General features: G+C 67.1%; 54 protein-coding genes (1 of these 54 running past the window's edge). 28 read left to right on the top strand and 26 right to left on the bottom strand.

Features of this window, described 5'->3' with window-relative positions; translation table 11 throughout:
• The 6 genes from V6M51_RS17805 to V6M51_RS17780 form a co-directional block, all read right to left on the bottom strand.
• A protein-coding gene (locus V6M51_RS17805) for a molybdopterin-dependent oxidoreductase (protein WP_332769314.1) crosses the window boundary here: on the bottom strand, positions 1 to 2,183 show its 5' portion. It extends 130 nt beyond the left edge of the window; the window shows 2,183 of its 2,313 coding nt (coding positions 1–2,183); it begins with the start codon at positions 2,181 to 2,183; its stop codon lies beyond the left edge, outside the window.
• 81 nt (positions 2,184 to 2,264) lie between these two features.
• Positions 2,265 to 3,032: an SDR family oxidoreductase gene (locus V6M51_RS17800; RefSeq protein ID WP_332769312.1), complete on the bottom strand. Its 768-nt coding sequence runs from the start codon at positions 3,030 to 3,032 to the stop codon at positions 2,265 to 2,267.
• Between the two features lie 49 nt (positions 3,033 to 3,081).
• Complete coding sequence (locus V6M51_RS17795; protein WP_332769311.1) at positions 3,082 to 4,917, bottom strand: acyl-CoA dehydrogenase C-terminal domain-containing protein; 1,836 nt, start codon at positions 4,915 to 4,917, stop codon at positions 3,082 to 3,084.
• A gap of 93 nt (positions 4,918 to 5,010) precedes the next feature.
• A complete protein-coding gene (locus tag V6M51_RS17790; protein WP_332769310.1) occupies positions 5,011 to 5,802 on the bottom strand; it encodes a crotonase/enoyl-CoA hydratase family protein in 792 nt (263 codons plus the stop codon).
• 34 nt (positions 5,803 to 5,836) lie between these two features.
• Positions 5,837 to 6,640: an SDR family NAD(P)-dependent oxidoreductase gene (locus tag V6M51_RS17785; protein ID WP_332769309.1), complete on the bottom strand. Its 804-nt coding sequence runs from the start codon at positions 6,638 to 6,640 to the stop codon at positions 5,837 to 5,839.
• A 43-nt stretch (positions 6,641 to 6,683) separates the two neighbouring features.
• Positions 6,684 to 7,106: a PaaI family thioesterase gene (locus V6M51_RS17780; protein ID WP_332769308.1), complete on the bottom strand. Its 423-nt coding sequence runs from the start codon at positions 7,104 to 7,106 to the stop codon at positions 6,684 to 6,686.
• A gap of 246 nt (positions 7,107 to 7,352) precedes the next feature.
• Between V6M51_RS17780 and V6M51_RS17775 the strand changes: the two genes are divergently transcribed.
• Genes V6M51_RS17775 through V6M51_RS17765 form a run of 3 tightly spaced genes read left to right on the top strand, consistent with a single transcriptional unit; the run spans position 7,353 to position 9,135 of the window.
• The gene (locus V6M51_RS17775) at positions 7,353 to 7,856 is read left to right on the top strand and encodes a winged helix-turn-helix transcriptional regulator (RefSeq protein WP_332769307.1); all 504 of its coding nucleotides are present in this window, start codon (positions 7,353 to 7,355) and stop codon (positions 7,854 to 7,856) included.
• A complete protein-coding gene (locus V6M51_RS17770) occupies positions 7,853 to 8,440 on the top strand; it encodes a 2-hydroxychromene-2-carboxylate isomerase (RefSeq protein WP_332769306.1) in 588 nt (195 codons plus the stop codon). Before V6M51_RS17775 ends, V6M51_RS17770 begins: the two co-directional genes overlap by 4 nt.
• Positions 8,440 to 9,135, top strand: coding sequence for an SDR family NAD(P)-dependent oxidoreductase (locus tag V6M51_RS17765; protein WP_332769305.1), 696 nt, complete (start codon positions 8,440 to 8,442; stop codon positions 9,133 to 9,135). The genes V6M51_RS17770 and V6M51_RS17765 overlap by 1 nt, the downstream gene beginning before the upstream one ends.
• A 113-nt stretch (positions 9,136 to 9,248) precedes the next feature.
• On the opposite strand, the gene V6M51_RS17760 is transcribed toward V6M51_RS17765, so the two are convergent.
• Complete coding sequence (locus V6M51_RS17760) at positions 9,249 to 10,136, bottom strand: SDR family oxidoreductase (RefSeq protein WP_332769324.1); 888 nt, start codon at positions 10,134 to 10,136, stop codon at positions 9,249 to 9,251.
• Between the two features lie 78 nt (positions 10,137 to 10,214).
• A complete protein-coding gene (gene acuI, locus V6M51_RS17755) occupies positions 10,215 to 11,204 on the bottom strand; it encodes an acrylyl-CoA reductase (NADPH) (RefSeq protein ID WP_332769304.1) in 990 nt (329 codons plus the stop codon).
• 104 nt (positions 11,205 to 11,308) lie between these two features.
• Here acuI and V6M51_RS17750 point away from each other — a divergent pair, with 104 nt between their 5' ends.
• Positions 11,309 to 11,761: a winged helix-turn-helix transcriptional regulator gene (locus V6M51_RS17750; RefSeq protein WP_332769303.1), complete on the top strand. Its 453-nt coding sequence runs from the start codon at positions 11,309 to 11,311 to the stop codon at positions 11,759 to 11,761.
• A gap of 54 nt (positions 11,762 to 11,815) precedes the next feature.
• On the opposite strand, the gene V6M51_RS17745 is transcribed toward V6M51_RS17750, so the two are convergent.
• Positions 11,816 to 12,841 (bottom strand): zinc-binding dehydrogenase, encoded by a 1,026-nt coding sequence (locus V6M51_RS17745; protein WP_332769302.1) that lies wholly within the window; start codon positions 12,839 to 12,841, stop codon positions 11,816 to 11,818.
• Between the two features lie 36 nt (positions 12,842 to 12,877).
• Complete coding sequence (locus V6M51_RS17740) at positions 12,878 to 13,693, bottom strand: oxidoreductase (RefSeq protein ID WP_332769301.1); 816 nt, start codon at positions 13,691 to 13,693, stop codon at positions 12,878 to 12,880.
• A 105-nt stretch (positions 13,694 to 13,798) separates the two neighbouring features.
• On the opposite strand from V6M51_RS17740, the gene V6M51_RS17735 reads away from it, so the two are divergent.
• From V6M51_RS17735 to V6M51_RS17715, 5 genes are all read left to right on the top strand, one after another.
• Positions 13,799 to 14,395 (top strand): TetR/AcrR family transcriptional regulator, encoded by a 597-nt coding sequence (locus tag V6M51_RS17735; RefSeq protein WP_332769300.1) that lies wholly within the window; start codon positions 13,799 to 13,801, stop codon positions 14,393 to 14,395.
• Between the two features lie 48 nt (positions 14,396 to 14,443).
• Positions 14,444 to 14,578: a hypothetical protein gene (locus V6M51_RS17730; RefSeq protein ID WP_332769299.1), complete on the top strand. Its 135-nt coding sequence runs from the start codon at positions 14,444 to 14,446 to the stop codon at positions 14,576 to 14,578.
• 47 nt (positions 14,579 to 14,625) lie between these two features.
• The gene (locus tag V6M51_RS17725; RefSeq protein ID WP_332769298.1) at positions 14,626 to 14,898 is read left to right on the top strand and encodes a hypothetical protein; all 273 of its coding nucleotides are present in this window, start codon (positions 14,626 to 14,628) and stop codon (positions 14,896 to 14,898) included.
• Positions 14,895 to 15,794 (top strand): fatty acid desaturase, encoded by a 900-nt coding sequence (locus V6M51_RS17720; protein ID WP_332769297.1) that lies wholly within the window; start codon positions 14,895 to 14,897, stop codon positions 15,792 to 15,794. The genes V6M51_RS17725 and V6M51_RS17720 overlap by 4 nt, the downstream gene beginning before the upstream one ends.
• Before the next feature lie 223 nt (positions 15,795 to 16,017).
• Complete coding sequence (locus tag V6M51_RS17715; RefSeq protein ID WP_332769296.1) at positions 16,018 to 16,863, top strand: alpha/beta fold hydrolase; 846 nt, start codon at positions 16,018 to 16,020, stop codon at positions 16,861 to 16,863.
• 103 nt (positions 16,864 to 16,966) lie between these two features.
• Here the strand turns inward: V6M51_RS17715 and V6M51_RS17710 are convergent, their stop codons facing one another.
• Complete coding sequence (locus tag V6M51_RS17710) at positions 16,967 to 17,779, bottom strand: SDR family oxidoreductase (protein ID WP_332769294.1); 813 nt, start codon at positions 17,777 to 17,779, stop codon at positions 16,967 to 16,969.
• 199 nt (positions 17,780 to 17,978) lie between these two features.
• Between V6M51_RS17710 and V6M51_RS17705 the strand changes: the two genes are divergently transcribed.
• The 5 genes from V6M51_RS17705 to V6M51_RS17685 all read left to right on the top strand — a co-directional run bounded on the left by V6M51_RS17705 (position 17,979) and on the right by V6M51_RS17685 (position 22,309).
• Entirely contained in the window at positions 17,979 to 18,857 is an 879-nt protein-coding gene (locus V6M51_RS17705; RefSeq protein WP_332769292.1) for an alpha/beta fold hydrolase, read from the top strand.
• A 197-nt stretch (positions 18,858 to 19,054) separates the two neighbouring features.
• The gene (locus tag V6M51_RS17700) at positions 19,055 to 19,513 is read left to right on the top strand and encodes a MaoC family dehydratase (protein WP_332769290.1); all 459 of its coding nucleotides are present in this window, start codon (positions 19,055 to 19,057) and stop codon (positions 19,511 to 19,513) included.
• Between the two features lie 35 nt (positions 19,514 to 19,548).
• Positions 19,549 to 20,535, top strand: coding sequence for an NAD(P)H-dependent flavin oxidoreductase (locus V6M51_RS17695; RefSeq protein WP_332769289.1), 987 nt, complete (start codon positions 19,549 to 19,551; stop codon positions 20,533 to 20,535).
• Positions 20,536 to 20,631: 96 nt separating this feature from the next.
• On the top strand, positions 20,632 to 21,420 hold the full coding sequence (locus tag V6M51_RS17690; protein ID WP_332769288.1) for an enoyl-CoA hydratase: 789 nt from the start codon (positions 20,632 to 20,634) through the stop codon (positions 21,418 to 21,420).
• Between the two features lie 298 nt (positions 21,421 to 21,718).
• On the top strand, positions 21,719 to 22,309 hold the full coding sequence (locus V6M51_RS17685; protein WP_332769286.1) for a TetR/AcrR family transcriptional regulator: 591 nt from the start codon (positions 21,719 to 21,721) through the stop codon (positions 22,307 to 22,309).
• Between the two features lie 12 nt (positions 22,310 to 22,321).
• Here the strand turns inward: V6M51_RS17685 and V6M51_RS17680 are convergent, their stop codons facing one another.
• From V6M51_RS17680 to V6M51_RS17670, 3 genes are all read right to left on the bottom strand, one after another.
• A complete protein-coding gene (locus V6M51_RS17680; RefSeq protein WP_332769285.1) occupies positions 22,322 to 22,909 on the bottom strand; it encodes a MerR family transcriptional regulator in 588 nt (195 codons plus the stop codon).
• 49 nt (positions 22,910 to 22,958) lie between these two features.
• Entirely contained in the window at positions 22,959 to 23,279 is a 321-nt protein-coding gene (locus V6M51_RS17675; RefSeq protein WP_332769284.1) for a 2Fe-2S iron-sulfur cluster-binding protein, read from the bottom strand.
• 62 nt (positions 23,280 to 23,341) lie between these two features.
• Positions 23,342 to 24,595, bottom strand: coding sequence for a cytochrome P450 (locus tag V6M51_RS17670; protein WP_332769283.1), 1,254 nt, complete (start codon positions 24,593 to 24,595; stop codon positions 23,342 to 23,344).
• 81 nt (positions 24,596 to 24,676) lie between these two features.
• On the opposite strand from V6M51_RS17670, the gene V6M51_RS17665 reads away from it, so the two are divergent.
• Positions 24,677 to 25,735 carry a helix-turn-helix domain-containing protein gene (locus V6M51_RS17665; protein ID WP_332769281.1) on the top strand — a complete coding sequence of 353 codons (1,059 nt, stop codon included), beginning with the start codon at positions 24,677 to 24,679 and terminating at the stop codon, positions 25,733 to 25,735.
• Between the two features lie 5 nt (positions 25,736 to 25,740).
• Here V6M51_RS17665 and V6M51_RS17660 read toward each other — a convergent pair whose 3' ends face one another.
• The gene (locus V6M51_RS17660; RefSeq protein ID WP_332769279.1) at positions 25,741 to 26,187 is read right to left on the bottom strand and encodes a GFA family protein; all 447 of its coding nucleotides are present in this window, start codon (positions 26,185 to 26,187) and stop codon (positions 25,741 to 25,743) included.
• 45 nt (positions 26,188 to 26,232) lie between these two features.
• Positions 26,233 to 26,886: a flavin reductase family protein gene (locus tag V6M51_RS17655; protein ID WP_332769277.1), complete on the bottom strand. Its 654-nt coding sequence runs from the start codon at positions 26,884 to 26,886 to the stop codon at positions 26,233 to 26,235.
• A 489-nt stretch (positions 26,887 to 27,375) separates the two neighbouring features.
• Here V6M51_RS17655 and V6M51_RS17650 point away from each other — a divergent pair, with 489 nt between their 5' ends.
• Both V6M51_RS17650 and V6M51_RS17645 read left to right on the top strand, forming a co-directional pair.
• Entirely contained in the window at positions 27,376 to 28,266 is an 891-nt protein-coding gene (locus V6M51_RS17650) for an enoyl-CoA hydratase-related protein (protein WP_332769276.1), read from the top strand.
• 31 nt (positions 28,267 to 28,297) lie between these two features.
• Positions 28,298 to 29,482: a thiolase family protein gene (locus tag V6M51_RS17645; RefSeq protein ID WP_332769274.1), complete on the top strand. Its 1,185-nt coding sequence runs from the start codon at positions 28,298 to 28,300 to the stop codon at positions 29,480 to 29,482.
• Between the two features lie 327 nt (positions 29,483 to 29,809).
• Here the strand turns inward: V6M51_RS17645 and V6M51_RS17640 are convergent, their stop codons facing one another.
• From V6M51_RS17640 to V6M51_RS17620, 5 genes are all read right to left on the bottom strand, one after another.
• Positions 29,810 to 30,619 (bottom strand): enoyl-CoA hydratase, encoded by an 810-nt coding sequence (locus V6M51_RS17640; protein ID WP_332769273.1) that lies wholly within the window; start codon positions 30,617 to 30,619, stop codon positions 29,810 to 29,812.
• A complete protein-coding gene (locus tag V6M51_RS17635) occupies positions 30,616 to 31,740 on the bottom strand; it encodes a thiolase family protein (protein ID WP_332769271.1) in 1,125 nt (374 codons plus the stop codon). Before V6M51_RS17635 ends, V6M51_RS17640 begins: the two co-directional genes overlap by 4 nt.
• A gap of 84 nt (positions 31,741 to 31,824) precedes the next feature.
• The gene (locus tag V6M51_RS17630) at positions 31,825 to 32,583 is read right to left on the bottom strand and encodes an SDR family NAD(P)-dependent oxidoreductase (protein ID WP_332769269.1); all 759 of its coding nucleotides are present in this window, start codon (positions 32,581 to 32,583) and stop codon (positions 31,825 to 31,827) included.
• 144 nt (positions 32,584 to 32,727) lie between these two features.
• Positions 32,728 to 33,861: an acyl-CoA dehydrogenase family protein gene (locus V6M51_RS17625; protein WP_332769267.1), complete on the bottom strand. Its 1,134-nt coding sequence runs from the start codon at positions 33,859 to 33,861 to the stop codon at positions 32,728 to 32,730.
• 14 nt (positions 33,862 to 33,875) lie between these two features.
• Complete coding sequence (locus V6M51_RS17620; RefSeq protein WP_332769265.1) at positions 33,876 to 35,072, bottom strand: acyl-CoA dehydrogenase family protein; 1,197 nt, start codon at positions 35,070 to 35,072, stop codon at positions 33,876 to 33,878.
• Positions 35,073 to 35,374: 302 nt separating this feature from the next.
• Between V6M51_RS17620 and V6M51_RS17615 the strand changes: the two genes are divergently transcribed.
• The 3 genes from V6M51_RS17615 (at position 35,375) to V6M51_RS17605 (ending at position 37,835) form a co-directional block, all read left to right on the top strand.
• A complete protein-coding gene (locus V6M51_RS17615; protein WP_332769263.1) occupies positions 35,375 to 36,613 on the top strand; it encodes a hypothetical protein in 1,239 nt (412 codons plus the stop codon).
• A gap of 208 nt (positions 36,614 to 36,821) precedes the next feature.
• Positions 36,822 to 37,439, top strand: coding sequence for a 2-hydroxychromene-2-carboxylate isomerase (locus V6M51_RS17610; protein WP_332769261.1), 618 nt, complete (start codon positions 36,822 to 36,824; stop codon positions 37,437 to 37,439).
• 99 nt (positions 37,440 to 37,538) lie between these two features.
• Positions 37,539 to 37,835 carry a YciI family protein gene (locus V6M51_RS17605; protein WP_332769259.1) on the top strand — a complete coding sequence of 99 codons (297 nt, stop codon included), beginning with the start codon at positions 37,539 to 37,541 and terminating at the stop codon, positions 37,833 to 37,835.
• A gap of 244 nt (positions 37,836 to 38,079) precedes the next feature.
• On the opposite strand, the gene V6M51_RS17600 is transcribed toward V6M51_RS17605, so the two are convergent.
• From V6M51_RS17600 to V6M51_RS17590, 3 genes are all read right to left on the bottom strand, one after another.
• Positions 38,080 to 38,484 carry a YybH family protein gene (locus V6M51_RS17600; protein ID WP_332769257.1) on the bottom strand — a complete coding sequence of 135 codons (405 nt, stop codon included), beginning with the start codon at positions 38,482 to 38,484 and terminating at the stop codon, positions 38,080 to 38,082.
• A 42-nt stretch (positions 38,485 to 38,526) separates the two neighbouring features.
• Complete coding sequence (locus tag V6M51_RS17595; RefSeq protein ID WP_332769255.1) at positions 38,527 to 40,350, bottom strand: AMP-binding protein; 1,824 nt, start codon at positions 40,348 to 40,350, stop codon at positions 38,527 to 38,529.
• A 413-nt stretch (positions 40,351 to 40,763) separates the two neighbouring features.
• The gene (locus V6M51_RS17590) at positions 40,764 to 41,348 is read right to left on the bottom strand and encodes a winged helix-turn-helix transcriptional regulator (protein WP_332769253.1); all 585 of its coding nucleotides are present in this window, start codon (positions 41,346 to 41,348) and stop codon (positions 40,764 to 40,766) included.
• Positions 41,349 to 41,861: 513 nt separating this feature from the next.
• On the opposite strand from V6M51_RS17590, the gene V6M51_RS17585 reads away from it, so the two are divergent.
• The 3 genes from V6M51_RS17585 (at position 41,862) to V6M51_RS17575 (ending at position 47,750) form a co-directional block, all read left to right on the top strand.
• A complete protein-coding gene (locus tag V6M51_RS17585; protein ID WP_332769251.1) occupies positions 41,862 to 43,061 on the top strand; it encodes an iron-containing alcohol dehydrogenase in 1,200 nt (399 codons plus the stop codon).
• A gap of 116 nt (positions 43,062 to 43,177) precedes the next feature.
• A complete protein-coding gene (locus tag V6M51_RS17580) occupies positions 43,178 to 44,554 on the top strand; it encodes a spinster family MFS transporter (protein ID WP_332769249.1) in 1,377 nt (458 codons plus the stop codon).
• Positions 44,555 to 44,762: 208 nt separating this feature from the next.
• Positions 44,763 to 47,750, top strand: a complete 2,988-nt coding sequence (locus V6M51_RS17575; protein ID WP_332769247.1) for a TonB-dependent receptor domain-containing protein — start codon at positions 44,763 to 44,765, stop codon at positions 47,748 to 47,750.
• Positions 47,751 to 47,911: 161 nt separating this feature from the next.
• Here the strand turns inward: V6M51_RS17575 and V6M51_RS17570 are convergent, their stop codons facing one another.
• A complete protein-coding gene (locus V6M51_RS17570; protein WP_332769245.1) occupies positions 47,912 to 48,931 on the bottom strand; it encodes an NAD(P)H-dependent flavin oxidoreductase in 1,020 nt (339 codons plus the stop codon).
• A 325-nt stretch (positions 48,932 to 49,256) separates the two neighbouring features.
• Between V6M51_RS17570 and V6M51_RS17565 the strand changes: the two genes are divergently transcribed.
• From V6M51_RS17565 to V6M51_RS17555, 3 genes are all read left to right on the top strand, one after another.
• Complete coding sequence (locus V6M51_RS17565) at positions 49,257 to 50,531, top strand: beta-ketoacyl-ACP synthase (RefSeq protein ID WP_332769243.1); 1,275 nt, start codon at positions 49,257 to 49,259, stop codon at positions 50,529 to 50,531.
• A 218-nt stretch (positions 50,532 to 50,749) separates the two neighbouring features.
• On the top strand, positions 50,750 to 51,178 hold the full coding sequence (locus V6M51_RS17560; RefSeq protein WP_332769241.1) for a tautomerase family protein: 429 nt from the start codon (positions 50,750 to 50,752) through the stop codon (positions 51,176 to 51,178).
• Between the two features lie 36 nt (positions 51,179 to 51,214).
• A complete protein-coding gene (locus V6M51_RS17555; protein ID WP_332769239.1) occupies positions 51,215 to 52,024 on the top strand; it encodes an SDR family NAD(P)-dependent oxidoreductase in 810 nt (269 codons plus the stop codon).
• 30 nt (positions 52,025 to 52,054) lie between these two features.
• Here the strand turns inward: V6M51_RS17555 and V6M51_RS17550 are convergent, their stop codons facing one another.
• Positions 52,055 to 52,483 carry a MarR family winged helix-turn-helix transcriptional regulator gene (locus tag V6M51_RS17550; RefSeq protein WP_332769237.1) on the bottom strand — a complete coding sequence of 143 codons (429 nt, stop codon included), beginning with the start codon at positions 52,481 to 52,483 and terminating at the stop codon, positions 52,055 to 52,057.
• 278 nt (positions 52,484 to 52,761) lie between these two features.
• Between V6M51_RS17550 and V6M51_RS17545 the strand changes: the two genes are divergently transcribed.
• Together V6M51_RS17545 and V6M51_RS17540 are read left to right on the top strand one after the other, a co-directional pair.
• Positions 52,762 to 53,994 carry a cytochrome P450 gene (locus tag V6M51_RS17545; protein ID WP_332769236.1) on the top strand — a complete coding sequence of 411 codons (1,233 nt, stop codon included), beginning with the start codon at positions 52,762 to 52,764 and terminating at the stop codon, positions 53,992 to 53,994.
• Between the two features lie 101 nt (positions 53,995 to 54,095).
• On the top strand, positions 54,096 to 55,127 hold the full coding sequence (locus V6M51_RS17540) for an NmrA family NAD(P)-binding protein (RefSeq protein WP_332769234.1): 1,032 nt from the start codon (positions 54,096 to 54,098) through the stop codon (positions 55,125 to 55,127).
• Positions 55,128 to 55,389 lie beyond the last annotated feature (262 nt).

The following is a 55,389-nucleotide window of genomic DNA, read 5'->3' as shown; positions in this document are numbered from 1 at the left end:
TCCGTGATCACATTCAGCCGGGGGCCCACCGTCACCCGGCCGCTTGGGGTGTCGTAGATCTGGCCGTAGCCGTGGGGCAGCGAGGCCTGGCCCGGGCGGAGATTTTCGTCCACTTCGACCTTGACCACGACCCGTCCGACGCGGGTTTCCACCGCCATCCAATCCCCGGCGCCGCCGCCCGTGGCTGCCAGATCGCCCGGATGAAGGTGCAGGGCGCCATGCGGATCGGTCTTGCGCCAGCGTGGGTCGCGGATGATCTGGTTGGCGTTGTAGTTGCGGCGTTGGCCGCCGATCAGCATCAGCGGGTAGTCCGGATCGGGCTCGGCGTCGGCGGGATCGAGACGTCGCAGCCAGTCGAGCATCGCCGGCACGGCCAGGCGCACGCGCCGGTCGGGATGCTTCATCAGGCTCCAGGAGCCTTCGTAGCCCAGGTCGCTGAAGGCGACGCTGGAGCGCTCCGACAGGATCGCGGCGAACAGGTTTTCCCCGAGATCGAAGCCCTCGCCTTGAATCCCGGCGCCGCGGACGCCCTCGCCGTAGTCGGCGGCGAAGCGATGGGCGGGAAGCCACCAGGGCGCGGCGGCCGCAGCCCCGTCCGGGAGCGTCGCGCCCAGGGTCTCGTAGAGGATCACCGCGGCGATCGCGGCATATTTCGGCTCGCCGCGCGTGAGCGCCCGGAACGCCTGCGCGAAGGCCGGGCGGTCGTTGGCGGCGAGCGTCCGCAGCTCTGCAAGGGTCCGGTCGTCCGGCATGTCCCCCATGGCGCGCACGATCCGGGCATAGATCTCCGCCTCGACGAGCGTCCCCTCGAGCGGCGGAAAAAGCGGCGCGCGGACATGGAAATAGTTGCGGGGATACTCGTAGGTGAAGAGGCTATTCTCCCACTTCTCGAACTGATTGGCGGCCGGCAGCACATAGTCGGCCTGCCGGGCCGTCTCGGTCATGGCGACGTCGATCACCACCATCAGGTCGAGGGCCCGGAAGGCCTGCTCCACGAGGGCGGTGTTGGTCACGCTGTTGGCCGGGTTCGCGGAGTCCACGAAGAAGGCCCGCAGGCGCTCGGGATGGTTCGTCAGGATCTGCGCGGGAAGCGTGTTGGGCGGCAGGAGGCCCGCGATCTTTAGCTGCCCCGTGACCGGCGCGACGTCATCGGGCCGGGAGTGGCCCATCAGCGGCGCGAGCCAGGCGTGGAGCCCGTTGGCGCCGCGCTTGGCGAAGTTTCCGGTGAGCAGGAAAAGCAGCTTCTCGAGGTAGGAATTCAGCGTCGAATTGCGGGCCTGTTGCAGCCCGACGTCCACCCGCACGGTCATCGACGGTGCGGTGAGGATCATGTCCACCGCCGCCTCGACGTCGGCGCGGGGGACGTCGGCGACCCGGATCCAGTCGTCCACTGGGATGTCCAGGAGCGCGTCCCGCACCGCGTCGAAGCCCTCGGTGTGGGCCGCTATGAAGGCGCGGTCCTCCCCGCCGCGGCGCACGATGATCGCCAGGATCGCGCCCAGGAGGAAGGCGTCCGTCCCCGGCCGCAGGCACAGGTGCAGGTCGGCGTGCTCCGCCACCTCCGTACGCCGCGGATCGATGACGAGGAGTTTGCGGGCCGGGTCCTTGCGGATCTCGGCGACCGCCTCGCGGGCGCGGGTGAAGCCGTTGGCCATCCAGGGATTGGAGCCGATCACCACCAGCAGATCCGTGTGGTCGACGTCCTCGGCCGTGTGGCAGTTCTGGGCGCCGAACATCTCGCCATTGACCCAGTAGTCGCCGGTCTTCTCCTGCGACAAGGCGTTGTAGAAGATGGAGGATCCCATCGCCTTGGAGAGCGCCAGGCCGTAGGGGCCGCCCAGGGTGTTGCCCTGCCCGCCGCCGCCGTAGAAGCCGAAGGCGTAACCCCCGTGCTCGGCCCGGATCGCGTTCAGCTTCTCGGCGATCTCGCCGATCGCCGTGTCCCAGTCGATCGGCTCGAAGTCGCCCGCCGGCGTGCGCCGCAGCGGCGTGGTCAGCCGGTGAGCGGTGTTGTTGGTGTAGAACGGGATGCGGCCCGCCTTCTGGCAGAGGTAGCCGCGGGACCTCGGATTGTCGCGATCGCCGCGGACCTTGGTGATCTGGCGCCCCTGAACCTCGACCTCCAGGCCGCAGTTCACGTAGCAGAGGATGCAGGCGGTCTTGTGGGTCTCGACGGCGGTCATCCCCGCCCTCCAATCTATATGTTAGCCGACATTCACGTATGCGTATGATGGCCCCTGCCGCAGCCGAGTGCTGGTCCCGCGTCAGACCGCGCTCACCCCGCCGTCGACAGCCAGGATCTGGCCGGTGATGTGCTTGCCGGCGTCCGACGCGAAGAGCAGCGCCGCGCCCTTCAGGTCCTGATCGTCGCCGATGCGCCGCAGCGGCGCGGCATTGGCGAAGTGATCGACACCCTTGGACTCCAAGGTGCCGGCCGTCATCTTCGAGGGAAACCAGCCCGGGGCCAGGGCATTGACGGTGATCCCATGCGGACCCCAGTCGGCGGCCAGGCCGCGGGTGAAGTTCACCACCGCCCCCTTCGACGTGTTGTAGGCGATCACTCCGGTGGACCCGCGCAGGCCGGCGATCGAGGCCAGGTTGATGATCCGCCCGTAGCGGTTGGGGATCATCGAACGCTTGGCGATCTGCTGCGACAGGACGAAGAGCGAGCGGATGTTCAGGTTCATGACCTTGTCCCAGGCCTCGATCGGATAGTCCTCGGCGGGCGCGCCCCAGTTCGCGCCGGCGTTGTTCACCAGGATGTCCACCCGGCCGAGCTTGGCGATGGATTCGTCGGCGAGCCGCAGCAGGTCTTCGTCCTTGCCGTTGTCGGCCGCGACATAGTCGACGGTGACGCCGCGCGCTTCGAGATGGGCCTTGGCCGTCTCCAGGTCGGCGGCCTTGCGGGAGGAGATGACCAAGCGCGCGCCAGCGTCGCCGAGAGCCTCGGCGATCTGCAGGCCGAGCCCGCGGGAGCCGCCGGTGATGAGCGCGGTCTTGCCCGTGAGATCGAAGAGTTGGGTCGTCGTCATTTGGGTCGTCCTGGATATCTGCAGAGAGTTGAGGAGGAAGCGGCTGCCGTCAGAAGGCGTCGGCCGCGAGGACCATGAGCCCGTCGGCGCCGGACTGAGCGCGCCGAACGAACGTGTCGACGGCGGGCATTTCGCGTTCAAACCAGTAGCGGGCGAGCACCAGCTTGCGGCGCATGAAGATCGGATCGCCTTCGCCGGCGGCGAGCTGTGTTTCGGCGACGACGGCCATGCGGAGCCAAAAGGCGCCCACCAACACCACACCGAACAGGTTGAGCACGTCATAGGAAGCCGCGCCCAGGGTCTCGCCGCGTTCCGGGGCGGTCTGCCGCAGCCAGGTCACCACGTCCTCGATAGCCTCGACGCCACGGAGCAGGCTTCCAGCATAGAGATCGAGCGTTGCGGAGCACGTCTCGGCCGAAGCAGCGATCACGCGGAGTTCGTCGAGGAACGCGGTGACCGTCGCGCCCCCGTCCGACGGCAGCTTCCGCGCCACCAGATCGAACGCCTGGATGCCGTTGGAACCTTCGTAGAGCTGGTAGATCCGGGCGTCGCGGACGAACTGCTCCATGCCGTTCTCGCGGATATAGCCGTGGCCGCCGAACACCTGGACCGCGGCGTTGGTCCCCTCGAACCCGCGGTCGGAGAAGTAGGCCTTGATGACGGGTGTCAGCAGTTGTCCTAGGCCTGCCGCTCGGCGCCGCTGCGCCGGCTCAGCGCCGGCCTGTTCCTCATGCAGGAGCTCGGCGACCCAAAGCGCGGCGGCTCGCGCGCCCTCCACGAAGGCGCGCTGTTGCAGGAGCATGCGGCGTACGTCCGGGTGGACGATGATTGGGTCCGCCGCCGCCTCGGTGCGATCCGCCGGGGCGATCGCGCGGCCGGATCGCCGTTCCTGGGCGTAGAGCGCGCTGTTCTGATAGGCGACCTCCGCGGCGGCGACCGCGCCCAGGCCGGTGCCCAGGCGGGCATGGTTCATCATGTGGAACATGCCGCTCATGGCGGCGGACTTCGACCCCGGCGCGGCGTCGGTCTTGGTCTCCCCCAGCCGGTAGCCGACGGCGTCGTCGAAGTTCAGGACGCAGGTGGCGCTGCCCTTCAGCCCCATCTTCTTCTCGAGGCTACCCACCGTGACGCCGTTGCGCACACCCGATCCGCCCGTCTTGAGGTCGATCAGCACCTTCGGAACCATGAACAGGTTCACGGTGGCCAGATCGTCCGAATAGCGGCCCTCCGCGTCGGGCAGCTTGGCGAGCACGAGGTGGACGATGTTCTCGGTCAGGTCGTGGTCGCCGCCGGAGATGAAGATCTTGGCGCCGGTGATCCGGTATGAGCCGTCCGGCTGGGCGACGGCCAGGGTCTTCATCAGCCGCAGGTCCGTGCCGCAGTGCGGCTCGGTCAGGCACATGGTGCCGCACCATTCGCCGCTGACCATCCGCGGAACGACGTGCTCGAGCATCCAGGGCGCGCCGGTGAGCGTCAGGCTCGAACAGGCGCCGTTGGTCAGGCCGGGATAGTGCGCCAGCGAGGCGTTGGCCGATGAGCTCATCTCGTAGACCGCCTGCGAGATGACCCCCGGCAGGCCGGCGCCGCCGAAGGCCTCCGGGGCGCTCAGCCGGTTCCAGCCGGCCTCGCAGTAGCCGCGATAGGCCTCGCCGAAGCCGGTGGGCGTGCGCACCACGCCGTTCTCCAGTCGGCAGCCCTCTTCATCGCCGACCTGGTTCAGCGGCTGCCACACTTCTCGCAGGAAGACGCCCGCCCCTTCCAGGATCTGCCGCGTCAGGTCCGGTTCCAGGTCGGCGAAGCCGGCGATGTCGTGCCGCGTCTGAATGCGCAGGACGTCGTGCAGCAGAAACAGGTAGTCGTCGATGGGCGGCGAATAGGTCGTCATGGGGATTGTCCGTTGGATGGAAGGACGACGGATCGCGGCCGGACTCACGGCCACGATCCGTCCAAGAGGCGCCCTTCCCCGACGCCTCTTGGCTTAGCGGCCTTGGAAGACCGCCGCGCGACGTTCGACGAAGGATTGGATGCCTTCCTTGGCGTCCTGGCTGTCCATCACCCGCTGGCGGATCGCCGGGATGACGTCGATGGCGGCGCGTTCGCCCGCCTCGATGAACTTGAGGCCCGCTTCCTTGGTCACCTGGATGCCCAGCGGCGCGTTCTTCGCGATGATCCCCGCAAGCGCCATCGCCCGTTCCACCTGTTGGCCGGGGGCCACCACCTCCTGGACGAGGCCGATCCGGTGCGCCTCGGCGGCCGTGAACTCGTCGCAGAGCAGCAGGTGGTACATGGCGTCGCCCCAGCCGGCGCGGGTGACATAGCGGAAGTGCGCTCCGCCCAGCGGTGCGATCCCCCGCTTGGACTCCATCTGGCACAGCCGCGCATTGTCGGCCGCCACCACGATGTCGCCGGCCAACATGATCTCGATGCCGATGGTGAAGCACACGCCCTGGATCGCCGTCACCAACGGCTTGCGGCAGCGGTTCTCCAGTCCGAAGGGGTCGATGTTCCCGGCCGGCCGGTCGAGCTTCACCGCCTTGGGCCCGAAGAACTTGGGCATGTCGAGACCGGCGGTGAAATGCTCACCCACCGAGCAGAGGACCCCGACCCAGAGGTCGTCGTCGCGGTCGAGGACGGTGAACGCCTCCGACAGCTCCTCCATCATCTCCGGGCTGAAGGCGTTCATCTTGCCGGGGTTGTCGATCACGATCTTCAGGATGTGGCCGTGACGCTCCTGACGGACGCGGCCCACCTGCACTGCGGTTTCACTCATCGAAGGTCTCCTGGAATTGAGGTTGGGACGGCCGTCACGCGGCCTCGGGGGCGGGCAGGCCGTAGCGCGCCGGCGGGACCGCGGTCTGGCTGACCGCCTTGCTCAGCGTCCGCCGCGCATCATCGAAGACCGTCCAGGCCTGAAGGTCGTGCAGGGTCGGCCAGCACACGAGTTCGCCCTGGTCCAACGCCTGGAACGCGATATCGACCACCGTCTCGGGCGACATGAAGAGCTCATCGGGGAACGGCGGCGGCCGGTCGCCGAAGAACTCGGTCCGGACCGGACCCGGCATGACGACCTGCACCTTCACGTTCGTCTTGGAGAACTCGCTTTGCAGCGAGCGTGAGAAATTGAGGACATAGGCCTTGGAGCCGCTGTAGGCGGCGGCGGTCGCGGACGGGATGACCGCGATCACCGACCCGATGTTGATGATCAGCCCGTCGTCGCGCGCGGCGAACCGGGGCGTGGCGGCGAGGCAGAGCCGCGTGAGCGCCAGGACGTTGATCTTGATCAGCGTCGCCACGGCGTCGCGATCGGCCGAAACGCTGGGCGCGCCGGCGCCGAGGCCCGCATTGTTCACTAGGACCCCGATGTCGTCGCGCCCGCTCACCAGCGCCTCGATGCGCGCAAGGTCTTCTGGGTCGCCGAGGTCGGCGGCATGAATCTCCACCTGCCGTCCGTGGTCCTGGCGCAGTCGCGCGGCCAGGGCCTCCAACCGGTCGCGTCGGCGGGCGACAAGGATCAGGTCGTGGCCGCGCGCCGCAAGACGATCGGCATAGATCGCGCCGATCCCCGACGAGGCCCCCGTGACGAGGGCGTAGGTTCGGCTGTCGGTCATGTCTTCTTCCCTCTCATTCGAATTGTCCGCCACCGTCATCGCCTCAACCGTCGCCCGTGTTCCGCACGACCACGCCCTGGGCGAGGGCGGCGAGTTCACTGCCCGGCCCGCGAAGCTCCGCCCGCGTCAGGCAGTAGTCCGGACCAACGCTCACCACCCATCCTTCGGCGGTGAACTCGCCCGGGCCTGCGCCGCATAGGTAGTCGAGCGACTGGGTGACGAGCCGTGGCTGGACCTCGTCGCCGAGGGTCAGGATGGCGGCGCCGGTCATGACGTCGTCCAGGACGGCGGCGAAGAAGCCGCCGCGGACGACGCCTCGGCCGTCCGCGAACTCTGCGCCGATATGAGCCGAGACCGACAGCCGCCGGGCCTCGGCGTCGAAGCGCGCAGGCTGCAACTCCATGCGCCCGAAGGTGGGCAGGGCGCGGTCGGCCAGGAGGGCCAGGACGGCCACCGGCTTCGCCATAATCGTCCCTTTCCTCTACGGCGTGGGCTGCGGATTCGCGGCCGCCATGCCTGGCCGGACTGCGAACCCGCAGCCCATTGCCGCGACATTCTGGATGTCATGCCTCATGCACGCGAATTAACATGATGACCATCATACAGACCGTCAAGCACAAGTTGAAGCGGATCTGGCGAGTACGTTTTTTGCACTTGCAATAGCGATATCGGCCAGTCACTCTAATTACAAGAGTTACTGGAGCCCCGCGCCATGAGACCGAAATCGTTCGCTGGGATGCGCTGCTCGATCGCCGGCGCGCTGGAAGTGGCCGGCGACAAGTGGACGATCCTGCTGCTGCGCGACCTGGCGCTGGGCCTTCATCGCTACGACGATCTGCGGGCAAGCATAGGGATTCCGACCACCACCCTGGCCACGCGCCTGAAGAACCTGGAGGCGCATGGGCTCGTCGAACGGGTGCGCTATCAGGATCGGCCGCCGCGGGACGAATATCGGCTCACCGACAAGGGCCGCGACTTCTGGAAGGTGACCACAGCCTTGCGCGAGTGGGGCGACCGTTGGGACGCCACGGGCTACGGCGCGCCGACCATGGAGGTGGTCGATGCCGAGACCGGATGCGAGCTGCGGTTGGCGCTCGTCGATCCTCGGACCGGCCGCGCGGTCCCGCGCGAAAGGATCCGCTACCAGCCTGGACCAGGCGCCGACGACACCGTCCGCGCCCTCCTCGACAACATCAACAAAGGAGCCGCCGCATGAGCGCGACCATAGAGTTCTATTTCGACTTCCAGAGTCCGTACAGTTATCTGGCGCACAGCCAGCTGGGGACGCTCGGCGCACCGGTGCGCCTCGTGCCGATCTCGGTCCTGCCGTTGATGAAGCTGGTCAACAATACGCCGACCACCATCACCTGCCCCGTGAAGCGCACCTATGCAGGCAAGGACCTGGGACGCTGGGCGGCGCGCTATGGGGTCCAGGTGATCCCCCCCGCCCGGGAAAAGATGGATGGTGACCTTCTGCTTCGCGTGGCCACGGCGGCGCAGGACGAGGCCACCCGGGCGGCGGTCGTCGCCACGATCTTCAATGCGGTCTGGGGCGGCCAGGGTGACCCCTCGCCCGCCGGCCTTGAGGCGACGCTCGCCGCGCGCGGGCTGCCGGCGGCCGATCTGATCGCGGCGGCTGGGCAGGAGGCGACCGCGGCGACGCTCGCGGCGGCCACGGAAGCGGCCGCGGAACGCGGCATGTTCGGCGCGCCCACCATCTTTGTCGGCGACGAGATGTTCTTCGGAAACGACCGGCTCGATTTCGTGCGCGAATCCCTCGCGCCCAAGGAGATGGCGTGATGGCCTCGATCAAACCCCTCGCCCTGGTCACCGGTGTCGGACCCGGCACCGGAGCCTCTGTCGCCCGCCGGTTCGCCGAGGGGGGATACCGCGTCGCCATGCTGGCGCGGGACGCGGACCGCCTGGCGGCCCTCGAAGCGGAGATCCCCGACTCGATCGCCTGTCCGTGCGATGTCACTGACCTCGCGGCGCTGGAAGGCGTGCTCGCTCGGGTCGGGGCGCCGAATGTGGTCGTCCACAACGCGGTGGGCGGCGCCTTCGGCAGCTTCCGCGACATCGATCCGTCGGTGCTGCAGCGCAACTTCGAGATCAACACCATGGCCCTGATGCACCTCGCCCGGCTGACGACGCCGGCGATGGTCGAGGCTGGCGAAGGCGCCCTGATCGTCACGGGCAACACCTCGGCGCAGCGCGGCAAGGCCTTCTTCGCCGGGTTCGCGCCCACCAAGGCCGCCCAGCGCATCCTGGCCGAGTCCCTAGCCCGCGACCTGGGACCCAAGGGCGTGCACGTCGCCTACCTGATCATCGACGCGGTCATCGACGTTCCCTGGCAACGGGAACGGATGAAGGACGCCAAGGACGACTTCTTCTGCTCTCCGACCTCCATCGCCGCGGAGGTTTTCCACCTGGCCCACCAGCCGCGGGACGCCTGGTCCTTCCTGGCCGAGATTCGCCCCTTCCACGAGCCCTGGTAGGTGCGCGGCCGCCGCCGCCTCGCGCCGAATGTGGTGCGGTGCGGCGGCGTTGGCGCATCTGCCGCAGGCGGATGTGAATTTCGAACTCAAAGGGGCGGCGGCGCCCGATCCTTTCAGTCGGCGAAGTAGCCCGCGTGCTCCATGTCGGAGAGGAGCCCCGGTTGCGCGGGGTCCCAATTCAGCAGAGCGCGCGTGCGAAGGCTCGTCGCGGGGAGGTTCATCTCCGCGAACATCGCGAACCAGCCGAAATGGTCGGCCGACTTCTCGGGAGACATGGCGATGACCGGCAGGTTCAGACGCCGGCCGATGACCTCCGCGATCGCCTTGAACGGCACGCCGTCTTCGCCAATCGCGTGATACGGCCCCTCGGCGGCGCCCCGCTCGAGCGCAAGCCGGAAGACCCGGGCGACGTCGCGCCGGTGCGTCGCGGGCCAGCGGTTGAGCCCGTCGCCCGGATAGGCCGAAACCCCCTTCGCAAGGGCGATGTCGATCAGGGCCGGCACGAAGCCATGATCGCCCGGGCCATGGACCGAGAGGGGCATGCGGACGGCCGCCGCGCGGACGCCGCGGGCCGCCAGGGCGTCGACGGCCGTTTCAGACTGGCGGACGTAGGGGCCAGGGACGGGATGGAACGCGTCGGCCTCCGTCGCGACCCCGCCCGATGTGAGGAACGGTAGCTCGGAGGTGGCGAGCAGGGGGCGGTCGGAACCCTCCAGCTCGGCGCCGAGCGCCTCGATGGCGCGCCGGTCCATCTCGCTGTTCTGCGCATATCGCGAGAAGTCATGGTTGAATGCCGTGTGGATCACGCCGTCGGCCAAGGCCGCGCCACGGCGCAGGCTTTCAGGATCCTCCAGGCAGCCGCGATGGACCTCGGCCCCCGCCGCAGCCAGCGCCCCTGCATCCGATCGGGTCAGACCGAGAACCTGGTGGCCCGCTGCGACCAGCTCCTGGACGACCGCGAAGCCAACCCATCCCGTAGCTCCAGTGACAAAGACACGCATCACGACCCCATTCGCGGATTGTCTGGGTTCGGCCGCCTCCCCTCCCCTCACGACGACCCGTCGCGAGGCGGGCGGCGCCTAGCGGCGGACGTCCACGAGGGCGCGGCCGCGGATCTCGCCGCGCAACACCGCCTGGGCCACCTGGGGCGCCTCGGCGAGGCCGACCTCGGTCACCGTGCTCTCAAGCTTGGCCAGGTCGAGGTCGCGGGCCAGGCGCGCGTAAGCTTCCACACGCACCGCATTGGGCGCGTTGACGGAGTCGATCCCGGCCAGGGTGATGTTGCGTAGGATGAACGGCAGGACTGTCGCGGGCAGGTCCATGCCCTGGGCCAGGCCGCATGCGGTGACCACGCCGCGATATTTGGTTTGGGCCAAAGCATTTGCCAGGGTGTGACTGCCCACAGAGTCGATCACGCCGGCCCAGCGCTCGGCGCCAATGGGGCTGGCCGCCGGCTGGGACAGGGTCGCGCGGTCGATGATCTCGGCGGCGCCAAGCGCGGTGAGATAGGCCTGCTCCTGCGGTCGGCCCGTCGAGGCGATCACCCGGTAGCCCAGGCGCGAGAGCAGCGCGATGGCGACCGATCCCACGCCGCCGGCGGCGCCCGTGACGAGGATGTCGCCCTTGTCGGGGGTGACGCCACCGTGCTCGAGGGCCAGGACGCTGAGCATGGCGGTGTAACCCGCTGTCCCGATCGCCATGGCGTGGCGGGTCGAGATCGCATCGGGGAGCTTGATCACCCAATCGCCAGGGACGCGGGCGCGCTCCGCATAGCCGCCGTGGTGCGTCTGGCTCATGCCCCAGCTGTTGACGACCACCCGGTCGCCCGCCGTGAACCGCGAGTCGGAGGATGACTCGACGACGCCCGCGAGGTCGATACCTGGAATGAGGGGAAAGGCCTTGATGATCCCGGCCCGCCCGCTCAGCGCGGCGCCGTCCTTGTAGTTCACCGTGGACCATTCCACCGCGACGGTCACATCGCCCGCGTGCAGGTCGGCGTCGTCCATCGCCTCCACCTGAGCCACGATCGTCTCGCCGCTCTTGCGCGCCACCAAAGCCCTGAACGTCATCGCTTCTTCCTCTAAAATGTCCGCAGGTTCTGATTTGGCACGTGCATGCGATCTTGCAAGAAGGCACAATCATCGCCGGTACTATCAATTATGGAAGTAGCGCCATGCGCCCGAAACGACTGGATTCCCGCAGCGATTGCGGCGTGGAGACGACGCTGTCTGTGGTCGGCGGCCTGTGGAAGCCGCTGATCCTGTATCACCTGATGGGCGGCAAGAAGCGCTTCATGGAACTCAGCCGGCTCGTGCCCCAGGCCACTCAGCGGATGCTCACGCTTCAGTTGCGGGAGCTCGAGGCCGACGGGGTCGTCACCCGCCGTGTCTTCGCCGAGGTCCCCCCACGCGTCGAATACGCCGTCACCGACTTCGGCCGCACGCTCGTCCCGGTCCTCGCCGCTCTGCGGGAATGGGGTGAGCGCTATCGCGTGGAACGCCAGGGCCTAGCGCCCCGCGAGCACTGCGGGAAGGTCGAGGGTCCGTCGCCCGCGAAGATCCAAAGGCGCGGGGCGTCCGCGCCTGGGCGCAGTCCGGACCCAGCAGGCGATGGCGCCGCCGGCTGAGGTTGGCGGCCGCCGTCGGACTCCGGCTAGGGGTGGTGCTGCAACCGCACCTGCTCAGGCGGTCACCAGCACGATCTTGCCGGCGACCGATCTGGTCTCCAGCGCCCGGTGGGCCTGCGCCGCCTCGTGCAGCGGGAAGGTCGCGCCGACCAGCGGCGACAGAACGCCGTCCCCGACGAGCTTCAACACCGCGGCGAGGTCCTTCTGGTATGCGAGCGGGCGCCCGTCCCGCCAGGGCTGGGCGGAATAGGTGACGACCCCCTGGCCTTTTCCAAACAGCCCGAGGCTGGAGAAGCTGGCGTTTATGACCAGGTCGGCGATCGCCAGCGGATTGACCCTGCCGTCGCGCGTCATGTCGTAGGCGCCATAAAGCACACCGACCCCACCCGGGCGCAGGGCGGCCATGGAGACCTTCTTGAAGTGCTTGCCGCCCAGGTGGTCGAACGCGGCCACGACCCCGCCCCCGCTCAGCGCGCGCGCCCGCGCCGCGACATCCTCGCCGCGGTAGTCGACGGGTTCCCCCCCGCGGGCCCGGACGACATCGGCCTTGTTCGCCGAGGCGCTTCCGACCGCCCTGACGCCGGCGATCCTGGCCAGCTCCAGCAAGAGGTTGCCGACGCCGCCGGCCGCACCGTGCACCAGCACCCACTCGCCGGGGGCGGGACTGGCGATCCGATGAAACATCTGCCAGGCGGTCACGCCGTTGAGGACGGCGGCGACGAGCTTGGCCGCATCGACGCCTTCCGGCGCCGGCGCCAGCCATTGGGCGTTGACGTTGCGGCGGGTCGCATAGGAGCCCGACACCGTCACGCCGGCGACCCGCTGGCCTGCCGCCAGCCCGGTCACGTCCGCGCCCAAGGCCTCGACCCGGCCGACGAAATCATAGCCTGGCGTCACCGGCAGCGACTGTCCCGCATACACCCCTTGGCGCATCATGATGTCGGCATAGGCGACGCCGGCCGCCTCGACGGAGACTCGCACCTCGCCCGAGCCCGGCGGCGACAACCGACGCTCCAGCGGCGTCAGGACAGCCGCGGACCCCTTCCGAGGAATGTGCAACTCGATCGCGTCGTCAGTCATTCCGCATTCCTTGGTTGGACGCACGGCGGCTTGGCCCTACGCCGGCAGGCGCATTTGCTTGCGCAGGCTCTTGTCGAACGCGTCGGCGGGGACGAACCGACGCAGGACGCTGATCTGCCGCGCCACCTTGCCGGCGGTGTAGCGCCGCCGCGGCCGCCTGTCGGTGGCCGCCAGGATTACGGTCTCCGCCACCACCTCCGGCGGGTCCGACGTGGGCATGACATCCGCAAGGAGGGCGCGCACGCCGGCCCGGGCCTGATCGTATTCGCGCAATGTGGAATCCGCCTCGAGGGCGTTCTGGTCGAAGACGCTGCGCGTATAGGCCGGCTCGACGAGCGAGACCCGGATGTCGAAGGCCCGCAGCTCGTGGTCGAGCGACTCCGAATAGCCTTCGAGCGCGTGCTTGGTCGCGGAGTAGTGCGCCGAATAGGGCGCTGGGATCAGCCCCAGCACGGAACTGATGTTGATGATGCGCCCGCCTCCATGCAGCCGCATGGACGGGAGCACCGCGTTGGTGGCGCGAATGACCCCGAACAGATTGACGTCGAACAGCGCCTGCACCTGGCCGATCGAGGACTCTTCGGCGCCGCCCTGCAGACCGATGCCGGCGTTGTTGACCAGGACGTCGATGCGCCCGGTCCGCGACAGCACGGTCGCGACGAGGGCCTTGACGGACTCATCGTCGGTCACGTCGCAAGTCAGCATCGTGACCTGTTGCGGGCCCGCGGCGCTGGCCCTGCGGCTGGTCCCGAAGACGGTGAAGCCCTTCCGGGCAAGCGCTTCTGCGGTGGCTCGGCCGATGCCCGTGGAGGCTCCGGTGACGATCGCCGTCTTTCCTGTGGGTAGGGTCATGTGGCCTCCATGCCCGTCCCTAAAAACGGGCGCTGGGCGATTGCATTATGATCATAATATGATATTATGTGCATAATGCAATGGGCTGAGCCGCTGTGAGGGCGCATGCGTTACGAAAAAGGCCACAAGGACGTTTCCCGCCGCCGCATCGCGGAGATCGCGGCTGAACGATTCCGCCGGGACGGCATCGCCGCCTCGGGTCTGGCTGGGATCATGAGCGAGGCCGGACTCACCAATGGAGCCTTCTATCCACACTTCCGATCCAAGGCCGACCTGGTGCGCGAGAGCCTCGCGGGAGCGTTGGAGGATCAGACAAACAAGATGCGCGAGGCCCTGGCCGCGGGCGGCTTGGAGGCGATTCTGGAGGCCTATCTGTCAGCCGAGCACCGCGACGATCCAGGGACAGGTTGCGCATACGCCGCCCTCCTGCCGGAGGTCGCCCGCCAGCCAGTCGAGACGCGCGACGTCTTCGCCGAGCAGTTGACGGGAGTCATTGGCCAGTTCGCCGAGACCCTGCCGCCGCAAACGCGCGACCCGCAAGGCGTTGCGCTCGGGATCTATGCGACCCTGATCGGCGCGCTGCAATTGGCGCGAGCCGTGCCCTCGGGCGCGCTTTCGGACCGCATCCTGTCAGCCGGCGCGGAGGCGGCGCGAGCGCTGGCGCAGGTGGCGAGTGACCCCTGCCCCGGCCAGCCCGCCTGACGCAGAGGACGCCTGGTCCATGGCCGCGTCGCCATTCGATCGAGCGAGATGCGCAGGGGCATTCTGGGCTATGTCGTGCGCCGGATCGACCCGCGGATCGGCTGCTCCGCCTTCGGCGACGTGGCGCAAAATGCCATGAGTGAGGCGCGTCGCGCCATCGCTGCCAGCTTCCCGACAACCTAGGCTGCACCTTCCGACCTGCCTTGAAGCGGGCGACAGGGAGAAACGCCATGCCCCGCGACGACGTCGCGCAGCCGTCGAGTGACGGCGCCGGATCAGGTCCGCCCGCCGCGGCCCCTGACAGCCTCATGGGCCGCCTGCTGGCGATGTTGCTTCAAGGCATGCCGCTGATTTTCGGGCTCGGCTTCATCGCGCCGCTGATTGCGCAACTGCTCGAGCGCGCGCTTCCCGAGGCGGCCCATGCTCAGTGGCCCCTACTTGTCGGCCTTGCGATCGGCGGATCGTGGGGCGCGTTCGCGAACCTGAAGGGCCGGTGGCTATGAGCGTTTCCGCAACGGTGCAGGCGCGCGATCTCAGCGCGCTCACAACCCAGGAACTGCTGCGCCTCGAGCGTTCGATCGCCGAGGAATTCATGGGCGGCCTTCCGTGGGGCTCGATCGCCTGGGCGTTTACAAACCTGGCCGTCTGGCTGTCCCTTTGGCCCCTGACCCTGTCGGGCGCCCTGCCCCTCTGGGCGGCGGCGCCCATCGCGACGGTGAACGTGATCCTCGCCTATCTACCCTCTCACGAGGCCCAACACAGGATCATCGCCCGTGAAGGCGAGCGGCTGTTCTGGCTCAACGAACTCGTCGGCCACCTTTCGCCGGTCCCCATGGGATTGTCCTACGAAGCCGCCCGCCTCACACACTATGAGCACCATAAGCACGCCAACGACCCGGAGCTGGACCCGGACATCAACACCCGGTCCGACAGCGCCTGGCACATGATCGTCAAGGACATCGGCATGCAACTGCAGACGGTTCCGCCGGCGAGCACCGCCTACGCCAAGACCCTGGAGCGCCTCGGGACCGACGACGCTCGCCGCGCCGGCGCCGTGGCCCTGGCGTACGCCCTCGCCAAGAACGCCCTGCTCTTCGGGTTCGCCTGGGCGGGCTATGCGGTGGAGGTGGCGGCGCTCATCTGGCTGCCCCACATCATTGGCGGCCTCTACATACGGTTCTTCCTGAGCTGGGCGCCGCACCATCCGGCCGCGGATCTGGGACGCTACCGCGACACCCGCGGGTTCCGAAGCCGCCTGGGCAACATTCTGACGATGGGCATGCAGTACCACATCATCCACCACCTCTATCCGCGCATGCCGCTGATGCGACATCCGGCGGCCTTCCGGGCGCTTCGGCCCATCCTCGTGGCGCGCGGGTGCCGGTTGGACGGACTCTAACGGTCAATCAGGGGTGGGTTCGGGTGTCCGTATCCGGCGTCGTTGGCCAAGCCAGATCGCACAGGCGGGGCCGGCGGTCTTCTCGAGTTCGAAACGCAATCGCCGCTCGAAGGGGAACGGGCGGGCGCAAGGACGGGCGCCCGCCATCCTAGGCCGGGCCGCTCGGGCCGACAGCGCTTGACGAGACACATCACGGTTAAGGTGACCAGCAACGGAGCAAATCATGGCCGACACGCACCTCACAGCGCCGAGCCGCTTCGTCGAAGTGGACGGTGAGCGCTTCGCCTATCGTCGCTGGGGCGACTCCGGTTCCGCGCAGCCCCCGCTCTTCTTTCTTCAGCATTTCCGCGGTGGCATGGACCATTGGGATCCGCTGATGACGGATGGACTGGCCGCGGGCCGCGAAGTGATCCTCTACGACTATCGGGGTTGCGCATCATCCACGGGCGCGCCACGCATGCTCATTGAGGACATGGCCGATGATGCCGCGAAGGTGGTTCGCACGCTCGGTCTTTCCCAGGTCGACGTCGTGGGGTTCTCGCTCGGGGGGATGGTGGCGCAGGATCTGACCCGGCGTCATCCCGATCTCGTCCGCAAGCTCATGTTGCTCGGCACACAGCCCCGCGGCGGGAATCCCGATCCGGATATGAGAATCTTCGAGGTCGCACCCCGACCGGCGCCGACTGTCGATGACTTTCTGTTCCTGTTCTTCGGCCCGTCCGATGCGGCCAAACAGGCCGGTCGAGACTTCTGGAAACGCCGTCACCAGCGCGAGGACCAGGATCCGCCGAGTTCACCTGAGTTGATGCAGGCGCAAATCGCGGCGAACACGGCCTTTGTCACGCCGCTCGACCCGGAAAAGCCGTTCGCCCATCTAGGCGAAATCAATCAGCCGACATTGATCGTCAATGGCGTCAACGACGTCATGATCGCGACGATCAACTCCTGGCACATGGTCCAGAACATCCCGAATGCCCAGCTGATCGTCTATCCCGACGCCGGTCACGGCGCACAGTTCCAGTATCCGGAACGATTTCTGAAGCACGCGGCCCAGTTCCTGGACGAGTGAATGCGTCGCGCCCTCCTAACGGTGGGCGTCATCGCTGCTCAACTGAGGCGCAAGGGGTCTGTGTTGGCTATTTCGCGCGTGCTCGCGTGATGACCGCTCGCCATCACCATTTCTCGGACCACGGCCGCAACACGACTTCGAACGCCCAGGTCGACCGATGCTGGCGATGGAGTTGCAGATAGGTCTCCGCGATGCAGTCGGGATCGGCCATGTTGTCGTCGACCGTCGTGCCCGCCAGCCGATGGGCGCGGCTGCCATCTTCCCGCGTCCAGCCAATCGCGGCGTCGATCGGCACGTTCGCGATGTGGATGCCCTGGGGCATCAGCTCCCGCGCCATGCTCTGGGCGAGGCCGGATTTAGCCTGGCACGCCATGGCGAAGGCCGCGCTGGTCGGGAAGCCTTTGAGCGCCGCGCTTGCGTTCGTGAAGATGATCGTGCCCCGCGCGCCGTTCGCGTTCACGGGATTGTCGCGCATCAAGCTCGCGGCCTGCTGGCCGACCAGAAAGGCGCTGAAGGCCGCGTTTCGAAGGGTCTCCAGCGCCATGCCCGGGTCGGCTTCGGTGATGCCCTTGCGGAAGATTCCGGCGACGCGGCCATCAATGTTGTGCACGACCAGCGTCGGAGCCCCGAGGTCCCGAACAACGTCCTGGAACAGGAGCGCCACGGCAGCTGGGTCGGCGGCATCGCACCCGTACCGGCGCACCCCATGAGACGCCTCCAAGGCCTTCAGCACAGGCTTGTCCGGATCCCTGGCCGCGATCGCGACACGCATATGGTTCTGGGCAAACAGCCGGGCGCAGCTTGCGCTGATGCCGGGGCCGCCCCCAACGATAAGCGCGACATCGGGTGAGGCAAGCTGGCTGTCCGTGGCGGCGGCTTCGGTCATGTTGCGCGTTCCTTCGTTGTGGGTGATCAAGCAGGTCGCCCCAGCAGGGTGGCCTCCCTCGCCTTGCGCCTCGCTCCAGCTTGGGCGATGCCCTTCGCCGACTGATCGGAGCCGATGACAAGCGCCCGTCGTCCAGAGACTTCGCGCTTGATCTCATGCGAAAACAGCATGACGATTAGCATTCAGATTATCAAGTCTGACATAGTCCAGGCCAACCCCGGAGCGCCATGTGACCCTCAAACAACGCACCGTGCGCGCCAATGGCCTGGACTTTCCGGTCCTTGAGGCGGGCGATGGACCCTTGGTTCTTTGCCTGCATGGTTTTCCCGACCATGCCCGCAGTTGGACGGATCTGATCGAGCGCCTGGCGAAGGAGGGGTATCGTGCAGTGGCCCCGGCGATGCGCGGCTACTGGCCAGACGGCAGGGCGCCGAACGGCTGCTACCAGTCGTGGGCCACCGGCGGCGATGCCGTCGCCTTGATTGAGGCTCTGGGCTCAGAGACGGCCATTGTAATCGGCCATGATTGGGGCGCCGCGGCCGCCTACGCCGCCGCCAACCTGGCCCCGGAGCGGATCGACAAGCTCGTCACCATGGCGGTGCCCTACGGACCGCAAATCCGGGCAGCGTTCATGCTCGACGGGGATCAACAGCGACGCAGCTGGTACATGTTCTTCTTTCAGACGCCGATGGCCGTCATGGCGGCCGGCGCGAACGACTTCGCCTTCATCGATCGTCTCTGGGCGGAATGGTCACCGGGCTACGTTTTGCCGGACGCTGATCGCGTGGCGCTGAAGGCCATGTTCGCCCAACCCGGCGTCTTGGAAGAGACGCTGGGATACTATCGGCAGCTTTTCGGCGGCCCTGAGGTGAAGCCCGAGTGGGCGGAGGCGGCCGCCAAGCTTGGCGACCCGATCTCCATGCCGTCGCTGTACCTGCATGGCCGCAACGACGGCTGTATGGGCGTTGGCTTGCTCGACGGAATGGAGAACCAGTTTCCGGCGGGACTTCGCAAGGTCGTGATGGAGGACGCGGGTCACTTCCTGCAACTGGAGCAGCCCGAACGCGTCGCCGAAGAGATCATCGGCTTCCTCAAGGTCGGGAATTAGCAGGGCCGGTTCAAAGAGGGGCTAGCCGACCAACCGGCCGGCGCGCAATTGACTCTCAGCATGTCGATTGACATGCTGATGGGCAGCCAGTGTTCAGGCGCGTCATCGGGCGGAGCCGGCGAGGCCGCAAGGCGCCGGCCGGGCCGTTTTTCTCGGCCGATCGCGCCCCGTTTTTCCCGTCGCAAAGGACGTCGCCCATGTCTGAAATCACCCTCGACGCCTACAAGGCGATGATCGGCCAGGAGGTCGGCGTTTCGCGCTGGTTCGAAGTCGGCCAGGACCGCATCAACAAGTTCGCCGACGTCACCGAGGACCACCAGTTCATCCATGTGGATCCCGAACGCGCCAAGGCGACCCCGTTCGGCGGCACGGTCGCTCACGGCTTCCTGACCCTATCGCTCCTGGCGCCGATGATGTTCGACGGCCAGCCCCGGCTCGAGGGAACCCTTATGGCGGTGAACTATGGCTTCGACCGGGTGCGGATGATGTCGCCGGTACGGGCTGGAAGCCGCGTCCGCGGCCGCTTCGTGCTGACCGAAGTGGTGGATCGCGGGCCTGGCGAGATCCTGATCAAGAGCCAGGTGACGGTCGAGATCGAGGGCGCCGAAAAGCCGGCGCTCGTCGCCGAGTCCCTTGGCCTCACGCGTTTCGCCTGACATCCGTCCCAACACCGAACGCCAGGAATCCCCACATGAAGACCCGCATCACCGAGCTCTTCGGCATCGAACGGCCAATCATCCAGGGCGGCATGCACTATGTCGGCTTCGCGGAGCTGGCGGCGGCGGTCGCCAACGCCGGCGGGCTGGGCCTGATCACCTCGCTCACCCAGCCCTCGCCGCAGCACCTGGCCGACGAGATCCGCAAGTGCCGAGAGATGACCGACAAGCCGTTCGGCGTGAACCTCACCTTCCTCCCGTCCGTAACACCGCCGGACTATCCCGGCTACATCCAGGCGATCATCGACGGGGGCGTGAAGATCGTCGAGACGGCGGGAAATAACCCGCAGAAGTGGATGCCTGTCCTCAAGGAGGCGGGGATCAAGGTGATCCACAAATGCACCTCCGTGCGCCATGCCTTGAAAGCCGAGGCGATCGGCGTCGACGCCCTGAGCATCGACGGCTTCGAATGCGGCGGCCACCCGGGCGAGGACGACGTGCCCAACTTCATCCTGCTGCCGCGGGCGGCGGAGGAGTTGAAAATCCCCTTCGTGGCGTCCGGCGGCATGGCCGACGGCCGCAGCCTCGTGGCGGCTCTGGCGCTGGGCGCCGAGGGCATGAACATGGGCACCCGCTTCATCGCAACCAAGGAAGCGCCGGTGCATGAGAACGTGAAGCAGGCCCTGGTGGCGGCCAGCGAGCTCGACACCCGGCTGATCATGCGCCCCCTGCGCAACACCGAGCGGGTGCTCGTCAACGCGGGCGTCGATCGGCTCCTGGAAAAGGAGCGGACCCTCGGCCCGGCAATCACCTTCGCCGACATCGCGCCAGAAGTGGCCGGGGTCTATCCGCGGATCATGCTGGACGGAGAGATGGACGCCGGAGGCTGGAGCTGCGGCATGGTCGCCGGCCTCATCCACGACATCCCGATGGTTAAGGCGCTGCTCGACCGCATCATGGATGAAGCCGAGAGCTTGATCCGCCAACGCCTCGCGCGGACGCTGCAGCTCCTGCCGGCCTGAACCCGGACGGGCGTTCTCGCGAACCACCCGCCCGATGCAATCGATCGGGCCGCCCCGCACTCAATCCGTCCGCACCGCCGGACAGGAGACCCCTAGATGACCCAGAAAGTGCTCGTGACGCTCGATGGCGGCGTTCAGGTGCTGACGCTCAACCGCACCGACAAGAAGAACGCCCTGACCCCCGAGATGTACGGCGCCCTAGCCGATGGCCTCGAAAGGGCCGACGCCGATCCGGACGTCCGCGTGACCCTAATCACCGCGATGGGCGACGCCTTCACGGCCGGCAACGACATGGGGGACTTCGCCAAGGCGGGCGCGGCCCCGCTCGGAGAGGAACCCGGCGAGAAGACCCCAGTCACGCGCTTTATCGAGAACCTCGGTACGGCCGAGAAGCCGGTCATCGCGGCCGTGAACGGCCTGGCCGTCGGCATCGGCGTCACGATGCTGCTTCACTGCGACCTGGTCTATGCCGCCGAGAGCGCGACCTTCCAGATGCCCTTCGTCAGGCTGGGCCTCGTGCCGGAGGCCGGCTCGACACTCCTGCTGCCGCGCCTCATCGGCCTTCAGAAGGCGTCCGACCTCTTCCTCACCGGCAGGAAGATCAGCGCGGCGGCGGCCGAAGCCCTGGGCCTCATCGCGGAAGTCTTCCCGGACGATGCGCTGGGCGGCGAAGCGCTAGCCCGGGCGAAGGCTGTCGCCGCCCAGGCGCCGACCGCGGTCAGGCTGGTCAAGTCGCTGATGAAGAGCAACGACCGCGAGGTCGTCGCCGCTCAGTCGGCGGCCGAGGGCGTCCATTTCGCGGCCCAGCTGCGTTCGGCCGAGGTAAAGGAAGCGGTCAGCGCCTTCTTCGAGAAGCGGCCTGCGGATTTTTCGCAGCTCCGGTGAGGCCAGGGCCCTCACGGGGGCGACCTGTCGCGCATCGGGTGATGGTGATCGACGCCAACGGCGGCTATCTCGCGTGAAGGGGGCCGTCGCGAGAAGGGCAGATCTAGGCGGCGCCTGGCGGGGCCTCGCCTCCGGCCGACGAGCGCCGCAGGACCCGCCCGCGCCGCGCCCGTCCGCGCAAGGCCCCCGGAAAACCCGAGCCGATTGTCGTTGGTCTGTCCTGCATGTTATGCCTCATGCATACAGATCAACATGATGACCATCATTTAGTCGTCAAGCACGAGTTGGAGCGGATCGCGTGGGCCATTCACGGGCGGAAAAGGCGGAGAGCCGCGAGCGTATCCTCGACGTCGCCGCGCGACAGATTCGGCAAAGCGGGCTTGATAGCCTGAGCATCGCCGAGATCATGAAGGCGGCGAACCTGACGCACGGCGGCTTCTACGGCCATTTCCCGTCCCGAGCGGCGCTGGTCGCCGCCGCCCTCGAGCGGGCGCTGGACCGCGGCGAGGCCGCTTTCGTCGCCGCCAGGATCCCCGACGCGCCCGTCACGGTGAAGTCGATCGTGAACGGATATCTCAGCCCGGCGCATCGCGACGACACCCGCGACGGCTGCGCGATCGCGGCCCTGTCGGGCGATGTCGGACGCGCCGAGGACGACGAGATCCGCACGCAGATGGCGCGCCAACTCGAAAAGAGTTTCAAGGACATGGCCAAGGCGATGGGGAGCGGCCCGAAGGCGGAGGCCGCCGCGGTCACGGCATGGTGCGCCATGGTCGGCGCGATGAGCCTGTCCCGGGTCTTCCGCGGCACGGGTCGGTCCGACGAGATCCTGCGCGCGGTCCGGCAATCCATCCTCGACCTGGACGCGGCTGTCGGCGATGGCGAATGATCCCAGCGGCGCTCAGCCACGGACGATGCCGTCTTCCAAGTCGCGGATGAGTTGGGCGGCAAGCGGGACCTCGGCGGCGTGCGACGGGCCGTCGCGCCGCTGAACGAGATCGGCCTGCGGGGCCCGCCCCTTTCCCCACCACTGCGGCCCGCGCCCTGAGAGCCGCTCGCCGGCGGCCGCCGGCGTCGCCTCGCGGCGTTCGGGAACTCCGGCTTCGTCCGGATCAGACAGCTGTGCGATTGCCGATTGAAGTATCGCGATCCCCTTCTCGGCCGCCTCACGGCGCGCCTCCAGGAGCCGGAGCTGCCGCCGGAAGATCGACAGCGCGTCCGCATGCAGGGCGGCCCGGCCCTTGCGTTCGTGGAGGTCGAGGAGGTGTCCGACCTCGGCCAGGGGTATGCCCACGGCCCGGCCTTGCAGGATGAGGATGAGCCGAGCCCGGTCCTTCCTGGAATACAGCCGTGCACTGCCCCGCCGATCCGGCGCCAGCAGGCCCAGCTCTTCATAGAAGCGCAGCGTACGGGCGGTGACCCCGAACTCCCGGCTTAGATGGCCTATCCGATAGGTCTTGGACGGCGCGTCGAGCGGCTCGACCGACATTTACGTTCCCTTGTCTTCGATCCGGCCGACTCCCGCCGGCCCTCGGCGGTCAATGCTGTGCGGCCGGCAGGTGGACCACGAGACCGTCGAGGTCCACGTGGACCTTGATCTGGCAGGCCAGGCGAGACGTCTCCAAAACCCCCTCGGCGAACTCCAGCATGGACGCCTCCATCTCGTTGCGGTCCCCCAGGCGCGCGATCCAGTCGGGATGCACGAAGACGTGGCAGGTGGCGCAGGCGCAGGCGCCGCCGCAGTCGCCGTCGATGCCGGGGACGCCGTGGGCGACCGCGCCCTGCATCAGGCTGACCCCGGGCTGGAGGGTGATGCGGTGCTCTTTCCCGCCGTGTTCGACATAGGTGATGACGGGCATGTCAGCTTCTCATACGCGTCGCGGCCGAGGCCGGCGCTAGGCTTGGGCGTGGCGGCGCGGCGTCAGACCGGAATGCGGACCGGAAGGTTGAGGTAGCCTTTCACGAACGAGGCCGGGGTGCGCTCCGGCTCGCCGACAACCTCGATGACGGGGAACCGCTTGAGGATCTCTTCCCAGACGATCTTCAGCTGGAGTTCCGCCAGCCGATTGCCGACGCAGCGGTGGATGCCATAGCCGAACGACATGTGCTGGCGGGGCCGCTCGCGGTCGATAATGAAGGCGTCCGGGTTCTCGATCACCTCGTCGTCGCGGTTGCCCGAGACGTACCACATGACCACCTTGTCGCCCTTCTTGATCAGCTTGCCACCGAACTCGATGTCCTCCAGGGCGGTGCGGCGCATATGAGCGAGCGGCGTCTGCCAGCGGATGGCCTCGGAGACCATCGAGGGGATGAGCGCGGGGTTGTCCCGCAGCTTCTGGTACTGGTCGGGATTCTTGTTCAGGGCGTACAGCGAGCCCGAGATGCTGTTGCGGGTCGTGTCGTTGCCACCCACGATCAGGAGGATGAGGTTTCCGAGATATTCCTCGGGGCTCATGTTCCGGGTGGCCTCGTTGTGGGCCAGCAGCGAGACGAGGTCGCCGGTCGGCGGGGCGTTGACGCGCTGGTTCCAGAGTTCGGTGAACGCGCCCAGGCACTCCATGAGCACGGCGAGCTTCTCCTCGTCGTTCTTCAGCGGCATGTCGGGGCCTGGCTCCATGGTGGCCATGTCCGACCAGTAGGTCAGCTTGCGTCGCTGCTCGAAGGGGAAGTCGAACAGGGTGGCCAGCATCTGGGTCGTCAGCTCGATGGACACTCGGTCGACCCAGTCGAAGGACTCGCCGCGCGGCAGCTCATCGAGGATCTTGGCGGCCCGCTCGCGGATGATCGGCTCCATCCGTTGCAGGTTGAACGGCGACACGGCCGGACTGACGACCTTGCGCTGCGCGTCGTGCTTGGGCGGGTCCATGGCGATGAACATCGGCAGGCGCAGCGGCGTGGCCGGATCGACGATGACGATCCCACCGAGCGCGGCTTCCGACGAGAACACCTGGTGATTGGTGTCGACCGCCATGATGTCGTTGTACTTGGTGATCGACCAATAGGGCCCGTACTGGCTGTCGCGGCAGTAGTGCACCGGATCCTCGCGGCGGAGCCGCTCGAAGTAAGGCCAGTGGCTGTCGGTGCGCCACAGCTCCGGTTGGCTGACGTCGATCTCTTCCAGCGGAATGGAATGGGCGCGATCTGTCGCGGACTGGGCGACGGCTCCGTCGGCCATGGTCTTCACTCCCTGCCGCCCACCTTCAGGCGGGTCTGAACCGTCAACCTAGGACCCCGGCGGCTGAAGGGGGATGGCGCCTTGCGCCTACTTCATGGCATTTTGCGCCAGATGGTCGAGGCCCTAGAAAAACTGCCGATGTCCCTGGGCTATTTCCGGCTGGTCCTGCGCTGCTTCGGCGACACCCCGGAGCGGCGGGCCGCCATCCTGGCCGGAACCGGTGTCACCGAAGACATGCTGCGTGACCCCTCCGCCGATATCAGCCTCTTCCAGCAGGTCCGGCAAGTCGAGAACGTCACCGCCCTGTTCGGGGACGGCTGGGCGCTGAGTGCGCCCCAGCTATGGAGCCCCTCGTCGCATGGCCCGCTCGGGGTCGCCGGCGTCGCCGCGCCCGACATGGCCACGATGATGGAGCTGATCACCCGGTTCGGCTTCGTCCGCGCGCCGTTTTACAGCACCTCGCTGCGGCGCGGCGCGCAGTGGAGCCAGATGGACTATGAGCTGACGGTCGATCTCGACGAGCGCCTTTGGCGACCGATGATGGAAATCTCCTTCATGGGAATCAGGGCGGGGATCGCCTCGATGCTGGCCGCGCCGCCTGCCGAAGCGCACTTTTTCTTCGCCTGCGCCGAGCCGGAACATGCGCCTCAGGTCCGGGCCATACTCGGCGAGCACGTCGCCTATGGCGCGCAGCGCAACGCGATCCGTTTTCCCACCGCATGGCTTGCCCTGCAGTCTCCCTTCGCCGACGCCACACTGTACGCCGTCGCGCTCCACGAGCTGCAGGCCGCCAAGGCGCGGCTCACCGCGCCGGTCGGGCTACGCGGACGCGTCGAGCGGCTGTTGAAATCCTTGCCCGCCGGCCGCCTCACCGCGGACGAGGTCGCGCGCCTGACAGGGGTGTCGCGACGCACCCTGGTCCGCCGGCTCTCGGAGGCCGGCGCCGGCTACCGCGAGCTCGTGGACGCCGAACTCCGAGGTCGCGCCGAGCGCCTGCTGCGAGACGGCGACCTGTCCCACGGGCAGATCGCTGAGCAGCTTGGCTACACGGATCCCTCCAGCTTCAGCCGCGCTTGCCGTCGGTGGTTCGGCCGCGGGTCGCCCGCGCCGGAGCGAACCGCGGCGGCCGAGCGCGCGTAGGCGGTTCACAGGCTCCGAAAGAGCAACGAGATGATTGCCGCTTGGCTTCGCCAGTAGCCCTCATGCTTGGGTAGCCCGTCCGCGACATCTGCCTTCCGGTGTTCGTAGAAGACATGCATCCGGGGCGGAGGCAGCAGCTCGGCGGACTTGAAATTCTGCGCGGGGACGAAGACGATCTTGGCGGGGCCGAAGCCCGCCGTCTCCGCCACGGCCCCTCCGCACGCCCGGCAATGTCCACGGTTGATATTCGGTGGGCTTCGATAGGTCCTGTACTCGATCTGCTGGGCGTTCACGAAGCGCACGACCTTCGCCGGCAGCACCGCCACGTCCGAGAAAGCCTTGCCCGTAAAGGCCTGGCAGATCGTACAATGACAGATGAAGCGGGCTCTCGGGGCCGCCGTCGCCTCAAAGGCGCAGACCCCGCAACCACATGATCCACCTAGCTTGATCACGTCGATCTTTCTCTCCGCCTGGTGGGACGCCTAGGGCGCGAGGACCTATGCGCCGTGGTGTTCCTTGCTGGCCGCGCCGGCCAGCCGCATGATCTGAAACACGTTTTCAGGCGAGACCTGGACGTAGTCGTTCAGGCCGCCCGCGCGCATGATCGGAAGGGCCTGCGCGGTCTGATAGACGCCGTCCTCGATCAGCAGCTTGTCGATGTAGACCGCCACCACCTCGCCCAGCACCAGCCAGCCATTGACCTTGTCGCCGCTGGTGTTGCGGAACTGGACGATGTCGATGACCTTGCACTCCATGGCAGCCCGGCTTTCCCCCACCCGTGGAACGTTGACGAGCCGGCCAGGAACGGCCGTCAGGCCGGCGATCGGAAACTCGTCCACCCCGTGTGGAAGCGGCGCCGACGTGGCGTTCATCTGAGACCCGAGCTCCCGCGTCACCAGGTTCCAGACGAACTCACGCGTTTCGGACGCATTGCGGACGCTGTCCTTCCAGGCGATGCCGGAGAAGCCGATGATCGGCGGGTCGTAGTTGAAGGCGTTGAAGAAGCTGTAGGGCGCGAGGTTGACGCGCCCCTCCCCGTCCCGCGAGGAGATCCAGCCGATCGGGCGTGGGGCGATCAAGGCGTTCAGCGGATTGTGCTTGAGCCCGTGGCCGCTGGACGGCTCATAGTAGTGAAAGTCAGCGCCTTGCATCGCGGGCGCGCCCTAGAGCAGCCGGCGGGGCGAGGCGTGGGTCCATCGTGGGCAGGGCGTCCAAGATTGCGCTCATCAATCCTCATCTAGTCCTTGGCCGTCGGTCCCAGGGTGCGCATCGCGAACCCCATAAGAGGCGTCGAGCTTCTACGAGCGATCGCTCGTGGCGGGCCGGCCAGCTGTGCGCCTTGCCCCCCATCAGTTGGTCCTTTTTTCGAACTCGTCAAGAACTCCGGCGAGACGCGCTCATCTGGGACCGAGCGTGGGAGCTTGCGCCCGTTTCTGCATGAGATGCAACATCCTGATTGACACCGTTCTTTTTCAGGACCTATTTTAACCGATCGGCTTGGAGCTCGACCGCGGGCCCAGCGCCGCCAGTCGCGCGCCCTCCAGAGACATTCCCGATGACCAACACCCCGAAAACCCGAAGCCCATTGGCGCGAGCACGCGCTGTGCGGCGGCGGTGGTCGGAAACCTTCTGAGGTCGCGATGAGCAGCCGTCGCCTGGACACCGGCACAGACGAACTCCTTGGCGAAGTGCGCGACGGGGTCGCCATCTTCACTCTGAACCGCCCCGAGGCGCGCAACGCCCTGTCCGATCGACTGACGCCGGCGCTGCGAGCCGGCATCGCCGCTTGCGACGGCGACCCGGAAGTCGGCGCCTTCCTGATCACCGGCGCCGGCGGCGCGTTCTGCGCCGGAGGCGATGTGAAGGACATGGGGGCCTCGCCGCCTCGCGCCGACGTGTCCCTCGAAGCCCGGGCCGCCGAGCTGATCCGACGCCAGCGGATGCTGACCGGGGCGCTGGTCCGGAGCCGAAAGCCGAGCATCGCGGCCCTCCCCGGTCCGGCCGCGGGCGCCGGCCTCTCGCTGGCGCTCGCCTGCGATCTCCGGCTAGCCGCCGCCAGCGCGTTCGTCCGCACCGCCTATGTTCGCATCGGCTTGCCCGGCGACTATGGCGTCAACTGGTTGCTGACGCGGGCGGTGGGGCCCGGCCGGGCCCGCGAGCTCATGCTGCTGTCGGAGGATTTGGACGCCGAACGCTGCCGGCAGCTGGGCTTGGTGAACCGCGTCCTTCCCGACGACGAGCTGTTCGCCGCGGCGTTCGACCTCGCCGCGCGCCTGGCCGCCGGACCCCGCCACGCAATCGGGCTCATCAAGGACAACCTCGACGACGCCATGCGGTTCGACTTCCTGCCAGCCCTCGACGCCGAGGCGGCGCGCATGGTGCGGCATAGCGGGTCGGTGGAGACCCGTGAGGCGATCCGCGCCTATGTCGAGCGGCGGCCAGCGGACTTTGCCGCCGTGGCCCGCGAGGTGCGCGGCGAGCCCCGATCCTTGGGGCGGCTAGGCGCCCTGCTGAACCATCTATCCGCATGAGCCTGTCGGCCGTCGAGCAAGGAAAATCCCCATGAGCACCCGCGACATTGTTCTGTGCCACCCCGTTCGCACCGCGATCGGAGGCTTCAACGGGTCCCTGAAAGCCTTGCCCGCCACCGAGCTCGGCGCGATCGTCGTGCGCGAGACGCTGCGTCGAGCCGGCCTCCACGCTAGTGAGATCGGCACCGTGGTGATGGGTAACGTCATCCAGGCCGGCAACCGCATGAACCCGGCGCGGCAGGCCGCCATTGGCGGCGGCCTGCCGGTCTCGGTCCCGGCCATGACCGTCAACCGCGTCTGCGGATCCGGGGCGCAGGCGATCCTGACTGTCGCGCAGGAGATCGCCAACGGCGATGCGGACGCGGCTGTCGCCGGCGGCATGGAGAACATGGACCGGGCGCCCTACCTGATGGACGGCGGTCGGTGGGGCTACCGCATGGGCCCCGCCCAGATCCTCGACAGCCTGCTGACGGACGGTCTCAACGACGCCTTCTCCGGCCAGCATTCCGGGTGGCACACCGAAGACCTGGTCACGCAGATGCAGATTACCCGCGCCGAGCAGGACGCCTTCGCCGCCCGCTCCCAGCAGCGCTTCGCCGCCGCCCAGGCGGCCGGCCGCTTCGATACGGAGATCGCCGCCGTCGAGGTGAAGGGCAAGAAGGGAACGGAGAGCTTCGCTGTCGACGAAGCGCCACGCCCAGACACCACGGTGGAGACCCTCGCCCGACTGAAGCCGGCCTTCCGCCCCGACGGCACGATCACCGCCGGGAACGCGCCAGGGCTGAACAGCGCCGGGGCGGCGATGATCGTCGCCGACCGCGCTTTCGCCGAGGCGAAAGGTCTCCAACCCATGGCCAGGCTGGCCGGCTACGGGGTCGCCGCCGTCGAGCCGGGGATGTTCGGGCTGGGTCCGGTCCCGGCCGTGCGCAGGGCGCTGGATCGCGCCGGCTGGGCGCTCGCCGACATCGAGCGGATCGAGATCAACGAAGCCTTCGCCGCGGTGCCCATCGCCGTCGCCCGCGAGCTCGGCCTACCGGAAGACATCGTCAACGTCGAAGGCGGGGCCGTCGCCCATGGCCACCCGATCGGGGCGACCGGGGCGATCCTGGTCACGCGGCTTCTCCATGCCATGAAGCGAGACGCGATCTCAAAGGGCGTCGTCACCCTCTGCATCGGCGGCGGCCAGGGTATCGCCCTGGCGCTCGAGGCGCTCTGAGCGACGCAGGATGGACGGGCCGACGCCGCGTGGGCCAGCCGCTGACTCTCAATCAGCGGGTCGTAGGTTCGAATCCTACTGCCCCCACCATCTAGTCTGATCCCGGATCAGCTAGGTCGTGAACCCCAAATTCCTCGCGCCATTCCCGGGGGTTACGAGAGCGGTTGCGCGATCCCGCGGCCGCCAGCGACTCTCTTTGCGCATTTGAGCGGGCCAAACTGGCTTCCTCTCCCGCCCCTCGGGACGCGCGACAACGATGATCAGGGAAATTCAGCGACGCTGCAGGGAATTCCCGTGCGCCCTCGTCGGCTTCCGCTCGCCGTTCCGCTACCGGACTGGCGACGCGAGGCTGCGCCCCCGCGCCTGGACCGCTGCGCGCCGCGCCGCGACCATCTCCGGAGTGACCGTGACGTTGTGGGCCACCGAACGCTCGTGCTCCAGGCCGAGCCCTGCCCCGAAGGCCAACTCATAGCCGTCGTCGATCAGGGCCTTGTAGACGACCAGCATATCGAGCTCGGTGTCCGCCATCTGCTGCGCCAACTGCAGGGCGGCCGAAATCAGCTCCTCCGGCGCGACCACGCGGTTCACAAGACCCCATTCGTAGGCGGTCTTCGCGTCGAGGAAGTTTCCCGTCAGCGACAGCTCCTTGGCCCGGTAGGGGCCGATGCAGCGCGAGAGCTTCTGCGACAGGCCCCAGCCGGGCGTAATGCCGACCCTGGCGTGGGTGTCGGCGAAGCGTGCGTTGATGGAGCAGACGATCACGTCGCATGCGAGCGCGAGTTCGAAACCACCCGTTATCGCGACGCCGTTGATCGCGCCCACGACCGGTTTGGAGCAGGCGAGCACCGCGCGAACCGGATTCTCGGCCGGATCAGTGGCGTTGGCGGCGCCCATGCCGAGCGGATCGGTGGAGAGTTCCTTCAGGTCCAGCCCCGCCGTGAACGCCCGCTCACCCGCGCCGGTCAGCACGATCACCTTCACCTCGGGATCGGCGTCCAACGCCGCCATGGCCTCATGCAAGGCGTTGCGCAGCGCCTTGGAGAGCGCGTTCATGGCGTCGGGCCGGTTCAGGGTGACCAAGGCGACGCCGGCCAGCGGCCGTTCGACCAGCAGCATGGCGGGCTCCGCCGGGCTCATGCGGCTTCCAGGATCGTGGCGATGCCTTGGCCCCCGCCGATGCATTGGGTGGAAAGGGCGAAGCGCTTGCCTTCGCGCTTGAGGATCTGAGCCGCCTTGCCGGTGATCCGGGCGCCTGTGGCGCCCAGCGGGTGGCCGATGGCGAGTCCGCCCCCGTCGAGGTTGACCTTCTCCAGCGGGATATTGAGCTCGCGGATGCAGGCGACCGCTTGGCTGCCGAACGCCTCGTTGATCTCCACGATGTCGATGTCGTCAATGGTCAGGCCGGCCCGGGCCAGCGCCTTTCGCGTCGCCGGGACTGGGCCCATCCCCATGATCTCCGGCGGACACCCCGCCGTGGCGACCGCCCGGACGAGAGCCAACGGCTCGAGACCATGCGCCGCGGCATAGGCGGCCGAGGTGATCAGCGTCGCCGATGCGCCGTCGGTGAGCGGTGACGATGTGCCCGCCGTCACCGTGCCTTCCGGCCGGAAGGCCGGTTTCAGGCCGGCCAGGCCCTCGAGCGTCGTCTCAGGGCGAAGGCATCCGTCGGTGTCGATCAGGCCATCGTCCGTCATCACCCCGGCGATCTCAGCGCGCAGGCGGCCAGCGGCCTGGGCGGCGCCCGCCTTCTGCTGCGACGCGAAGGCCAGCGCCTCCTGTTCGGCGCGCGTGACGCGGTGCTGCGCGGCGACATTTTCCGCGGTCTCGCCCATGGAGACGTAGGCCTGCATCAGCATGGGATTGGGCGAAGAGCTGAGGCCGCCCGGAGGCACCTGGCTCATCGACTCCACGCCGCCGGCGACGAACGCGTCACCGGCTCCGATCGCGATCTGGCCTATGGCGATGTGGATGGCCGACATGGACGAGCCGCAGAACCGGTTCACGGTCATCCCGCTCACCTCGACCGGCAGCCCCGCCAGCAGGCTGGCGATACGCGCGACGTTGTCGCCTTGGGCGCCCTCGGGGAACGAACAGCCGAGGATCACGTCCTCCAGCGTGGCCGGATCCACGCCCGTTCGCTGGATCAGCGCCCTGATCGCCGTCGCCGCCAGGTCATCGGGCCGGACGCCGGCCAGCGCACCCTTGCGGGCGAAGTGAAAGGGGGTGCGGACATAGCCCGCGATCACCGCCTGCTGCATGTTCAGGGCCTCTAGGAAAATCGTTGTAGAGCGTGGTCTATCGTCGCGCGGACGGCTCAGGCTTGGTGGCCGTCCGCCGCTGGCTCACCAGGGTTCGCCAGCGGGCCGAATCTCTTGCTCAAAAGTCCAGGCGTCCTTGGCCTGCTGGTGAAGGGCCCAATAGGCCTCCGCCACGGCCGCCGGACGCATCAGGACCCGATCGGGCATGGGACCGTCGCCCGCGGCCTGGCGCATGCGCTCGCGCACCCAGGCGGTGTCCACCCCTGAATCGATGACCAGGTGCGCCACATGGATGCCCTGCGGCCCAAGTTCTCGCGCGGCCGACTGAGCCACCGCCCGGAGCCCGAACTTGGCGCTCGCAAAGGCCGCGTAGCCGACGCCACCGCGCAGACCGGCCGTCGCCCCGGTGAAGAAGATCGAGCCCGCGCCGCGGGGCAGCATGTGCCTGGCCGCTTCCCGGCCGCTGAGGAATCCGGCGTAGCAGGCCATCTCCCACACCTTCCGGAAGACGCGCGACGTGGTCTCCACGAGCGGGAAGTTGACGTTCGCCCCGATGTTGAAGATCGACGCCTCGATCGGCGCCGTGGCCTCGGCCTCCTCGTAGAAGGCGATCATCTGATCCTCGTCGCGCGCGTCGAGGCCCCTGGTCACGACGCGACCGCCGGCCGCCTCGATCTCGGCTTTCAGCGGGTCGAGCTTCTCCGCCTGGCGGCGGCCGACGAAGACGGTGTAGCCCTCGGCCGCGAACCGCTTCGCGATCTCGCCGCCGATGAAGTCTCCCGCTCCGACAACCACCGCCGTGGCGTTGCGGGAAGGCCTCTCTGAACTGGATGAGCTGGACATTTGAGATCCTATTGCTGGCGCTGGGCAGACGGTCGCGTGGCGGGCGCGCCCTGAGGTGGGACGGGGACGTTCATCTAAGTGCGTTCTTTTTTCGCACTCGTCAAGCAAACTCGCCACGACGCTCCGGGCGCCGCATGGCTGGCTTCAAGCGGCTCGGCCGAGCGCGATGTAGCGCTCCAGATGATGGTCCACGTCCCCGAGATGGTGATCCAGCATCAGGAGGCGTTTCACGTAGTGTGAAAGCGGCAGCTCCCAAGTCATTCCGATGCCGCCGTGTAGCTGGACCGCTTCCTCCGCCACGAGTGCGGTCGCGCACCCAAGGGTGTATTTCGCCGCCGAGAGGGCCCGTTCGCGGGAGACGCGCGGCCCGCCGAAGGCCGCCACGGCGTTGGTCACGGCGGACCGCGCCTGCTCGATCTCGATCAACAGCGTGGCCATCCGATGCTGCAGCGCCTGGAAGCTGCCGATGGGCTGGCCGAACTGCTTGCGGGTGCGCAGGTAATCGGCCGTCATGTCCTTGACGACATCCAAGGCGCCGACGCCGTCGGCGCAGAGGGCGATGACGCCTGCCCCCGTGGCCTTTTCGATCACGTCAAATGCTCCGCCCACCGCACCCAACAACCGATCTGCGCCGACCTCTACCTGGTCCAGCAAGACCTCGGCGCTTCGCGACCCGTCGACGCCCAAATAGCCCCGGATCGAGAGCCCCGGCGTTCCGGCGGGGATGAGGAACAGGGACAGGCCGAGCTCCTCATCGGGTGCGCCGGACGTGCGAGCGGAAACGATGAACTGGTCGGCGGCGTCGCCGTAGGACACCACCGCCTTGGCCCCGGAGAGACGCCACCCGCCCGCCGCCGCGACGGCCCTGGTTTCCACCCGGCTGAGTTCGTAGCGACTTGTGGGTTCCTGGTGCGCGAAGGCGATGACGGCGTCACCGGCGATGATGGCTTGCAGCAGCGCCTCCGCCTGTTCGCCCCCGACGCTCGCGAGGCAGCTTCCCGACAGCAGGCTCGCCAGGAACGGCCCCGCGACCGCGCCGCTTCCCAGCGCCTCGAAGACCGTGGCGATGTCGCCGGGAGCACCGCCGTAACCGCCCAGCTCGGGATCGAACAGCGCACCCAGCGCGCCGAGCTCGGCGAACTGCCGCCAGGCCTCGATGCTATAGCCGGGCGCCGTGCCGGCGAGTCTTGCGCGCACCTCGAGCGGATGGCGCTCGGCGACGAAGCGGCGGAGGGAGTCGCTCAGCATCTGCTGGTCGGATGTGGGCTTGAAGTCCATGGCTGATGTTCCGCTCAGAGCTTGAGGATGGCCTTGGTGATGATGTTGCGCTGCACCTCGTTGGAGCCGCCGTAGATCGTGAGCTTGCGGCTGTTGAGGTACGCCGGCGTCACACCGGGCGCGTAGTCCGGTCCCACTGGCTCGGCATTCGAGCCGGGCGCGAGAACCTCGGGCTGGAACGGAAGCGCATAAGGTCCCAGGGCGCGTCGCGAGAGGCTCCGGATTTCTTGGTGCACCTCAGTGCCCTTCACCTTGAGCATCGAGCTTTCAGCGCCGGGCGCGCCACCTGCCGCTGCTGCGGCGACGACACGCAGGGTGGTTGTCTTGAGGTTCTCCAGCTCGATCTCGACCTTGGCGATCCGCGCGGCGAAGAAGGGATCGTCGGCCAGCGGCCGCCCACCTTTGGTTTCAGTCCGCGCCACATCCTTGAGCAGCCCAAGCGCGGCCACGGAAGCGCCCACCATGGCCATGCCGGTGCGCTCGTAGGTCAGCAGGTACTTGGCGTAGGTCCAGCCCTGGTTCTCCTCGCCGACCAAGTTGGTCACCGGGGCGCGGGCGTCGGTGAAGAAGACCTCATTGACCTCGTGGTCGCCGTCCAGGGTGATGATCGGCCGGACCTCGACGCCCGGCTGATCCATGTCCACCAGAACGAAGGAAATGCCCTCCTGCCGCTTGCCGGTATTGGCCGTGCGCACGAGGCAGAAGATCATGTTCGCGTGCTGACCAAGGCTGGTCCACGTCTTTTGTCCGTTGATGACGTACTCGTCGCCGTCGCGAACGGCCGTGGTCTTGACGGCGGCGAGGTCCGATCCGGCGCCGGGCTCGGAATACCCCTGGCACCACCAGTCGTCGCCGTTCAGCATCCGCGGCAGCCAATAGCCCTTCTGCGCCTCCGACCCGAACTTGATGAGCACCGGAGCCAGCATGTTGAGTCCGAACGCAACGGTCGGCGGCGCGTGAGCCAGCGACTTCTCGTAGTCCCAGATGAACCGCTGGGTCACCGACCAGCCTTGGCCGCCATGCTCCTTCGGCCAGTGGGGCGCGAGCCAGCCGCGCGCGTTGAGGGCGGCTTGCCAGGCCTCGGTCTCGGCCTTGCTGAGGTGCTTGCCCAGCCTCACCCTTTGGGCGAGGTCCGTGGGCAAGGTCTTCGCGAGGAATTGCCGCACGTCCTGGCGGAAGGCCTCGTCTTCGGCGCTAAAGGTGAGATCCATCTCCGCCTCCTCCCGGTGGGCGTAGACCCGGCGAAGTCGGGTCGATTGCTATATAGGTGTTGATTTCGCACCTTCTTGGCATGGATCAAGCGGGGCTTCAACCGCCCAAAGTCGCATAAACCACGCGCATCCATGAAGGTCCTGGGCTGCCAACACATCTTGCAAGATTGCCAGTCAGTTCTATTTCAGAAATATGCATATCAATCAGTTCGAATGAAGCCATGCGATGTGGCTCGCCTGGATCGGACCCGATCCTGACCGATCGAAAGCGCGGGCGACGGGCTAGGACCTGGGGACAGCCGATGGGAACGCAAACGCAGGAGAAGCTCGGCGCAGACGTTGCGCAGATGGCCAGCGACCTTGCGGCGGCGCTCGCGCTCGAGAACGACCCGGCGCTGCAGTCGTGGCTGAGATCACAAGGTGGCGCACGCGACGTCGAGCCAATCCACGTTCGGCTGGGCTCTCCCGAGGTATGGGCCCGGCTCGACGCGCGGGGTGTTGTTCTGGTTCGCGAAGCCCCGCCGTCCGGCGCCCGCTTCGACCTGTTCGGAGAGCTTCGATGCGACCCCGCGCTGGGGCCGCGGATGCAGGCCAGCATCCGCCGGACCGGCGCACAGGCTCGGGCCGATAGGATGTTGAAGGGCGTCTTCGAGCGTACGGCGGACCCCTCCCGGTCGCGTATGGCCGAGCTCCTTCGCTGGGCGCCTCTTCTGGAACGAGCGGCCTACCGGTTCAGCGCGCGTTGCATCGCCGGCCTTCACGAAGTCCGGCGGGACCTTCAGGCTCAGACTGGCTCCGCGCCGCCGGCGCGACAGGGAGGACTCCAGGCGTACTGGCGGCTGGCTCTAGCGAACAGCCATCTGGGCCTGCTCGCCACCACGGAGGGCGCTCGCCCTTGGCTCGTCGGGATGGCCGACAGCTTCACATGGTTAGATTGGACGCCGAGCCTGCCCCTCGTCCGGGAGCGATCACTATGGTTCGGCGCCGTGGCGGCGCGGAACGTGGCGAGGTTCGGAGACGCCGTCCTTGAGAAGTACCTCAGGGCCCTGGCGCTCGCGACCCAACCCATCAAGGTGTTCGACGCCACCTTCGGGCTGTTGGCCATCGCCTTGGATGATCCACGCGTCGTGCCCGCCCTACGCTCGGCGCTTGCCGGACAGGCTCATGCGTTCCTGCGCCAAGGCGGGCCATATGGCGGGTTGCAGGCGAGCGTGGTGGACGCCGCCCTCACCTGCCTCGCCGACCCAGAGGCGGCGGATAGGGCGTTCCTCAAGGCCGTGGGCCCGCTTGGACCAGCGCTTGAGCAGGGTCGAGGCCTACTCGGTCGCGCCGCGGTCCGCCTCGACCTCACGGCGCCGACCGGCTCGCAGGGGTATCTTGGGTTCTCGGGCTTGCCGCGCCTGCTGCGGACGCCATTGCCCGAGTTCTACCCCACGGGCTCCGATCAGCCCTCCGCCGCAAGCCTTCCGCCGTTGGAGATCGCGGCCCACCTGGCTCGCGCATTCAAGAGTGGGCCTCAGGATTCAATCGAGCTCCACTGACGACAAGCGGCGGGTGGTGGCCGCACCGGGATTTCGCCGATCGGCTCCCGTGCATCGAAACGGCCTCCGCCTCCGGCGATCACGACCGGCGAAATCAACGATCGTTCCAATAAGTCCTTGATCATTGGCCAATCGTCTGTCAGTGCTATTTTCATACTTATAGGTCGACTGCCTCCGGCAGCGCCGCATTTCGACCAGAGGTAAAGGGATGAACGTCGAGTTCTTCTTCGATTTCGGTAGCCCGAACGCCTATATGTGCCATCGCGTGCTCCCGAAGATCGAGGCCACCACCGGGGCCAGGTTCAAGTATGTGCCGATCCTGCTGGGAGGCGTGTTCAAGCTCACCGGCAACCAGTCGCCGGCGACGGCCTTCGCCAACATCAAGAACAAGCCCGAATACGAACGGCTCGAGACCGAGAGATTCCTCAGGAAGCACGGACTTTCCGACTTCCGGTTCAATCCGCACTTCCCGGTGAATACGCTCCAGCTGATGCGAGGCGCGGTGGCGGCTCAGGAGGCCGGCGTGTTCCAGGCCTTCGTGAATCAGGTCTACGACGACATGTGGGTTCGCGGCCGCAAGATGGACGACCCGGAGGTCTACGCGGCCTCGCTCGTGGAGGCCGGCCTGCCGAAGGACGACATCCTGCGCCTCGCGCAAACCGACCCCGTGAAGGCAAAGCTTATGGCCAACACCCAAGGCGCGGTGGACGCGGGAGTCTTTGGAAGCCCTTCGTTCCTGGTGGGCAAGGAGCTGTTCTTCGGCAAGGACCGGCTCCGCGACGTCGAGGAAGAGATCACGGCCGCCACCGTGACGCAGCCGGCCTAGGGCGGGGCGAATTTCAGGTTTGCACCGCCGGACCGCGCTGGACCTCGCGGTCTGACCGCGGATCATTCGTTGAAACACGTGAACTTTCAGAGACCGCCGATGAAATACTATCTCTGCAAGTACATCCCGCCTCGCGCTGATTTCCTGGCGACGATGAGCGCCGAGGAACGCGCCTGGATGCGGCAGCACGGCGCCTACATGGACGATCTGCTCGAGAAGGGCGTGATCGTCGCCCACGGGCCGGTGATGGACCCGGCGGGCGGCTACGGCGTGTCGCTCTATCAGATCGCCGATGATGCGGACATCGCGGCCTACACCTCGCAGGACCCGATCGTGAGCAACGGCGCAGGTCACTACGAGCACCACCCGATGCTGCAGCTGCATTCGCGCGGCTGAGGCCAGCGGCGGACAACGCAAAGCCGCTGGCGCGCTGCGCTGGTGGATCGACGTCGAGATAGGAGCCCCCGTCGGATTCCCGGGCGGGCGCCGCAGTCAGCCAGGCAGGAGCGCTTCATGGCCCGGGACGAAGGTGGCCTGTTGCGCGACCAGGCGTCGCCTTCGCGCTCCCACAAGGGGACGGCAATCTTCGACCCAACCTAGACGCCCGAAGAGTCCGCCATCCCGGAAATGACGGAATAGCTTAGCGCGGCGTTGTGATTGGATCCGCATGCCTATGAACAAGCTTCCAGGCATCGCCCTCCAACCGATAGACGCTCGTGACACGGAGGGCCACCGGCGACGGAACGTCCGCCTCCTCGGCCCTTTCCCCGTGTTCCACTTGGACCACGACTGCAAGGTCTTCAGCCAGGTATGTTGCGATGTGATCGGCATCGGTCGCCCTGCCGCCCGGCATGCGTGCCGCCGCGCTGGCCAAAGTGGCCACAACGCTCTCGCGGCCTTGCGCAAACGGGCCGAACGGATTGCCCCAGGTCACATCGTCACGATCTGAGAGCAGCGCCACGTAACCGGCGCCGTCACCCTTCAACATCGCATCGAGTGCGGCGTGATTCTGGGCGATAGCGTCTTCGAGTGTCCTTGTGGTCATTTCGTTCTCCCCGAGGCCAGACTGGACGAGCCCCCGACGCCACTAGAGGACGGCGACGCGCTCGGATGGCTTGGAGGCGTATAGGTCCGCGACGAGGTCCGCCTGGGAGGCCAGCACCGCGCGCTGGTTCACATTGCCCTTGTCCGTGACCTCGCCGGCGCCCAGAGAGGGCGGCTCCTTGAGAACGGCGAACGCCTTGATGCGCCGGGTCGCCCCGGCGTTCTGGTCGTTGTAGGCCCGCAGTTCATCGGCAATGCGCGCGCGCAACGCCGCCTCGAGAGACTCCCCGCTCATGCCGTCGCGCACCAAGTCCGCGCGGACGATCGGCGCCGCCCAGACCAGGAGTCGAACATCGTCGCGATCCTGGCCGGCGACGACCGCCTCCGCGATGGCGGGCGCCGCGGCGATCACCGTGGATCGCAGTTCGCCGGTGATGACCCAGGATCCATTCGAGAGTTTGAAGTTCTCGCTCAGGCGTCCGGCGAAGCGCAGGCCCGCCCGGGGATCGAGCGGGTCGACAAAGGTGACCGCGTCCCCCACCTTGTAGAAGCCTTCTTCGTCGAAGGCTGCTTCGTTGAGGTCCGGGCGGCCGAGATATCCCGGCATGACGTTTGGCCCGCGGGCGCGGATCTCATAGCGATCTCCCGCGGGAACCAGCTTCACCTCCACGCCCGGGTGCGGCAGTCCGATCTCGCCCCGCCCCTCGCAGGCCCAGTAGGTGCTGCAGATGCCCGGCGCAGTCTCCGTCGTGCCATAGCCCGACGTAACCGCAACGGGGCGGCCGCTGGTCGCGAGGGACAGCGCCTGAAGGCGCTCCCAGGTGTCCCGCGGCAGGGCGGCTCCGGCGTAGAGCAGCCTGCGGATGCGGCTGAAGAAGCTCGTCCGCAGCTCACTGTCCTGCTCCATCGCCTCGACGAGCATCTGAATGCCGGCCGGCACGTTCTGGGCGAAGGTGACGGGTATCTCCTTCAGGTTCCGGATGGTCCGGCCGATGAGCTCCGGCGTTGGACGCCCATCGTCAATGTAGAGCGAGCCGCCGTCGCGCAGGATGCCGTGCAGCGTGTTGTTTCCGCCCATGGTGTGGTGCCATGGCATCCAGTCGACCACCACCGGCGGCTCATGATCCAGAATAAGCAGGCTCGCGCTGTGGATCGCGTTGCAGAGCATCCGCTGCGTCTGCGGCACGCCCTTTGGCGTTCCGGTGGAACCCGAGGTGAACAGGATCTTGGCGACGTCGTCCGGGCGGGCCTGGCATAGGCGGGTGTCCACGTCCGCCGTGGCCGGGTTCATCTCCAGCGCCGCGAAACTCGTGGCCGTGGGGTCCGCCTCGACGCTCACCCATTCGGCGTTTGCCAGGCCGGGGATCGTCCGGACCCGGTCGAGCCCTCGCGTGTTCTGCACGAAGACCATCGCGGGCTTCAGGATCTCCGCAATACCGGCCAGCCGCCCCAGCCCTTCCGGATGCAGGCTATAGGCTGGCGAAATAGGCGCTACCGGCACCCCGGCCGCCATCCCGGCGAAGGTGATGAGCGCATGTTCGATGGAATTGCCGGTCAGAATGGCCACGGGTTGATCCTGCGTCAGGTCCCGGGCTAGCAGCGCCTGCGCGATCGCGCGCACGCGCCGCCAGGCGTCGGCGTAGGTAACGCGCCGCCACTCGCCGGAGGCGCCGCGTTCAGCGAGGAAGGTCCGTGTGGGCGCTTCGGCCGCCCAGGCCGGCAGGTACTCGCACAGATGCCCCCGGCACTCCGTCAGGGCGATGGGCGAACGCAGGATGAGGCTGCCGTCCTCGCGGTAACTGATGTCCACAGCCTTGGGCGCGAACCCGCTGGCCAGATCCAGGGTGGCGTTCAGGGCCTCGCCCATATTTCCTCACCTTCGCGACATTGCCTGCGGCGGCGCAGCTAGTCCGCGCCGTCCGACAGAACCCATCGACTTTCTTGCGCGCTGGACCGGCTTGCCGGCCTGCGTCAGGCGTATTTAAGTGCGTTCTTTTTTGACATCCGTCAAGACGGCAACGCCGGATGTCCGCCGATCGGAAACGCTATTTTTTGCGGAGCGGCAGGCATGCTCCGAACGGGGCCAAGCAAACCCGGCGCGTTCAAGATCAGCACGGATGTGCCTGAGGGCGCAGATCGCCACTGCCGTCTTGGCCGCAGGACGCGCGGCCTTCCGCCGCTCCCGCGGGCGCACCGCAACCGTCGCCACGACGACCGCTGACGCAGGACGGAGGTCGTAGCCTCGACCAAGGCGGTGACTTCGCCGTGAAGCGGCTGAGATCAACCGGCAGCCGACGCCTTGGCCTTGCTCCTGGCCCTAGCCTTCGGCCGGGCTTCGCCACCATCAGACGCCTTTTCCTTAGTCGGCCGGCGGCCGAGGCTGGCGGCGAGTTCGATGGGCATGTGCTGGGGGTGGCGCGCGCCGGGTCCCGGCGAGGTGCGGACCTGGCGGGGCTCCAGCAATTCCTGGCATTCCGAGCAGACCATCATCGGATCGAACTGGTGATTGCACGTCAGATGCTGGTGGAGGAGCGGCCTGCCCTTCTTGCCGGCCATGTGGACATCGCCCCAGTGCACAATCGACATGATCACGGGGTAGAGATCCAGCCCTTTGGGCGTAAGGCGATACTCGTAGCGGGTGGGGTTGGTCTGATAAGCCACCTTCGTCAGCACGAAGGCGTCCACGAGCTTGTTCAGGCGATCAGACAGGATGGGGCGGCCGATCCCGAGCCGCTCCTGAAAATCGTCAAACCGCCGGACCCGCAGGAAGCAGTCTCGCAAGATCATGAGCGTCCAGCGGTCACCGATCACCGACAAAGTGCGGGCCACAGAACATGCTTGGTCCTCAAGCTCGCTCCACTGCACGACCAATCTCCATTCTAAATGTCAGAACCCGACCAATACGCCGGGAGCAAATGCCGAATATGAACCCATATAGCACGCCTGTTCGCTGCGTTCCACCCTTGGTGGCGGCACAGGCTCCCCACCCCAATCTCCCCTATCAGGGTCCGCTCGCCGCTCGACATTATGAGTGTGTTTTTAGCTCTTCCATAGGCGAAGAGTCATGCGATGGCCGCTCGATACTCCGCTCCCGGCAATGCAGATGGCCACGGGCCAGCTCAAGCGCACCCCGATACGGTTCTGAATTCCGCCATCTGACGAGAATCGATTGCCTAGCTCGATCTCTCCCCGTCGGGCGTGGAGAGCCCGCCCAAGGGGTCAGCCGCTCCCGTCACCGTACGCGCGGGAGCACGGGAACTCGTCCGCTCGAAATCATATAAGTTCTATTTTCATACTATCATAGACGCCATTTTGGTCCTACCGTGGCGAAAGCCTGACACGCACGCAGCATGTCGGGAAGAACAGGGAGGAGCGAAAATGCGGCTCGCAGGCGTTCAGAACTTTCCGCCAATGGACCGGGTGCTGTTTGGGCAGCCGGCGGCCGACATGGTCCTGGCCGAGGCCAAGCGACTTGGCGCGACCCGCGTCTATCTCGTTGTGAGCCATACGCTCAACACGACGACCGACGAGATCGACAAGATCCGGGCGAAGCTGGGCGACAACTGCGCGGGAACCTTCGATCGCGTACCCCAGCATACGAGCCGCACGAGCGCCGTGGAGATCGCCAAGGCGGCCACGGCGGCCGGAGCCGACCTCCTGGTGGCCATCGGCGGCGGCTCCGTTGTCGACGTGGTCAAGATCGTCACGATGTGCATGGAGCACGAGATTTTCGACGAGGAAGGCCTCGACGGCTACGAGCTGACCGCGGGCGCGCCCGGCGCCCCGACGGTATCGAAGCAGTTCCGCGCGCCACGGGTGCGCTCGATCGTGGTCCCCACGACGCTCAGCGGCGGCGAGTACAATGCAGGCGCGCTGGTGACCGACACACGGCGGGACTGGAAGCAGGTCTTCCACCACCCCCTGATGATGCCGCACTCGATCATCCTGGATCCGCAGATCACCATCCACACGCCTGAGACCCTCTGGCTGGGATCCGGCACACGGTCGATGGATCACGGGATCGAAGCCCTGTGCGCCAAGCTCGGCACCCCGCTGGTGGACGCCGTCGTCACGGAGGGGATCGGCCTGCTCGCCGAAGGCCTGCGGCGCTGCAAGTCCGATCCGACGGACCTGGAGGCGCGACGCCTGGCGCAATACGGCTCCTGGCTCTCAGCCTTCGGCCTGCAGACCCGGGTCCCGATGGGCGCGAGCCACGCGATCGGCCACGTCCTTGGCGGGACGTTCGGCGTGCCCCACTACCTGATCACCCCGGTCCTGATGCCGCACGTCCTGCGGTACAATCGCCCAGTCACCGAGGACGCCCAGCGCCGCATCTCGGCGGCCCTGGGCGCCGCCGGGCGCAGCGCCGCCGACGCTTTCGAGCAACTGATCCAGGAGCTGGGCTTGCCCGGCAGGTTGAGCGATGTGGGCATTCAGCCCAGCGATTATCAACGGATCGGCGAGATCGCGGTGAAGTCCGTCTTCGCCCCCGCAAACCCGCGTCCACTGATCCAGCCAGCGGACGTCGTCGCCCTGCTCGAGACGATGAAGGACCAGACGACCGCCCAGCCCGCCTGAGCGCTCCGGTCAGCCGAACGAGATAGCCCACTCCGCGCGACCAGCGGCGGGCGTCCTGCGCGCGCGTGGACGCCCGCCGCCACGCCCCCGCAGCCGCCAACCCGCCAGGACACCGCATGAATGCGCCGCTGACTCAAAAGGCCGAGCCTGCGCTCGCCGAGGTTCCGGCATGCGCTCCGTACTCGCCCGGCTACACGCGCTACGCAATGTGGCTGCTGCTCGGCATCTACATCGCGAACTTCCTGGACCGCCAGATCATCACCATCCTGGCCGAGCCCATCAAACATGATCTCGGGCTCGATGACTGGCACCTGGGCCTGTTGAGCGGTTTGGCTTTCGCAATGTTCTATACGCTCCTGGGCATTCCAATCGCCCGGATCGCGGAGCGGCGGAATCGTCCCGTGATTATCGGCGCGTCCGTGGCGGTCTGGAGCGCATTCACGGCCCTGGGCGGCCTAGCGCAGAATTTCATTCAGCTCGTGCTGTTTCGCGTCGGTGTGGGCGTCGGCGAAGCCGGCTGCACGCCACCCGCTCATTCGCTGATCGTCGACTATGTCCCGAGGGAGAAGCGCGCGTCGGCCTTGGCCTTCTACGCCATGGGAACGCCGATCGGCACCCTGCTCGGCCTCGCCCTCGGGGGCCTGGTGGCGGACGCCTACGGTTGGCGCGTCGCCTTCCTGATCGCCGGCGCGCCGGGACTGGTCTTCGCGGTCCTGGCCTTCACGACACTGCGTGAGCCGCGCCGACAGATGGCGAAGCATGCGGCCCATCTCGCCGCGAACGCGGCGACTTTCGGCGAGACCATGGCCTATCTCGCACGGCGGCGGACGTTCTGGCTGGTCTCCGTGGGAGGCGCCATCAAGGCCTTCATCGCCTTTGGCGCCGGTCCCTTCACGGCCTCGTTCTTCCTGCGGAACCACTCGGTCGAGGTCGCGGCGCTCGCGGACCAGGCCAGCCAGATCGCCGGTTTCCAAATGAAATCGATCGGATTCCTCGGTCTGGCGCTGGGCCTGGTCAGCGGCTTGAGCGGCGCCCTGGGCGCGCTGTGCGGCGGCTGGCTCTCCGATCGCCTAGGCGCTCGAGATCTGCGGGCCTGGATGCTCGCGCCTGCCGCGGCAAGCCTGCTGTCCATTCCCGTCTTCATCCTCGCCGTCACGACGCCTCAGGCGAGCGTCGCCCTGTGCCTCATGGCGCTGAACGGCTTCATGGGCACCCTATGGTTCGGCCCGGTTTACGGCACGGCTCAATCGGTCGTGCCGCCTCACATGCGCGCGACCGCGGCGGCGGTATTGCTCTTCATCGTCAATCTGCTCGGATTTGGGCTTGGGCCGATAACGGTTGGCGCGACGTCCGACATCTTCAACTACGGCTTCGGCCTCGGCCCCGCCGAAGGGGTCCGGTGGGCGCTTGTCGTGGGGAGCCTCTTCGGCGTCGGCGCCTTCGGCTGTTTCTGGGCCGCCCGCAAAACCATCCGCGAAGAGACCCTGAGCTGATCTCGCGCGCCCTAAACGTTCTGTTTTCACACCCGTTATGACGATCCCTGGAGATGGGACCTTGTCTCGACTCCTCATTCCCAAGGCATCTTGAGCTATTTTGGCGCAAAATTATAAGTTCTTTTTTAGCATTTTATATATTGCCACCACACGCACATTCCGACATGGAGGGCCATAGCTGCCGCTAGCGCAGCGGGGAGGTCTCAGAATGAAAAAATTGTCGCTCTGCGCGAGCACGGCTGTCCTTGCGCTTACCGTCGGTGTCATGGCGTCGAGCCCTGCGTGGGGCCAGTCCAGCTCAACCGAGCCCGCGGCGACGGCCGTCGAAGAAGTCGTCGTCACCGGCTCGTTTGTTCGCGGAGCTGCGGAGCAGACGGCGCTTCCCGTGCAGGTCCTGGGTCAGCAGGAGATCGCCAACCAGGGCACGCCCTCGACGGTCGAACTCATCAAATCCATCCCGGCGACAGCCGGCGTATTCGGCGAGGCCAATACCTATGGCGCGGGCCGCGTCGAGGGGCAGTCGAACATCAACCTTCGGGGTCTGGGTCCCGCGCGCACCCTCGTGCTCCTGAACGGGCGACGTCTCCCGGATTCCAGCGGCAGCACGGTCGCGGGAAGCTACATCGACGTGAACATGATCTCCCCCGCGGCCATCGGCCGGGTGGAGGTCCTCAAGGACGGGGCGGCGGCCACCTACGGCTCCGACGCCATCGGCGGCGTGGTGAACTTCATCACGCGCTCGAACGTGCGCGGGCTGGAGATCGGCGCCGACTACTCCCGCATCAACGGCTCCGAAGGAGACTGGACCGCGCGCGCCATCTACGGCGCGGGCGGCGAGGCCTGGGACGGCTTCGTCGCGGTGAGCTATCAGCACCGCTCCCAGCTACGCTCCACCGACCGGGGCTTCGCCACGCCTCCCTTCTCCGGGCAGGCCGAAGCCAAGGCGGCCTACCTCTACAATCCCCAAGGGGGATGGTCGACGGCGGCCAATCCAGGCACGTACATCGGCGGCAAGGCGTTCAACGCCAACTTCCTCGACCCGGGTTGCCCAGCCGTCGGCGGCGAGCTGCAGATCAGCGCCACCCAGTGCCTGCTCCGCTTCGCCGACTATGCCAACCTCGTGGAAAAGCAGAACCTGTATCAGGGCTACGCGGAGTTCAACTACGACTTCAACGCCGATACGCGGCTACACGTGGAAGGGCTCTACGGCGCGACTGAGGTGTTCCACATCGCCCAGTCGCCCTCCTACGGCCCGAACCAGTTCCCCACCACCCTGGTTTCGCCCGTGCCGAACCAGTACTTTATCCCGGCCTCCAATCCGGGCCTGAGGACGCTGCTGGCCCTGAACCCGAGCGTGGCCGCCGCCAACCCGATCGCCGCCACCACCGGGGTGCTCGCCCATCCGTTCTTCTCCCGGCCGTTCGGCGCGGGCGGCAATCCGCTCTACGGTTCGGCGCAGGAGAACCGTCGCTACGCCAAGGAGTATCGCCTGGCCGCCAGCCTCAGAGGCAGGTCGGACCGGTTCGGCGGGGTCGGGTGGGATGTCGGAGCGACCTACGGCCACTCGTCGTATGATTCGATAAACCCCGACTTCCTGGTCGACCGGGTCGAGCTCGGCTACCGCGGCTTGGCCAGCAAGGCCGGCGCAGCGCCGTGCGACATCGCCCTGGGCTCGCCCGGCGTCGGGGCCTGCTACTACGTCAATCCGTTCTCCACGGGCGTCGCCGCGAACGCGATCACGGGCCAGGCGAACCCGCAGTTCGCCGCCGCGGTGGCGCTGGACCCGCGCGTCCTCAACGACCCGCAGGTCGTGCAGTGGCTGTATGGCGAGGACTCGCAGCGGACGAAGACGTCGAACAATCTCCTGGTCCTCGATTTCGTGCTGGACGGCGAACTCCCCCTCAAGCTTTGGGGCGGCCAGGTCGCCTGGGCCGCGGGGTATCAGTACCGGGAAGCGACCTACAAGACCCGCGGCCTGGGCTTCTCGAGCAACGACCAGTTCCCCTGCATCGACAGTGTCATCAATGGCTCGACGGGTTGCGCGGCGCGCAACGGGCCGTACAGCTTCTATGGCAACTATCCCACCTTCGATCTGACCCAGAAGACGCACGCTGCGTTCGCGGAGCTGCAAGTCCCGGTGACGGACGACATTCAGATGCAGCTTGCGATCCGGCACGAGGACAGCTCCGGCGGCAAGACGACCAACCCCAAGATCGCGGTGCGCTGGCAGGCGGCGCCCTGGCTCGCCTTCCGCGGTTCCGCTGGCAGCACCTTCCGCGCGGCGCCCGAAGTCAATCTGTCGCCGACCCAACTCAACACCTCGAACATCTTCGTCCCGCAAGTCGGCTCCTACCGGGCGGTCGAGGTCTTTGGGAACCCGGACCTGGAACCCGAGACCGCGGACACCTATAGCGTCGGCCTCATCGTGAACGCGGGGCCGTTCTCGGCGACGCTGGACTACTGGCGGTTCGATTTCTCCGATCCGATCACCATTGTGACCGGGACGCAGATCCTTGATGCGATCTTCCCGGCGGGACAGCCCAACCGCTGCGCAGACCCGGCGTATGCAGGCCTGGTGAGCCGCGTGACCTTCTCGGGCGCCTGCGCGCCGGCGGCGATCCTCCGGGCCCGGACCGGCGTAATGAACGGCTCTCCGATCAAGACCGACGGCATCGACCTGGGCGTGGACTACAGACTGACGGACGGGCCGTTCGGCGGCCGGGTCAATCTTGGCCTCGATGGCAGCTACACCCTGAACTACGAAGTCTCCGCCCTAGAGATGGACGGCGTCGCGGTCGCGCCGGCATACGAGGCGGCGGGCAAACTCAACTATCGGCTGCCGTCCAACTCGCTGCCGCGGCTCAAGGGATCGGCCTTCGCGGAGTGGGGCCGTGACGGGCACAATCTGCGCCTCACACTGCGCTATATCGGGCCCATGGACGATCAGCGGGCGGGCATCTTCACCTCCCCGAACAACGGTCAGGGCGCGACCACACGCGGCCAGAGAATCAAGAGCTTCGTTACGGCCGATATCGTCTACCGGCTGGATCTGCCCTCAGACACGACGGCGACCCTGGGGGTGATCAACGTCACCGACGAGGATCCGCCGTTCGCGCGGCTGGATTTCTCCTATGACCCGGCGACGGCCAACCCGCTCGGCCGGGTGATCAAGCTCGGGGTGACCAAGCGCTTCTAGAGCCAGTTGCGCGGGCCGCGAGCAGACCGGGTAGTGCGGGCAGACCTTCCGGGTCACCCGCCAACGGGAGCGCTGGCGGCCCCCTCCCCCATGCTCCGCATTGGCCAAAGAAAAGGCCCGCCGCCCTGGGGCGGCGGGCCTTTTCGCCGAGGGCAGGCGCCTCAGACCAGCGCGGCTTGGCGCGGTTGGGCCAGGGCTTCGATCCTGCCGTCCAGCGCTCCAGCAAGGCGACCGCGGATGATCGCGTCGGCCTCGGCCATGATCCGGTCGATGAGCGCCTGGACGGTGGGGAGGTCGTTGATCAGACCCACGACCATGCCGCAGGACCAGGCTCCAGCGTCCATCTCGCCGCGCTGCATGACCGCCGGATAGACACCGGCCACTTCAGGGGCGATGTCCTCGAACGTGATGGCCGCGCCCAGGGCACGCTCCTTCTCGAGCAATCTCGTGACGCCGGCGTTCTTCAGCACCCGCTCGGTGTTGCGCAGCGGACGCATCACGATGCGCGTATCGAGCTCCGAGGCGGCAAGGATGGCGTCTTTGACGTTCTGATGGACCGGCGCGTCCTTGGTGGCCAGGAACCTCGTGCCCATGTTCATGCCCTCAGCTCCGAGGGACAGGGCGGCGACTAGTGAGCGACCGTCGGCCATGCCGCCAGAGGCCACGAAGGGGACCTTCAGTTCCTCAGCGGCGCGCGGCAACAGGATGAAGTTGGGGACGTCATCCTCACCCGGGTGGCCGCCGCACTCAAAGCCATCGACGCTCACCGCGTCGCAGCCGATCGCCTCGGCCTTCAGCGCGTGACGCACCGAGGTGCATTTGTGGATCACCTTGATCCCGGCGTCCTTGAGGGCCGGCAGCCACTGTTGGGGATTGTTGCCGGCTGTCTCCACCGCCTTGATACCGCTCTCGATGATCACCCTGACGAACCCGGGATAGTCGGGGGGCGTCACCGAAGGCAGAAACGTCAGGTTCACGCCGAACGGCTTGTCGGTCATCTCCCGACAGCGGCGGATTTCCTTGTCGAGGTTCTCGGGCGTGCCCTGGGTCAGGCCGGTGATAAGGCCCAAGCCGCCGGCATTGGACACCGCGGCCGCCATCTCGGCGAACCCGACCATGTGCATGCCTCCCTGTATGATCGGATGCTCGATGCCGAAGAGGTCGGTGATCCGGGTTCTCATGGTCGCTTCCTTTCGTGTCGTTCGGCCTTGGCCTGACGAGGGTCGCAATCCACCATTGGCTACGACCTGAGTGAATGCTATTTTTGAACGCACTTGCGGAAAGGATCAAGGCCTCAGCTCGAAAGCGCCGCGCTTCGAGCTAAAGCGCCCGCTCAACCCCTAACTCAGAACCGCCAAGCGCACATGGTTGATCCTAAAATCGAACTCATCCAAAAGACCGTTGCCCGGACCGCGGGCGAGATCCCTCCGATGCCAGGCGGCGAGCCTCTCGAGCATTGGAACCATCGCGCCCGCAGGCCGGCGGGCCTGAGCGAAAGTCGTTTTTATGCGTAGGGTTGTTGTCACAGGCTTGGGCGTCGTCTCGCCGCTTGGCTGCGGAACCGAACTGGCGTGGTCCCGGCTCCTGGCAGGCCGGTCGGGAATCCGTAGCATGCCGCTGCGGCCGGGGTCGCCGACAAGCTCCCGGCTGCCCCTCGTGGCGGGGACGGTCCTCGGGCGCGACGAAGACCCGCAGGGCGGTTTCGATCCCGAGACCGCCGCCAGCGCGCGCGACCGACGCAAGATGGACCGTTTCGTCCAGTTCGCGCTCGCCGCGGCTGACGAAGCCATTCGCGCAGCCGGCATCCTGGATCGCGGCCAAATCGATCATGCTCGGGTGGCGACGGTCGTCGGCTCCAGCCTTGGCGGATTGGAATCCATCGTCAACGCGGCCCGACCCAGCGTGGATCAGGAGCCTCCACGGCTGTCGCCCTTCGCCTTGCCCACCTTCCTGGGAAGCATGGGGGCTAGCTGGGTATCAATCCGACACGGCTTCAAGGGTCCCATTGGCGCGCCGGAGGGCGCGTTCGCGGCCGGTCTCCAGGCTCTGGGCGATGGCGCGCGCTTGATCCGCGCCAACGAAGCCGACGTGGCCATCTGCGGCGCCTCGGAAGCCTGTCTTCATCCTTTGGTGTTCGGCGCGTTCGGCGCCGCCCGCGCCTTGGCGACCGGTTGCGAACTCCACCCCGAAGCGGCGTCACGCCCTTTCGACGCCAGCCGAGCGGGGTTCGTCCTCGCCGAGGGGGCGGCCATGCTGGTGCTCGAGGCCCTGGACCATGCCGAAGCCAGGGGGGCACGACCTCTGGCGGAACTCGTCGGCTACGGGAGCAGCGCGGACGCGCATCACATCACCGCGGCGCCTGCGGATGGGGAAGGTGCGCAGCGCGCCATGCGCCTCGCCCTGGCGCAAGCGGGCGTGACGCCGGTCGAGGTCGGCTACCTCAACGCCCATGCGACCTCGACGCCGATGGGCGACGCCTGTGAGCTTCGCGCCATTCAGGCGGTGTTCGGGGATGCCCGCGTCGCCGTCGGAGCCACGAAGTCGGCGACCGGCCACCTACTGGGCGCGGCGGGCGCGCTGGAAGCGGCTTTCACCGTGCTTAGCCTGAGAGACCAGCACCTGCCGCCAACCTTGAACCTGGTCGAGCCGGACGCAGCGGCCACAGGGCTGGACCTGTTGCAGGCCGCCCGTCGGGTCGATGGGCTCACCCATGCCATGACCAACAGTTTCGGGTTCGGCGGCGTGAACGCCAGCGCCATTTTCTGCCGCTCTCCGAACTGACTGCGTTCTGGTGATGAACTCCGGGTCACCGCTCGACCCACGGCCCATACGCCCCATCGCAAGAGTAGCGTTGCAGATATTCTGGTGGAGAGTGAGTTTTTTTTCGACACCCCACTATGGTTTTTGCTTGACCGAACGTGACCGAGACGGCTTCTTTGAAGCAGCGGCCCTCCCATGCGAGGGGCCGGAATCTGGCCTCGATCGATCGGATACGAACCATGCCCCTTTGGAAGGTCTATCATCCGGTCGGAGCCTACACCCGTGAGGACAAACAGGCGTTCTCGGCGCACGTGACTGAGCTCTACGGACGGATCATGCCGAAATTCTATGTCGGCGTGGTCTTCCAGGAAGTCGCCGAGGATTCGTTCTTCATCGGCGGCGAGGCTCGGAACAACTTCGTTAGAATCTGGATCGACCATATCGCCCGCGCCTTCCCATCGCCCGAGGCGGCGATCGGTTTCGTCGACAGGGCCAACGAAGTCATCGCGCCCTGGGTGAAGGACCGCGGCTGGGACTGGGAATTCCACATCGACGAAACGCCCTTCGAAGCCTGGTCGATACAGGGGCATTTCCCACCCAGGCAGGGCACCGAAGACGAGCGGCGCTGGATGGAAGAGAACCGCGCCTCCCCCCGCACGCACGCCTGATCCCACCGTCCCCCGCTTCGACACGGACCGACCACTATGAGCACTGCTGGATCTGGCGACCTGACTGTCGTCACCGGAGCTTCCTCGGGCATTGGCGCGGTTTACGCCGACCGGCTCGCCGCCGAGGGCCGGGCGCTCCTCCTCGTCGCCCGCCGCCAGGACCGATTGGAACAGCTCGCGGCCGACCTGTCGTCGCGCCATCGAACGTCCGTTGAGACCATGGTCGTCGATCTCGAACAGCCGCAGGATCTGGCCCGTCTGGAAGCGCGCCTCGAGAGTGAGCGCGTTGCGATGCTGGTCAACAACGCCGGCGGAGGATCGCTCGGACCCACGGCGCGGAGCACAGCCGACCGGCTCGAGCGGCTGATCCGACTGAATATCGTGGCCCTAACTCGCCTCTCCGTCGCCGCCCTCTCGGGCTTCCGAGAGCGGAACGGCGGCACGCTCGTCAACCTGGGATCGATCGTCGCCCACGCACCGTCAGCGGGCGCCGCTGTCTACAGCGGCACGAAAGGATATGTGGCGAACTTCACGCGCTCACTGCAGCTGGAGTACGCCGACAGCGCGATCCGGATCCAACTCGTGATGCCAGGCCCGATCCGCACGGAGTTCTTCTCATCGCAGGGCATGAGCGACTCCGTGTTCCCGGACTCCAGCTTCCTCACGGCGGAACAGCTGGTAGACGCGGCCCTCGCGGGGCTCGCCGCCGGAGAGGCGGTCACGAGCCCCTCCATGCCGAATCCTGAAACCTGGGACGCGCTGGAGACCGCACGGCAGCAGTACCTGTCCTCGACGTTTTCGGGCCAGGTGGCGCAGCGCTATCGAGCTGCCGAACCGTTGCTCTAGCCGCGGCGGCCAGCTCGACGCTCCTCGGGATCAGGCGATGCTGGGCAGCGGCGCCTCGATGACCCGCGCCATCAGATCTCGCAGATCGGCCACCTCGCGCGCGCCCAGAGCCGACTCGAAGCCGTCCCGAGCCCGCCGCCACGCCGGATAGGCCGCCAGCAGCACGTCGTGGCCGCGGTCCGTGATGCTGACCTCGCGTACCCGGCGATCTGTCGCACTAACCTTGATCTCGACCCAGCCATCGCGTTCCAGGGGGCGGAGATTGTGACCGACCGTCGCTCGATCCATGGTCATGGTGTTCGCCAGTTGGGCCATGGTCATGGGACCTTCCGACCCCAGGAATCCCAGCAGGGTGTACTGAGTTGATCTGAGCCCAGTGTCGGCAAGGCACAGGTCGTAGTAGCGCGAGATGCGGCGCGCCGCCCGTCTCAGCTGACCGCACGCGCAGTGCCTCGGCAAGTCCGTGATTTCAAAGTCGCTCAGCGCCACGCTCGGAATTCCCAATCTCTGCCCAGGGGGCGGCCTCCGATGCTCCTAACACCGAAAGTGCGAAATGATGACCCCGTCAGCATATCAGTGTTGTTTCGATACTTACTCGATGATATGTCTCATATGCCCCTTTTAGGAGGGAACAGGTCGCCGGTCTAGAGCCGCCGCCGACGCGACAGCGCGCGCTGTCGCGGCAGGTCGGAGGAAGACCGGATCGAGATCAACGAGAAACGGCGAGGAAGACGACGATGGACGACGGCGCGATCAACTGGCGTGACGCTGCGCGGGCGGAAGCCTTTGCCCTGCCCCTGGAGCACATCGACCCCGTCGACAGTGACCTCTTCCGCAAGGGAACCTTCGAGTTCTACTTCGAGCGCCTGCGCGCCGAAGACCCGGTCCACTATTCGGACACGAACCCCGACGGGCCGTACTGGTCGATCACCAAGTACAACGACATCGTGTTCGTGGATACGAACCACGGCCTCTTCTCGTCGGAGCCGGCGATCACCTATCGCGATCCGGCGGCCGACTTCCCATTGCCCATGTTCATCGCCATGGATCCGCCGCGCCATCAGGAGCAGCGGATGGCGGTCGCGCCCGCGATGGCCGGGCCGAACCTCAAGGAACTGGAGCCCCTGATCCGCGGTCGGGTGGCGGCGATCCTGGACGGCCTGCCGCGAGGCGAGACCTTCGACTGGGTCGATCGGGTGTCGATCGAGCTGACATCCCAGATGCTGGCGACGCTCTTCGATTTCCCGTTCGAAGACCGACGTCGCCTGACCCATTGGTCCGACGTGGCCACCGCCGGCGATCTGGAGCGGAGCTACCAGCACACGGAGCTCACGGAGTGCGGCGCCTATTTCGGCCGACTCTGGAACGAGCGCGTGAACGCGCCGCCACGGGGCGACTTGATCTCGATGCTCGCACACAGCGAAGCCACGCGGCACATGACGCCGGAAGAGTTCCTGGGAAACACCGTGCTGCTGATCATCGGCGGCAATGACACCACCCGGAATTCCATGACCGGGGGTCTGCTGGCGCTGAACGAGAACCCCAAGGAGTACGACAAGCTGCTCGCCGACCCGAGCCTGATCCCGAACATGGTCTCGGAGATGGTCCGTTGGCAGACTCCCCTCGCCTACATGCGGCGCATCGCCACCCAGGATGTGGAGCTTGGCGGCAAGCTGATCCGCAAGGGCGACAAGGTCCTGATCTGGTACGTGTCTGGAAATCGCGACGAAGAGGTCATCGACCGGCCGAACGAGTTCCTGATCGATCGCCCCCGGGCGCGACAGCACCTTTCGTATGGCTTCGGCATCCACCGGTGCGTCGGCAGCCGGCTCGCCGAGATGCAGCTGAAGATCCTCTGGGAAGAGATCCTCAGCCGCTTCCCGAAGATCGAGGTCGTGGGCGAGCCGGTGCGCGTCGCCTCGTCATTCGCCAACGGATTCAGCCAGTTGCCGGTCCGCATCCCGCTCTAATCGCGGGTCCCTGGAAGGTCCGGTTGGCGCAAACGCCGATCAGCAAGCGCCTACCGGCGCCATTCCCCAGACTTCGAACTCATCATTGAAAGAAGCAGACCATGAGTGAAGCGCCCATTCTCGTAACCAGCGCCGGCGGCCAGACCGGCTCCATCGGACGAAGCATCGTGCGTGGGCTCCGCGCCCGCGGATTGCCCGTCCGCGCCTTCGTCCGCACCGACGACAGCCGCGCCCAGGATCTTCGCGAAATGGGCGCCGAAGTCTTCGTCGGCGATCTGTTGAACGCGCGCGACGTCACCCTCGCCGTCCGAGGGGTGAAGCGCATCTATTTCAGTATGAGTCTGAACCCCTACTATGCCGACGCGACCATCCTGATGGCGGCCGCGGCCGAGCGCGAGGGCGGCTGCGAGATCTTCGTGAACATGTCGGACGTCGAGCAGGACTATATGACCCTCGAAAACATGTCGCGGCCGGACGCTGAGCGCATCGCGATCCTGGGCGCGGACGTGCAGTGGTCGCCCCAGCAGTTCGTGCACTGGGCTGCGGAGCGCGCCCTGGACTGGTCCGGCCTCCCGGTCTGCCACATCCAGGCCGCCATGTTCGTCGAGAACCCGATCACGCTGTGGATGCCGGCGGCGACCATCAAGGAAGATGACACCATTCGGCTGCCGTTCGGCGACGCCAAGACTGCGCCGGTCGCCACGGTTGACGTCGCCGACGTCTGTATCGCCGTCCTCGCCGAGCCCAAGGGCCATGAGGGCACGGCCTACAAGCTCACCGGCCCCGCGCGGAAGAATTGGTACGAGTTCGCGGAAGACTTCTCGGCCGCGCTTGGACGCAAGATCACCTATGAGCCGAACACGATGGACGACTTCAGAGCTCTGCTGCACAAGCTGGCGCCGCACCTGCCCCAACACCCCGCGCTCCACCTCGAAAACCTGGCCCTGCAGAATGGCGGGGACAGGTACATCGCCGAGGTCACCAACGATGTCGAACGTCTGCTGAAGCGACCGGCGACGTCCCTGCGGGCGGTGATCGAGGCGGAGACCTGGCGGTTCGAGAAGGATGCTCCCGATCAGCTGCAGCACCGCGACCTGAAGGGCTTCGACCGCCGCCTCGCCGTCGCAACCTAGTCCTAGTCTCCCCCGTGGCCGGTTCTTTTCGAACAGGCTGAATGGCGAACTCCCATCCAATAGGGGCATATGCCCTGATTGGATGGGCTTTGTCGGCGGATCATCACACCGACCGCAATGCGCGCCGCAAGGACGCCGCGGCCAGAGCCAAGCGCCTCGCACCCCCCGCATGAGGTGGTCGGGGATCCAAAAAAAGAGCGAGCCGGGCAGCCGGCCATCATCGAAGGGAAGAACTTCACCATGCGCAGCGGACACCCGGCGA

The organism is Phenylobacterium sp., assembly GCF_036677185.1.
GTDB lineage: Bacteria > Pseudomonadota > Alphaproteobacteria > Caulobacterales > Caulobacteraceae > Phenylobacterium.
This window is presented reverse-complemented; position numbering and strand designations above follow the sequence as displayed.

Bases quoted from the DNA above. Each gene is read 5' to 3' on its own strand.
- V6M51_RS17675 (WP_332769284.1), bottom strand. From the start codon at position 23,279: ATGCCCGTCATCACCTATGTCGAACACGGCGGGAAAGAGCACCGCATC.
- V6M51_RS17785 (WP_332769309.1), bottom strand. From the start codon at position 6,640: ATGACCGACAGCCGAACCTACGCCCTCGTCACGGGGGCCTCGTCGGGG.
- V6M51_RS17625 (WP_332769267.1), bottom strand. From the start codon at position 33,861: ATGGACTTCAAGCCCACATCCGACCAGCAGATGCTGAGCGACTCCCTC.
- V6M51_RS17740 (WP_332769301.1), bottom strand. From the start codon at position 13,693: ATGACCCTACCCACAGGAAAGACGGCGATCGTCACCGGAGCCTCCACG.
- V6M51_RS17670 (WP_332769283.1), bottom strand. From the start codon at position 24,595: ATGGCCGACGGAGCCGTCGCCCAGTCCGCGACAGATCGCGCCCATTCC.
- V6M51_RS17690 (WP_332769288.1), top strand. From the start codon at position 20,632: ATGACCCAGAAAGTGCTCGTGACGCTCGATGGCGGCGTTCAGGTGCTG.
- V6M51_RS17655 (WP_332769277.1), bottom strand. From the start codon at position 26,886: ATGCAAGGCGCTGACTTTCACTACTATGAGCCGTCCAGCGGCCACGGG.
- V6M51_RS17730 (WP_332769299.1), top strand. From the start codon at position 14,444: ATGCGCAGGGGCATTCTGGGCTATGTCGTGCGCCGGATCGACCCGCGG.
- V6M51_RS17545 (WP_332769236.1), top strand. From the start codon at position 52,762: ATGGACGACGGCGCGATCAACTGGCGTGACGCTGCGCGGGCGGAAGCC.
- V6M51_RS17640 (WP_332769273.1), bottom strand. From the start codon at position 30,619: ATGAGCCCGGCGGAGCCCGCCATGCTGCTGGTCGAACGGCCGCTGGCC.
- V6M51_RS17600 (WP_332769257.1), bottom strand. From the start codon at position 38,484: ATGACCACAAGGACACTCGAAGACGCTATCGCCCAGAATCACGCCGCA.
- V6M51_RS17610 (WP_332769261.1), top strand. From the start codon at position 36,822: ATGAACGTCGAGTTCTTCTTCGATTTCGGTAGCCCGAACGCCTATATG.
- V6M51_RS17800 (WP_332769312.1), bottom strand. From the start codon at position 3,032: ATGACGACGACCCAACTCTTCGATCTCACGGGCAAGACCGCGCTCATC.
- V6M51_RS17700 (WP_332769290.1), top strand. From the start codon at position 19,055: ATGTCTGAAATCACCCTCGACGCCTACAAGGCGATGATCGGCCAGGAG.
- V6M51_RS17760 (WP_332769324.1), bottom strand. From the start codon at position 10,136: ATGCGTGTCTTTGTCACTGGAGCTACGGGATGGGTTGGCTTCGCGGTC.
- V6M51_RS17795 (WP_332769311.1), bottom strand. From the start codon at position 4,917: ATGACGACCTATTCGCCGCCCATCGACGACTACCTGTTTCTGCTGCAC.
- V6M51_RS17565 (WP_332769243.1), top strand. From the start codon at position 49,257: ATGCGTAGGGTTGTTGTCACAGGCTTGGGCGTCGTCTCGCCGCTTGGC.
- V6M51_RS17650 (WP_332769276.1), top strand. From the start codon at position 27,376: ATGAGCAGCCGTCGCCTGGACACCGGCACAGACGAACTCCTTGGCGAA.
- V6M51_RS17765 (WP_332769305.1), top strand. From the start codon at position 8,440: ATGGCCTCGATCAAACCCCTCGCCCTGGTCACCGGTGTCGGACCCGGC.
- V6M51_RS17780 (WP_332769308.1), bottom strand. From the start codon at position 7,106: ATGGCGAAGCCGGTGGCCGTCCTGGCCCTCCTGGCCGACCGCGCCCTG.
- V6M51_RS17555 (WP_332769239.1), top strand. From the start codon at position 51,215: ATGAGCACTGCTGGATCTGGCGACCTGACTGTCGTCACCGGAGCTTCC.
- V6M51_RS17630 (WP_332769269.1), bottom strand. From the start codon at position 32,583: ATGTCCAGCTCATCCAGTTCAGAGAGGCCTTCCCGCAACGCCACGGCG.
- V6M51_RS17720 (WP_332769297.1), top strand. From the start codon at position 14,895: ATGAGCGTTTCCGCAACGGTGCAGGCGCGCGATCTCAGCGCGCTCACA.
- V6M51_RS17540 (WP_332769234.1), top strand. From the start codon at position 54,096: ATGAGTGAAGCGCCCATTCTCGTAACCAGCGCCGGCGGCCAGACCGGC.
- V6M51_RS17635 (WP_332769271.1), bottom strand. From the start codon at position 31,740: ATGCAGCAGGCGGTGATCGCGGGCTATGTCCGCACCCCCTTTCACTTC.
- V6M51_RS17695 (WP_332769289.1), top strand. From the start codon at position 19,549: ATGAAGACCCGCATCACCGAGCTCTTCGGCATCGAACGGCCAATCATC.
- V6M51_RS17775 (WP_332769307.1), top strand. From the start codon at position 7,353: ATGAGACCGAAATCGTTCGCTGGGATGCGCTGCTCGATCGCCGGCGCG.
- V6M51_RS17585 (WP_332769251.1), top strand. From the start codon at position 41,862: ATGCGGCTCGCAGGCGTTCAGAACTTTCCGCCAATGGACCGGGTGCTG.
- V6M51_RS17715 (WP_332769296.1), top strand. From the start codon at position 16,018: ATGGCCGACACGCACCTCACAGCGCCGAGCCGCTTCGTCGAAGTGGAC.
- V6M51_RS17570 (WP_332769245.1), bottom strand. From the start codon at position 48,931: ATGAGAACCCGGATCACCGACCTCTTCGGCATCGAGCATCCGATCATA.
- acuI (WP_332769304.1), bottom strand. From the start codon at position 11,204: ATGACGTTCAGGGCTTTGGTGGCGCGCAAGAGCGGCGAGACGATCGTG.
- V6M51_RS17745 (WP_332769302.1), bottom strand. From the start codon at position 12,841: ATGACTGACGACGCGATCGAGTTGCACATTCCTCGGAAGGGGTCCGCG.
- V6M51_RS17750 (WP_332769303.1), top strand. From the start codon at position 11,309: ATGCGCCCGAAACGACTGGATTCCCGCAGCGATTGCGGCGTGGAGACG.
- V6M51_RS17560 (WP_332769241.1), top strand. From the start codon at position 50,750: ATGCCCCTTTGGAAGGTCTATCATCCGGTCGGAGCCTACACCCGTGAG.
- V6M51_RS17620 (WP_332769265.1), bottom strand. From the start codon at position 35,072: ATGGATCTCACCTTTAGCGCCGAAGACGAGGCCTTCCGCCAGGACGTG.
- V6M51_RS17770 (WP_332769306.1), top strand. From the start codon at position 7,853: ATGAGCGCGACCATAGAGTTCTATTTCGACTTCCAGAGTCCGTACAGT.
- V6M51_RS17645 (WP_332769274.1), top strand. From the start codon at position 28,298: ATGAGCACCCGCGACATTGTTCTGTGCCACCCCGTTCGCACCGCGATC.
- V6M51_RS17790 (WP_332769310.1), bottom strand. From the start codon at position 5,802: ATGAGTGAAACCGCAGTGCAGGTGGGCCGCGTCCGTCAGGAGCGTCAC.
- V6M51_RS17580 (WP_332769249.1), top strand. From the start codon at position 43,178: ATGAATGCGCCGCTGACTCAAAAGGCCGAGCCTGCGCTCGCCGAGGTT.
- V6M51_RS17725 (WP_332769298.1), top strand. From the start codon at position 14,626: ATGCCCCGCGACGACGTCGCGCAGCCGTCGAGTGACGGCGCCGGATCA.
- V6M51_RS17735 (WP_332769300.1), top strand. From the start codon at position 13,799: ATGCGTTACGAAAAAGGCCACAAGGACGTTTCCCGCCGCCGCATCGCG.
- V6M51_RS17615 (WP_332769263.1), top strand. From the start codon at position 35,375: ATGGGAACGCAAACGCAGGAGAAGCTCGGCGCAGACGTTGCGCAGATG.
- V6M51_RS17595 (WP_332769255.1), bottom strand. From the start codon at position 40,350: ATGGGCGAGGCCCTGAACGCCACCCTGGATCTGGCCAGCGGGTTCGCG.
- V6M51_RS17605 (WP_332769259.1), top strand. From the start codon at position 37,539: ATGAAATACTATCTCTGCAAGTACATCCCGCCTCGCGCTGATTTCCTG.
- V6M51_RS17680 (WP_332769285.1), bottom strand. From the start codon at position 22,909: ATGTCGGTCGAGCCGCTCGACGCGCCGTCCAAGACCTATCGGATAGGC.
- V6M51_RS17575 (WP_332769247.1), top strand. From the start codon at position 44,763: ATGAAAAAATTGTCGCTCTGCGCGAGCACGGCTGTCCTTGCGCTTACC.